The following is a 56,632-nucleotide window of genomic DNA, read 5'->3' as shown; positions in this document are numbered from 1 at the left end:
GAGGGCTGCGGCGGGCACCCGGGTGGCCCGGGCCCTGCGGGGCCGGTAGGGGGCCTCCCCGGGGACGGAAGGCCGTCCGGGGCCTCGTAGAATCTCCGGGTGAACGCCCCCGTCCCCCCGTCCGCCGAGACCTTGCGCGCGGCTCTCGCCGCCCTGCTCGACGGGCTTCCGCCGCGCCGGGCCGCGCAGGCCGTCGAGCGGCTGATCTCCGCGTACCGGGGCGCCACCCCGACCGACAGCCCCATCCTGCGGGACCGCGCCGACGTGGCCGCCTACGCCGCGTACCGGATGCCCGCCACCTACGCGGCCGTCCGCTCCGCCCTGGAGGCGTTCGCGCGGACCGTGCCCGGCTGGGCGCCGGAGCGGCACATCGACGTCGGCGGCGGGACGGGGGCGGCGACCTGGGCGGTCGCCGCGACCTGGCCCGGCCGGCGCGAGGTCACCGTGCTGGACTGGGCGGAGCCCGCCCTGGCCGTCGGCCGGGAGATCGCCGAGACCGACCCGGTGCTGCGCGGGGCCCGCTGGCAGCGCGCCCGGATCGGCGCTGGACTCACCCTCGACGCCGCCGACCTCGTGACCGTCTCCTACGTCCTCAACGAGCTCACCGCCGCCGACCGGGGCACCCTCGTCGACACCGTCGCGGACGCCGCGCGGACCGTCGTGATCGTCGAACCCGGCACCCCGGACGGCTACGCCCGCGTCATCGAGGCCCGTGACCGGCTGATCGCCGCCGGGTTCCGCGTCGCCGCGCCCTGCCCGCACAGCGCCGCCTGCCCCATCGTGCCCGGCACCGACTGGTGCCACTTCTCGGCGCGCGTCCCCCGCTCCTCGCTGCACCGCCAGATCAAGGGCGGCTCCCTCGCCTACGAGGACGAGAAGTTCAGCTATGTCGCCGCCACCCGGCTGCCGGCCGGCCCGGCCCCCGCCCGGGTCGTGCGCAGGCCCCAGATCCGCAAGGGGCAGGTCCTGCTCGACCTGTGCGAGACCGAGCCGGCGCTGCGCCGGGTCACGGTCACCAAGCGCCACGGCGACCTCTACCGGGCGGCCCGCGACACGGACTGGGGCGACGCCTGGCCGCCGGCCCCCGCCGAGTAGACCTCCTAGGAGGCCCCCTCGACATCCGGGCCTCCTAGGAGGATTCCTCCGTCCGGGCCTCCTCGGCCCGCCTCCCCTGCAGCCTGCGCAGCAGCTCCCGCTTCTGCGCCGCCGGGTCGGTCCCGCCGCCGACGCGGCCGCTCCGGGCGCCGCCGCGCAGCGCCGTACGGCCGAGGTGACGGCGCATCCCGCCGACACCCAGCATGTCTCCGGCTCCGCCTCGCGTCATGGTGAGGCTCCCTTCGTCCTGGCCATTGACCTGAACGAGACGTATCGTCTCGTTCTCTGACCGCTCCAGGATCTGGCGAGACGCGGCGTCTTGTCAACTGATAAGTTCGGGCCATGCCAGCACGTGAACCCGCCCCGCCCGCCCCCAACGCCGGCCGCCGCAGCGAGCGGTCCCGGCGGGCCATCTACGACTCCGCCCTCGCCCTGGTCGCGGAGGTCGGCTACCCCCGCACCACCATCGAGGGCATCGCCGCCCGGGCCGGCGTCGGCAAGCAGACGATCTACCGCTGGTGGCCTTCCAAGGCGGAGGTGCTGATGGAGGCGTTCCTCGACCTCGCCGAGCGCTCCGCGCGGGAGGCCGGGGAACAGCCGTACACCTTCCCCGACACCGGCGACCTCGCCGCCGACCTGAAGGCGGTCCTGCGCGCCACCGTCGACGAGCTCCAGGACCCCCGCTTCGACGCGCCCTCCCGCGCCCTGGCCGCCGAGGGCCTGGTCAACGAGGAGCTGGGCCGCCAGTACGTGGCCAAGCTGCTGGAGCCCTCCCTCCAGCTCTACGTCGAGCGGCTGCGCTCCGCCCAGGAGGCCGGCCAGGTGCGCCCCGATGTCGACCCGCGCATCGCGCTGGAGCTCTTCGTCTCCCCGCTGGCCCAGCGCTGGCTCCAGTACACCGGCCCGATCTCCCACGACTACACGGACACCCTGGTCGACTACGCGCTGTACGGCATCGCCCCGCGCCCGACGCCGTGACGAAAAACCCGTCCACGACCCCATTACCCCTGATCACGGCGTTGTGTGCGGCTCGCCCCACCTGGCCCGCTTGTCCGCTACGGCCCCCCGGGGCGCACGATGGTGGGACCATAGGGCATGCTGGTCCGCACGACAGCGAGGCGAGGGGATAGATGAGCGCGGAGTTGGGCGGCCGGTCCGGCCTTCAGGGCAAACTCTCCCAGTGGCTGCGAGGTCGCCGCCCCAAGGGCACCGCCGACGAGGGCGGCCGGGAGACCCTGCTGCTCGCCGCCGCCGCGGCGGGACTGCCCCTCGCGCCCGCCGCGCACCCGGCCGGATATCGCTGCTCCTGCGACCGCGTCGGCTGTCCCACCCCCGCCCGGCACCCGATGTCGTTCGCCTGGCAGACGCAGTCCACCACCGACCGCGGCCAGATCGAGCGCTGGGCCCGCCACCACCCGCAGGCCAACTTCATCACCGCGACCGGCATGGTCCACGACGTCCTGGACGTGCCCCTCGAACCCGGGCGCGAGGCGCTGGAGCGGCTGCTCGCCGCCGGTATCGAGGTCGGGCCGGTCGCCGAGAGCGACGACGGGCGGCTGCTGTTCTTCACCCTCACCCGGGGCACCCCCGAGGACGAGGACGAGTGGTGGCCCTGTGAGCTGGACTGCCACCCCGAGACCATGGACGAGCACCCGGGACTGCGCTGGCACTGCCGCGGCTCCTACGTCCTCATGCCGCCCTCCCGGCTGCCCGGCGACGGCCAGTCCGTGCACTGGGTGCGCGGCCCCGAGCACCCGCTGCCCGACCCGCTCAGCATCCTCGAGGTCCTCACCGACGCCTGCGCCCGCCATGTCGGCGAGGAGCCCGACCACCTCTCCGCGTCCTGGCCCCTGCGCCACTGACCCGGCCCGGGCTACTCGCCCTTCGCGGACGTCATGCCCTGGATACGGCCCAGGACGTCCACCTTGCCCGAGCCCTTCGGGACCAGCGCCACCTCGTTGGAGACGAACTCCAGCGTCAGCGACTGCTTGATCTCGCCCTCCGTCAGGGCCTGCACCGACTTGCCCGGGACCGGCACGGACGCGCCCGGCGCCGCCGTCTGCTTCTCGAAGTGACGCGAGGCGAAGAACGCCAGCGCGCCCCCGTCGGCCGTACGCAGCGCGAGCGGGGCGAAGTCGCCGTTCGTCAGCGGTTCGTCGATGAACTGCCGGACCAGGCCCGGGCGTTCGGCCTGCTTCCGGCGTACCTCCCGCCATCTGCTGGTCTGGCCGCCGGCCGCGAAGGCGTCCCCGCCGTCCTTCAGGTAGGACACGTACCGCTCGCTCAGGTCCCCGGGCGGCACGGCCAGTTGGCGCGAGTCCGCCGGGACGGCCTCCGCGAAGCCGTCCGCGTCCGTCTTGAACTCGGGCACGTCCCCGGGGGCCATCAGCGTCAGATACGCGGCCTTCCACGGCTGGTCCAGATCGTGCCGGGTGAACACGAAGACCCACCGCGCCCGGCCGCCCTTGTTGGCGGCCGCGTCGGCGACGAACCAACGGGGCCAGCCCGCCTTCTTGGGAATGGCGAACCTGGTGTCCGACAGCTCCAGCGGGCTGTGCGACGGGTTGCCGCCGGGGTTCGTCGCCCGGCCCGCCTTCAGCCGGGCCGCGTCGATCGCGCCCAGGGCGCCCGTGACCCGGCCGGCGTCCAGGGCGCTGTCGTAGGCCTTGTCCGCCGCGTTGTACGCGGAGGTGAACTCCTTCAGTGCCTTCGCCGCCTCCGACTTGGTCGCCGAGGGAAGGACCTCCTTCTCCCCGTGGACCACCACACACCCGCTCGCCGTCAACGACAAAGCGGTCAAGGAGGCCGCAATCAGCGCGCTCCGGTCAAGCCTGCGGAGCCTTCGAGGGCCGCGATCCCTGCTCATCCGGTTCCTTCACCTTCCCCTTCCCGGAGGCGAACCCTACCGGGGCGAGGAACAGCGCGAGCGTCGGGATCAGGTACAGCAGCCACACCGTGACCTGGAGGACGGTCGGGTCCGGCTGGAAGTTGAACACACCCTTCAGCAGGGTGCCGTACCAGCTGGACGGATCGACGGTGTCGCTGATGTCGAACGCCTTGGCACCCAGCCCCGGCAGCCAGCGCGCCTCCTGCAGGTCGTGCACGCCGTACGCGAGCACGCCCGCGGCGACGACCACCAGCATGCCGCCGGTCCAGGTGAAGAACTTGGCGAGGTTGATGCGCAGGGCCCCGCGGTAGAACAGCCAGCCCAGCAGGACGGCCGTGGCGATGCCGAGCGCGACACCGGCCAGCGGGCGCGGGGTGCCGTCCCCGGCCGCCCGCACCGACGCCCACACGAACAGGGCCGTCTCCAGGCCCTCCCGGCCGACGGCCAGGAACGCGGTGGCGACCAGGGCGCCCGTGCCCATCCGCAGGGCCGCGTCCAGCTTGCCGTGCAGCTCGCTGCGCAGATGCCGGGCGGTGCGCCGCATCCAGAAGACCATCCACGTCACCAGGCCGACCGCGAGGATCGACAGGGAACCGCCCAGCGCCTCCTGTGCCTCGAACGTCAGCTCCTGCGAGCCGAATTCGAGCGCGCAGCCGAAGCCCAGCGCGAGGGCGACCGCGACGCCGATGCCGGCCCAGACGGGCCGCAGGGCGTCCCTGCGCCCGGTCTTCACCAGGTAGGCGATGAGGATGCAGACGACGAGGCTGGCCTCCAGCCCCTCGCGCAGACCGATCAGGTAGTTGGAGAACACGCCTCACGCCTCCTTGCCGAACAGCGTGCTGCCCCACCAGTCGTCCTTGTCGCGGACGCCCGGCGGGATGGCGAACAGCGCCGAACCCACGTGCTGGATGTACTCGTTGAGCGCGTCCTTGGCCAGGTTGCGCTGGATCCGGATGAACCCGGTGCGCGGGTCACGCTGGTAGGCGAGGAAGAACAGGCCCGCGTCCAGACGGCCGAGGCCGTCGGTGCCGTCCGTGAAGGAGTAGCCGCGGCGCAGGATCGTCGCGCCGCCGTTGGAGCCGGGGTGCGCGAGCCGTACGTGCGCGTCGGGCAGCATCGCCTTCAGGAACGGCTCGTCGCGTTCCTTCGCCTTGCCCACCGGTGCGCCCTCGCCCTTGTCCCGGCCGAAGATGTCCTCCTGCTCCTGCAGGGAGGTGCGGTCCCAGGTCTCGATGTGCATGCGGATGCGCCGGGCGACGAGGTAGGAGCCGCCGGCCATCCACCGCGGTCCGTCCTTCTCGCCGACCCATACGAACTTCTCCAGGCGGTCGGTCTCGGTGCCCGCGATGTTGCGGGTGCCGTCCTTGAAACCGAACAGGTTGCGCGGGGTCTGCGCGTCGGGCGTCGTCGACGAGGTCTTGCCGAAACCGAGCTGCGACCAGCGCACCACGACCTTGCCGAACCCGATGCGGGCCAGGTTGCGGATGGCGTGCACGGCGACCTGCGGGTCGTCCGCGCACGCCTGGACGCACAGGTCGCCGCCGCTGCGGGCGCGGTCCAGGTTGTCGCCCGCGAACTGCGGCAGCTCGGCGAGGGCTTCGGGGCGCGCGTCCGCGATGCCGAACCGCTCCCCGAACTTCTCGAAGAACGACGGCCCGAACCCGATCGTCAGCGTGAGCCGGGACGGCTTCAGGCCCAGCGCCTCCCCGGTGTCGTCCGGCGGGGCCTCGGCGAGACCGCCGTACGCGCCGTCGCCGACGGCGTGCCCCGCGGTCATCCGGCGCGCGGCCTGCGTCCACTCCTTCAGCATCCCGACGAACGCGTCCCGGTCCTCGGTCCGCACGTCGAACGCGGCGAAGTGGAGCCGGTCCTGGACCGGGGTGGCGATGCCGGCCTGCCGCTGCCCGTGGAAGGGGATCGCGGCTCCGGTGTCGCTCGCGGCCGGCTCGGCGTCGTCGCCGGGCCGGGTCGCCGCGACGGCACCGCCGGCCGCGACGGCGCCGAGCGCGAGCCCGGCACCGCCCCAGCCGAGCAGCGCGCGCCGGGAGGTGGTCTTCTCGGACGGTTCCGTCATGACGGCGCCCCTACTTGACGACGACGGCGGCGGCGAGCTTGGACAGCGGCTCCGCCAGGGCGTTGACCCCGTCCGAGAGCTGCTTGCGGTCGGCGTCGCCGACCTTGTCGTAGGAGGTGAACTCGTACGACTCCTTGTCGGCGCGGTACTTGTCCAGCAGGCCGTTCAGGGCGGCGAACTGCTTGTCCAGCTCGGTGACGAGCGCCGGCTCGTTGGCCTGGGCGACGGGCTTCAGCAGCTCGTACGCCTTCTGCGCGCCCTCGACGTTGGCCTTGAAGTCGACCAGGTCGGTGTGCGAGTAGCGCTCCTCCTCGCCGGTGACCTTGCCGGTGGCGACCTCGTCGAGGAGTTCCTTGGCGCCGTTGGCCATGGAGGTCGGGGTGATCTCGGCCTTGCCGACCCGGTTCTGCCAGTCCTTCAGGTCCTTGATCAGCAGGCCGGCGAGCTCCTTCTCCCGGTCGCCGATCTTCTTGTCCTTCCACAGCGACTTCTCCAGCCGGTGCCAGCCGGTCCAGTCCGTCGCCGGATCCTGGCCGTCCTCCAGGCCGTCCTCGCGGACGTCGACCTTCGGGTCGATGTCGCCGAAGGACTCCGCGACCGGCTCGGTGCGCTCCCAGCCGAGGCGGGAGGGGGCGTACGCCTTCTGCGCGGCCTCGACGTCCCCGGACGTGACGGCCGCGGCGAACTTCTCGGCGAGCGGCAGCGTCTCGTCGGCCTGCCGCTGGGCGTACTCGCGGTAGGCGGCCACGGCCTTGTCCAGGCGGGGGTCGCGCTTGGCGGCCGAACCGCCGCCGGTGGCCCTGACGGACTGACGGATGCCGTCGCCCTTCATGCCGGGCTTGCAGGCGATGGTGTAATCACCGGCCTTCACCTCGGCGGTGACGGTCTGCTTGGTGCCGGGGCCTATGTTCTCGCGCTCGGTGACGATGCGGTCGTCGGGGAAGAGGACGTAGACCTCGGTGACCTTGGAGCCCTTGTTCTCCACGGCGAGCTCGATGTGCCCGGCCGGGAACTCCTTCTTCGACACTTCGCACTTGTCGTCCGTCGCGGTCACCCGGACGACCTGGTCGGACCCGGCCGTGCTGCCTTTCTCGGTGCACCCGGTGACGGCGGCCAGGGCCGCCACGGCGGTGGCGGCGACGGCGGGGAGTCGGGCGGGTCGCATGAAAGCTCCAAGGAGGGGTGGCCGGAAAGGACGCATGACGTGCCTCACAGCCCAGCAAGGTGAGGCTCACCTAACGACCCTAAGGATTACCTAAGTGGCTAAAAACGTCCCCATGGAGAGGTCAAAGAACAGTCAAAGGTTCCGGCGAGGCCTCGCCCGGGCGGCTCCCGTTCGAGGGTGCGACAGCACGTCGACCCGCCGGTCGTGGACCTCCGGCAGCGGCTCCCCGGAGAACACCTCCGCGGGTCCCGTCGCCCGCGGCCCGGCCGCGGTGCGGGATCACCACCCGGTGCGCGTACGCCGCCGCGAGCCCCCGGCGGGCACCCGCACCCCACCCCCGGCGGGCGCCCGGCGTCCGGTGGGCGCGGCGGTGCTTCAATGCCCTGGTGACTGACTACGACGTCCTCCGCGTGTTCTGCGGACCCAGGGGCGGATACGGCAACGAACTCGGTGTCGTGCGCGACGGCTCGGTGCTCCCGGACGGCCGGGACCGGCAGGCGCTGGCCGCGAAACTCGGGTTCAGCGAGACCGTGTTCGTGGACGACCCCGAGCGCGGGGTCGTCGACATCTACACGCCGTCCACCCGGCTGCCCTTCGCCGGATATCCCTGCGTCGGCGCCGCCTGGCTGCTGGACGTGCCCGAACTGGTCACGCCCGCCGGGGTCGTCGGCACCCGGATCGACGGGGAGTTCTGCTGGATCGAGGCCCGCCCCGAGTGGGCCCCGCCGCGCACGCTGCGGCAGTACGGCTCCGCCGCCGAGGTCGACGACCTGGAGGTGCCGCCGCCGGGGGAGTGGATCTACGCGTGGGCCTGGGAGGACGAGGCCGCCGGGCGGATCCGCGCCCGCGGCTTCCCCGGCCGGGGGGACGGCGTCGAGGAGGACGAGGCGACGGGCGCGGCGGCGATGCAGCTCACCCATCGCCTGGGCCGCGCCCTCAACATCACCCAGGGCGCCGGCTCCCAGCTGCTGACCGCACCCCAGCCGGGGGGCTGGATCGAGCTGGGAGGCCGGGTCGTCCTGGAACGCTGACCCGGCTCAGGCGCTCAGCGGGAACTCCTGGCCGAGCGCCTGGAACATCGCGGTGTTGAGCGCGAACGCCTTCTTGCACTCGGCGACGATCCGCTGCTTCTCCAGGTCGTCCGCCGGGACGTCGTCCAGCAGCGCGCGGTACTCCCGCTTGAACGCGGCGGGGTTCGTGATCCCCTCGAAGACGTAGAACCGGACCCCGTCGCCCTTGCGCGCGAAGCCCCAGGTCCGCTCCGCCCGGTCGCGGATGATCTGGCCGCCGGAGAGGTCGCCGAGGTAGCGGGTGTAGTGGTGGGCGAGGTAGCCGCCCGGCCACTCCCGCACGCAGGAGCGCACCCGGTCCGCGTAGGCCCGCGTCGCCGGCAGGGCCGTCAGACCGGCCCGCCACTCAGGGCCCCGCAGATGGGCCAGGTCCTGTTCGAGCGCCTGGAGCCGGAACAGCTCCGGCCGGACGAAGGGGCCGGCCACCGGGTCCGCCGCGAGTCCGTCGGCGCCCGTCTCCAGCGCCTCGTAGACGAACCACAGCTGCTCCGTGTACCGCGCGTACGCGTCCACGCCGAGGTGGCCGCCGAGCAGGTCGCTCATGAACGTCGAGGTCTCGGCCTCGGTGTGCTGCTCCTGGGACGCGGTGCGGATGACGGTCGAAAAGGAGTCCATGGTGGCATTTTCTGAGGTGAGGCTTACCTAAGTCAATAGGTTTGCCGACGTGGTGTCGGTAAAAGCGTACCGAGAAAACCCGCCCTCCGCAGAGGACGGGTCGTGGACGGACGCGCGGGCGCCGGACCAGGTCAGGGCAGGGTGAGGATCTCGGTGCCCGTCTCCGTCACCACCAGCGTGTGCTCGAACTGCGCGGTGCGCTTGCGGTCCTTCGTCACCACGGTCCAGCCGTCGTCCCACATGTCGTACTCGTGGGTCCCCAGCGTCAGCATCGGCTCGATGGTGAACGTCATCCCGGGCTGGATCACCGTCGTCGCGTGCGGGCTGTCGTAGTGCGGGATGATCAGGCCCGAGTGGAACGACGCGTTGATGCCGTGACCGGTGAAGTCCCGCACCACGCCGTAGCCGAAGCGCTTGGCGTACGACTCGATCACCCGGCCGATGACATTGATCTGCCGGCCCGGCCTGACCGCCTTGATGGCGCGGTTCAGCGACTCGCGGGTGCGCTCGACCAGCAGCCGGCTCTCCTCGTCCACGTCACCGACCAGGTACGTGGCGTTGTTGTCACCGTGCACCCCGCCGATGTACGCCGTCACGTCCAGGTTGACGATGTCGCCGTCGCGCAGCACCGTCGAGTCCGGGATGCCGTGGCAGATGACCTCGTTGACGCTGGTGCACAGCGACTTGGGGAAACCGCGGTAGCCGAGCGTGGAGGGGTAGGCGCCGTGGTCGCACATGTACTCGTGCGCCACCTTGTCCAACTCGTCCGTCGTCACACCGGGCGCGATCAGTTTCGCCGCCTCGGCCATCGCGCGGGCGGCGATGCGGCCGGCGACACGCATCGCCTCGATGGTCTCCGGCGTCTGCACCTCCGGCCCCGTGTACGGCGTCGGCGCGGGCTTGCCGACGTACTCGGGGCGGCGGATGGAGCCGGGTACGGAACGGGTGGGGGACAGCTCCCCGGGAACGAGCAGCGACTGGCCAGACATGCCAGCGAGTCTAACCAGCGGCCATGGGGGAACATGTCGGTGGCGAGAGGAGCTGGTCATGGCCTTGTTCAAGAAGCGCACGGACGGCAAGCCCGGCGAGTGGTACTACTGCCTGGTCCACAAGAAGGTCGAGGAGGGGCCGGACTGCCCGGCCAAGGACCGCTTCGGCCCGTACCCCACCCGCGAGGAGGCCCAGCACGCCATGGACCTCGCCCGCGAGCGCAACCTGGAGTGGGAGAACGACCCCCGCTGGCACGACTCCCGGACGGGCCCGGCGGACGGCGACTGATCAGCCTTCCACCGGTGCCGGTGCGGCTGCTGCCGCCGCCCGCCGCTCGCGCAGCCGTACCGCGTGCTCGTTCGTGCGCGCGTCGTACGTCATCAGCTTCGGCAGGCACAGCGCCAGCAGCCCCACCGCGCCCACGCACAGCAGCCCGCCCGACCACACCGAGGTCCGCACGCCCTTCCACGCCGCGACCCCGCCCATGGAGGTCTGGCCCAGCTGCGGGCCCACCGAGTACGACAGCAGCTCGATCCCGGCGAGCCGGCCCCGCAGCTCGTCGGGGATCGTCTGGTTCCACATCACCCCGCGGAACAGCCCGCTGACCATGTCCGCGGCGCCGCCCAGCGTCAGGAACAGCAGCACCAGCCACACCTCGTGGGACAGGCCGGCCGCCGTGATCGCCGCCCCCCACAGCGCCGCCGCCAGCACCACCGCCCGCCCGTGCCGGTGCACCCGCGCGGTCCAGCCGCTCGTCAGGCTCACCAGCATCGCGCCGGCCGGGACGGCGGCGTACATCAGGCCCAGCGCCCAGGGCGCGCCCAACTCGTCGGCGAGGAACGGCAGGACGGCCAGCGGCAGCGCGAAGAGCATCGCCGCGATGTCGATGACGTAGGTGCCCAGCAGCTCCTTGCGGCTCCACGCGTACCGGGCGCCCTCGGCGATCGCCCGCAGGGACGGCTCCGCCCCCTCGTGCGAGGGCGGCGAGGGGGCCAGGCCGATCACGCACAGCACGGAGACCACGAAGGTCACCAGGTCCGCCGCGTACGCCCAGCCGAGCCCCGCGTACGCGACGACCACCCCGGCCAGCGCGGGACCCGCCACCCCGCCCACCTGCCAGCGCAGCGCGTTCAGGGAGGCGGCGGCCGGCAGGTGGTCGTGGGCCACGATCCGGGGCAACAGGGCTTCCAGCGCCGGGCGTTGCACCGACACCAGCGCCGACGACAGGGCGGCCACGGCGTACAGCGGCCACACGGAGGGCCGCGGCAGCAGCGCGTTCAGCAGCAGCACCGCGCTCAGCACGGCCTGACCGGCCTCCGTCCACACGATCAGCCCGCGCTTGTCGAGCGCGTCGGCGAGCGCGCCGCCGTACAGCCCGCACACGACCAGCGGCACCAGCTCCACCGCGCCGATCGCGCCGACCGCCGCTGCCGACCCGGTCAGCTCCTTGATCTGCACGGGCAGCGCCACGAACGTCAGGAAGCTGCCGAAGGTGGAGATCAGCCCCGCCAGCCACACCTTGCGGAAGTCGGCCGAGGCCCGCCAGGGCGTGAGGTCGGGGAGCACAGCGCGCAGCCGCGACGCGGGCGCGCCACCGGTGGGGGAGTCGTCGGTCACGACAGGTCATGGTCGGCGGCGGCGGTGACGCGGGCAAACGGTTTTCACCAGCGCGGGGGCGGCGGCGCCGTCAGGGCGTCCGCGAGGCGCGACAGCCGGTCCCGCAGCCGGCGGCGCCCCCGGCGGGACGGCAGCGGATTCTCCCCGGCCGCCGCGCTCACCAGGTGCTGCACGGTGTCCAGGTCCAGCTCGGCGCCCTCCGGCACGATCAGCCGCTCATGGGACATCGCCGTCAGCTCGCCCTCGCCGGTGCCGAGCACCAGCACCGTCGCACCCGCCCGCCGGGCGTCGTACACCCGTTCCAGAAGCGGCGTCCCGGGCCCGGAACCCGGACGCGGCCCGGGCCCGTCCGGACACGGCGCCGCCGACGGCGCAACCACCAGCAGGGTCTCCCCGCGCCGCGCCGCCGCCAGCCGGCCGAGCCCCACCGCCAGATGGGCCGGGTCCGAGGCGCGCGCGTCGTGCCGCACCAGGGTCGGGGCCAGCTCGGGCGTCCCCGACCACGCGGCCTCGTCCACCAGGTGCGCCGCCAGGTGCCACGGCTCGTACTCCCGCGTGCCGACCAGCAGCAGCCCGCCGCCGTGCGCCACCGCGGACGTCCGCAGCGTCCCGGCGAACCGCCGCGTCGCCCCCAACCACTCGGTCCCGGCGAGCACTTCCCGCAGCAATGCGACCCGTACGGCATCCATGGGGCCGCATCCTGCCGCAGCCGCCTCCGCGTGACCCGCCGTTCACCCCGGATTCGCCCACCCCGGGGGTATCCGCCCGCACACCTGTCCGACCCGCCCCGCCACCTCGTCCTCCGCCGTCGGCCCCGCGGACGTAAAGTCGGCCCATGACCTCTAGCGACAGCGCACAGCAGTCCGCCGGGACCCCCGCCAAGGCACCGGCCAAGGACCCCTGGGACCTCCCCGACGTCTCCGGGCTCGTCGTCGGTGTGCTCGGCGGCACCGGACCGCAGGGCAAGGGCCTCGCGTACCGGCTCGCCCTGGCCGGCCAGAAGGTGATCATCGGGTCCCGGGCCGCCGAACGCGCGCAGGCCGCCGCCGAGGAGCTCGGCCACGGCGTCGAGGGCGCCGACAACGCCGAATGCGCCCGGCGCAGCGACGTCGTGATCGTCGCCGTGCCGTGGGAGGGACACGGCAAGACGCTGGAGTCCCTGCGCGAGGAGCTGGCCGGCAAGCTCGTCGTCGACTGCGTCAACCCGCTCGGCTTCGACAAGAAGGGCGCCTACGCCCTCAAGCCCGAGGAGGGCAGCGCCGCCGAGCAGGCCGCCGCGCTGCTCCCGGACTCCCGGGTCACCGCGGCCTTCCACCACCTGTCGGCCGTCCTCCTGCAGGACCCGGAGATCGACAGCATCGACACCGACGTGATGGTCCTCGGCGAGGAGCGGGCCGACGTCGAGATCGTCCAGGCGCTGGCGGGCCGCATCGCCGGGATGCGGGGCGTCTTCGCGGGGCGGCTGCGCAACGCCCACCAGGTGGAGGCGCTGGTCGCGAACCTGATCTCGGTGAACCGCCGCTACAAGGCGCACGCGGGACTCCGCGTCACGGACGTATGAGGCGATGGGGGACACTGGGCACAGCAGTGTCCCCCGACCAGGAGCCGACCCCATGCCCCGCCTCGCCTACTACACCCTCGTCGTCTGCCTGCTCTCCGTGGCCGCGGCCGTCGTCGCCTTCGCCCAGGGCAGCTGGCTCGGGATCGTGTGGATCCTGCTGGCGGGCCTGTCGTCGAACATGACCTGGTACTACGTGAAGCGCGCCCGGGACGCCCGGCGGGACTCCGTCACCGGGTGACCGAGCACAGCTCGTTCCCGTCCCGCCAGAAGCGGAACAGGTCGTAGCCGCAGTAGGTGTCGACCTCGCCGATGCCCAGGGCGCGCAGCACGGCGTCGACCATGTCGAAGAACCCGCTGTTGATCTCCGGCACCCACAGCAGCGCGAAGACGAACAGCAGCCCGAACGGGGCGAACGGCTCCACCTGGCGCCGGACGTCCCGCGACAGCCAGGGCTCGATCACGCCGTACCCGTCCAGCCCCGGCACCGGCAGGAAGTTCAGAACGGCCGCCGTGACCTGGAGCAGGGCGAGGAACGCCAGCGCGAACCGGAAGTCGCGCGGGACGCCGTCGAGCGCGCCCAGCCAGAACGGGGCCGTGCACACGACGGCGAACAGCACGTTGGTCAGCGGCCCCGCCGCCGAGATCAGGCTGTGCCGCCAGCGGCCCCTGATCCGCCCGCGCTCGATGAACACCGCACCGCCGGGCAGACCGATGCCACCCATGATCACGAAGACGACCGGCAGGACGATGCTGAGCAGCGCGTGCGTGTACTTCAGCGGGTTCAGCGTGAGGTAGCCCTTCGCGCCGACCGAGATGTCGCCGCTGTGCAGCGCCGTGCGCGCGTGCGCGTACTCGTGCAGGCACAGCGACACGATCCAGGCGGCCGTCACGAACAGGAACACCGCGAGGCCCGGCCGCTCCGCGAACCCGGTCCAGGTGGCCCACCCCGTCACCGCGGTGACCGCGACGATCCCGAGGAACACGGGGCTGATCCGCCGTTCGCTGGGGCGGCTGAGGGCGGTGGTCATGGGGCTCCCTGGGTCTCGGGGCGGGCGGGCCTGCCCGACCGTACCGGGCGCGGGCCGTGTCCGTCGGACCGGCCCGGGGCCGCGGGGCTCGCGGCACCGGCAAGGCGCCGCCGGTCGGAGCCGGGCTGGGTCCGACAGACACGGCCCCCCGGAAAACGTCTCGCGGTGGGCCGGGGTTCCGGGGAGGCTGGACCCCGGCCCCCGCACCCCGGGGCCGCCGCGCCTCCTGCGCCGGCCCCGTGACCCGCCCCGAGCCCACCAGAGACAATGGATCCCGTGCGCTATCGCATCCTCGGCACCACCCAGGCACTCCGCCCCGACGGCCGGGCCGTCCCGCTCGGCGGGGCCCGGCTGCGGGCCCTGCTCACCGTGCTCGCGCTGCGCGCCGGCCGGGCCGTGCCCGTGGGGCTGCTGGTCGACGAGGTGTGGGGCGCGGAACCGCCCGCCGACGCCACCGGGGCGCTCCAGGCGCTCGTGGGGCGGCTGCGGCGGGCCCTGGGCGCCGACGCCGTGGGGTCCGAGGACGGCGGGTACCGGCTCTCCGCCGCGCCCGACGACGTCGACCTGCACCGGTTCGAACGGCTCACCGGCGAGGGCCTGCGCGCGCTGGCCGACGACGACCCCGCCAAGGCGGCCGGCGTCCTCGACGACGCCCTCGCCCTGTGGCGGGGCCCCGCCCTCGCCGACCTGCCCGACCGCACCGCCGAGGCGGCCCGCGTACAGACCCGGCACCTCGACGCGCTGCGCGCCCGGCACACGGCGGCCCTGGCGCTCGGCCGCGCCGAGCAGGCGCTGCCCGAGCTGACCGCCCTGTGCGACGCCCACCCCCTGGACGAACCCCTCCAGGCCCTGCGGCTGCGCGCCCTGCGCGACACGGGCCGCCCCGCCGAGGCCCTGGCCGCCTACGACGACGTACGCCGGCTGCTGTCCACCCGCCTCGGCTCCGACCCCGGACCGGAACTGCGGGCCCTGCACGGCGAATTGCTGCGCCCCGAACCGGACGCCCGGCCCGCCGCGGCGCGCGCCGGCGACGGCCCGCGTCCGCCGGCCGGCAACCTCCGGGCCCGGCTCACCTCCTTCGTCGGACGCGAGCCCGACATCGCGGCCATCCGCGGGGACCTGGCCACCGCCCGGCTCGTCACCCTGCTCGGCCCCGGCGGCGCCGGAAAGACCCGGCTGTCCCAGGAGGCCGCGGAGAGCGTGCGCGACGCCGCCCCGGACGGTGTGTGGCTGGCCGAGCTCGCCCCGGTCGACGACCCCCGGGCCGTCCCCGAGGCCGTCCTCACCGCGCTCGGCGCCCGCGAGACCGTCCTGTACGGCGCCGGCGCCGAGGCCATGCGGGCCGGTACCGAACGGCACGACGACCCCGTCGACCGGCTCTCCGAGTACTGCGCACCACGCCGCATGCTGCTGATCCTCGACAACTGCGAGCACGTCGTCGACGCCGCCGCCCGCCTCGTCGAGCGGCTGCTGGAGCGCTGCCCCGGCCTGACGGTGCTCGCCACCAGCCGTGAACCCCTGGGCGTCCCCGGCGAGTTGCTGCGCCCTGTCGAGCCGCTGCCCGAGCCGTTCGCGCTGCGCCTGCTCGCCGACCGGGGAGCCTCCGCGCAGCCCGGCTTCCGCGTCGAGGCCGACGAGGAGACCGCCGCGGCCTGCGCCGAGATCTGCCGGCGCCTGGACGGCCTGCCCCTGGCGATCGAACTCGCCGCCGCCCGGCTGCGGATGCTCACCCCCCGCCAGATCGCCGACCGGCTCGACGACCGCTTCCGGCTGCTCACCTCCGGCAGCCGCACCCTGCTGCCCCGCCAGCAGACCCTGCGGGCCGTCGTCGACTGGTCCTGGGAGCTGCTGGACCACGAGGAACGCGAGGTGCTGGGCCGGCTGGCGGTCTTCGCGGGCGGCTGCGACCTCGCCGCCGCGGAGGCCGTGTGCGGCCCTGTGGCGCTGGAGGCGCTGGGCTCGCTCGTCGACAAGTCCCTCGTGGTGGCGTCCGCCACGGACGACGGCCGGATGCGGTACCGGCTCCTGGAGACCGTCGCCGAGTACGCCGCCGAACGGCTCGACGAGACCGGCCGGCGGGCCGAGGCCGAACGCGCGCACCTGACGTACTACCGGGAACTCGCCCGCACCACCGAGGCGTCGCTGCGCGGCCACGGCCAGCTCGCCGCCATCGGCCGGCTGGAGCGCGAGAGCGAGAACATCCGGGCCGCCCTCCACCACGCGGTCGCCGCGCGGGACGAGGAGGAGGCGCTGTGCCTGGTGCTGTCCATGTCCTGGTACTGGCAGATGCGCGACCTGCGGATCGTCGCCCGCACCTGGTCGCGCGAGGTGCAGGACCTCGGGCCCGACCCGTTCACCGAACCGGTCCGCCGCGCCGAGCCCCTGTGGGAGCGCTGCATCGACACCCCGCCGCCCTGGACCGACCAGGTCCGCGACGAGGCCCGGCGTGAGCTGCACCTGATCCACCTCGCCTGCATGGACACCGAGCCGGACGCCTGGCAGACCCCCGAGGCGCAGTCCAGGCTGCGGATCATCGCCGAGACCTACGAGCCCGGCTACCCGCAGGTCTGCCGCTCCCCGGGCTCCCTGTGGTTCTTCGCCGTCATGCTCACCGGCGACATGGACCGGCTGCGGTACGTCGTCGACGCCGCGATCCGCACCTGCCGTGAGCAGCCCGGCTACCGGTGGGACCTCGCGGCCGGCCTGCAGATGCGGGCCAACGTGCTGGCCAACCGCGCCGACTGGGCGGGCGACGCCATCGCGGACGCCGACGAGGCGCTGGAGATCTTCCAGGACCTCGGCGACCTGTGGGGGACCGCCGAGGCGTACTCGGCGCGGGCCGAGGCCCACGAGCGCCGGGGCGCCTACCTCCGGGCCGCCGCCGACTACGAGGCGGGCATCGACCACGCCGAGCGGCTCGGCGCCCACGCCCAGGTGGGCGTGCTCGAGGCCCGGCTCGCCAGCGCCCTGATCGAGGCGGGGCAGGGGGAGCGGGGCGAGAGCCTGCTGCGCCGGGTCATCGAGCGGGGGAGCGGGGTGAGCGAGCACGCCATGCCGTTCGCCCGGCTCATCCTGGCCGGGCGGCTCGGCATGACCGACCGGATCCCCGAGGCGCGGGAGCAGCTGCGGCTGCTGCGCGAGGAGTTCAAGATCGCCCACTTCATCGTCTTCGACGCGTTCATCCTCGGTTCCGAGGCCTGGCTGGACGCCCTCGACGGGCGGGCCGATGAGGCCCTGGTGACGATCAGGAAGGCACTGGAACGCGCCGAGGACCCGCTCGCCGTGGCCATCGCGCCCCAGATGCGGGCCGCCTACCTGACCACCGCCGCGTTCGCCCTGGTGCGGGCCGACGGCGGCCGCCGGGCCCGGGACGCCGCCGTCTGCCTCGGCGCCGCCGAACGGCTCCAGCCGGACCGGCACGTCCCGAGCTGCCAGGAGCGGGAGGTGCGCCGCAGGGCGGTGGCGGGGGCGCGCGCCGTGCTCGGCGACGCCGCCTACGAGGCGGCGTACGCGGAGGGCGGCGGCCTCTCCCCGCTGGAGGCCGCCGCCCTCGTGTGACGGGTTCCGGACGCGGACGTCAGGTCTTGGTGCGGAACTTGTGGATCGCGACCGGCGCCATCACGGCCGTGATGAGCACCGACCAGCCGAGCGTCACCCACAGGTCGTGGGCGACCGGCCCGCCCACCATCAGCCCGCGCGCCGCGTCGGCGAGCGTGGACAGCGGGTTGTAGTCGGTGAACGCCTGCAGCCAGCCCGGCATCGACGTCGTCGGCGCGAAGATCGACGAGCCGAACTGGAGCGGGAACAGCACCAGGAAGCCCATCGCCTGCACGGACTGCGCGCTCTTCATCACCACGCCCAGGGTGAGGAACACCCACATGATGGACGAGGCGAACGCGGTGGACAGGGCGACCGCCGCGAACAGCCCGGCCCAGTGCGTGATCTCGAAGCCGACCAGGACCGCGACGACCATCAGCACCGCGGTCGCGAACAGCATCCGCAGCAGCTCCACGGAGATCTTGGCGAAGAGCACCGAGCCGCGCCCGATCGGCAGCGACCGGAAGCGGTCCATGACACCGGAGTTGAAGTCCTGGCTGAACCCGGTGCCGACGCCCTGCGACAGCGTCATGCTCATCATCGCGATCATGCCGGGGATCACGTACTGGACGTACTGGTCCTGCCCGCCGCCCAGGGCCTGGCCGATCGAGCCGCCGAAGACGAACACGAACAGCAGGGTGAAGATGACCGGCATGAGCAGCGCGTCGGCCATCGACTCGGGGTCCTGCCGGATCCACAGCAGGTTGCGGCGGACGAGCGCGCCGGTGTGCCGCAGGTGCCCGCGCAGCGGGATCCGGGCGTCGTCGGTGGGACGGGTCTCGGTGGTGACGGTGGCGGCGCTCATACGGCGACCTCCTCGCGGTCGTCGGCGGGCACGGCGTCCTGGGGCGCACTGGCGCGGTGGCCGGTGAGCGAGAGGAACACCTCGTCCAGGCTGGGCAGTTCGGTGGTGATGGAGGCGAGGGTGACCCCGCGCGCGGTGACGGCGCCGACGATCGCGGTGAGCTGCTCGTCGCTGAGGACGGGGACGAGCAGGGTGCCCGTGTCGGCGTCGACGGTGGTGCTGGCGAGCCCGGTGATGCCGAGGTCGTCCAGGTACCCGGCGAGCGGCCGCAGTTCGAGGGCGTCGGCCGGCCGGATCCGCAGGGTGCGGCCGCCGACCTTCGCCTTGAGCTCGTCGATCCCGCCGCCCGCGATGACCTTGCCGCGGTCCACGACCGTCAGCTCCGAGGCGAGCTGCTCGGCCTCCTCCATGTACTGGGTGGTGAGCAGGACGGTCACCCCGTCCCCGACCATCGCCTTGACCTCGTCCCACACCTCGTTGCGGGTGCGCGGGTCGAGGCCCGTCGTCGGCTCGTCGAGGAACAGCACGGCCGGCCGGCCGATCATGGAGGCGGCCAGGTCGAGCCGGCGGCGCATACCGCCCGAGTAGGTGGAGGCGGGCCGCTTGGCGGCCTCGGTCAGCGAGAAGCGCTCCAGGAGCTCGTCGGCGCGGGTGCGGGCCTCCTTGCGGGGGAGGTCCAGCAGCCGTCCGATGAGGTACAGGTTCTCCCAGCCGGGGAGCTTCTCGTCGACGGAGGCGTACTGCCCGGTCAGGCCGATCACCCGGCGGAGCTGCCGGGGCTGGCGCACGACGTCGTAGCCGGCGACGACGGCCTGCCCGGCGTCCGGGGTCAGCAGGGTGGACAGGATGCGTACGAGGGTCGTCTTGCCGGCGCCGTTCGGTCCCAGCACGCCCATGACGGTGCCCTCCCGGACCTCCAGGTCCACACCGTCCAGTGCCTTGGTCTCGCCGTAGTGCTTGACCATCCCCCGCACGGAGACGGCGCCGCTCGCGCCGCCCGGCGTGTTGTCGATTCGCGTCATGGCACCGACAGTGGCAGACGCCACCGACAAACCGCCGACAGCCCGCCTACACCCCGCCCGCCGCCCTGTCGGCGGCCCCGTCCCCGCTCAGGAGACGGACGGGCCGACCTCGACGCGCGCCGCGACCGGCAGGTGGTCGCTCCCGGTCCTGGGCAGCGTCCACGAGCTGGACGGCTCCACACCCTTGACCATGATCTGGTCGATCCGGGCCATCGGGAACCGCGCCGGCCAGCTGAACCCCATCCCGGTGCCGGACGCGCCCTGCGTCGAGCGCATCTGGGCGGTGACGGCGTTGAGCGCGCGGTCGTTCATCGTGCCGTTCAGGTCGCCGAGCAGGACCACCTTGTCCAGCCGCTCGCCGGCGATGGCCTCGCCCAGCGCGTCGGCGCTCTTGTCGCGCTGACGGGCGGTGAACCCGGCCTCCATCTTCACGCGCACCGACGGCAGATGGGCGACGTAGACCGCGACCTCGCCGGACGGCGTGTCCACCACCCCGCGCATGGCGCGGGTCCAGCCCAGCCGGATGTCGACCGGCCGCACCCCGGTCAGCGGGTACCTGCTCCACAGCCCGACCGTGCCCTGCACCGAGTGGTACCGGTACGTCGAGGCGAGCGCCTTCTCGTACGTCGGCACCGCCGAGGCCGTCAGCTCCTCCAGGGCCACCACGTCCGCGCCGGACGCGGCGACGTCCCTGGCCGTGCCGGACGGGTCGGGGTTCTGGGCGTTGACGTTGTGCGTGGCGACCGTCAGATCGCCGCCGGTGCCGGTCTTGTCGGTGAGCTGGCCGCCGAAGAGGTTCAGCCAGACGACCGCCGGGACCAGCACGGCGATCAGCGCGGTCGCCGACCGGCGCACCACGCCCAGCACCAGCAGCAGCGGGACGCCCACGCCGAGCCAGGGCAGGAACGTCTCGGTGAGACTGCCGAGGTTCCCGATCGCGTTGGGGATCTGCGCGTGCAGCACCATCACCAGGGCCAGCGCGAGGGCGAGGACCGCCGGCACCAGTCCGCGGCGCCAGACGCCCGGATCGCGCCACCAGCCGGCGGTCAGGCGGTCCGTCAGGCGCCGGAGCCCGGGCCTGCGGCGCTCGTGCCCCGGGCCGCCGTTGTCCGTCTCCGTCACGTACGCCTGTTGCGCCATACCGTCGCCTCACTACCTGCCGTGCAACACCGTCGTCCCCCCGCGCCCAGAGAAAACCCTAGGGGATGATCGGCTCCGTTCCCGCCGTCCTGAAGACGGCCGTACGGGGGCGAGGACGTGGAAGCGGGCCCGGGCAGTTCCGCCACTCCGGGAAGAACGCGCGTTCTGTGACGGAAAGCGCACCACCTCCTACGTCCCGGGCGGGCTGACGGGCCGTAGGCCATCGAGTACGGCGTCGGCCATCTGCTCCGCGAGACCCTCCGGGAGGTCGGCGTCCGGGCGCATCACGGCGCGCACCAGCATCGGGCCGAACACCATGTCGTTCATCACGTCGATCCCGATGTCCGCGCGCAGCTCGCCGGTCTCCTGGCCGCGCCGCAGGATCGCGTGCTGCTCGCGGCGCCGCGGCTCGATCACGTTCGTCCGGTAGGCGTCCCAGAGCTTCGGGCTGGTCTTCATCTGGGCGATCACGTTGTGCAGCAGCACCGACGAGCGGGTCATCAGGCCGCGCCGCCTGACCTGTTCGAGCAGAGCCACCACGTCGTCGCGCAGCGAGGTGCCGGGCAGTTCGGGGGACTGCGGCTCGGCGGCCCGCACGATGTCGACGAACAGCTCCTCCTTGCCGCTCCAGCGGCGGTAGATGGCGGCCTTGCCGACGCCCGCGGTGCGCGCGATGCGCTCGATGGACAGCTCCGCGAGCGGCACGCCGTCCTCCAGGAGCTTCAGCACGCCCTCGGTGATGGCCCGCTCCACGGCCTCGCTGCGGGGACGGCCCCGGGCGGGGCCGTCCTGCGGGGCACGACTGTCGGCGAGGCTCACTGGGGTCGCTCCTTTCCGTGGGGCTGTGCGGATTCTCCCCCGGTGCGGACGCCGCCGGAACGACGGCGTCCGCGCGTCCGCGCTATTCGGACGTCACGAGCTCCTTCTCCCCCTCGTCCTCGCGCGGGCCGGCGGGCCGCCCCGGCAGGAACAGGGCCACGACGACCGCGCCGAGCACCGCGATGCCCGCCCCCCACAGCGCCGTGACATGCATGGCGTGCAGGAACGCGTCGTGGGCCGGGCCGATGAGGGCCTCCCCGCGCGGGCCGAGCTTCTCGGCGACCCCGAGAGTGGCCTCGATGGACTCGCCGGCGGTGTGCCGCACGCCCTCCGGGAGCGCGGTGAGCCGGTCCTCGATGCCGCCCCGGTAGGCGGTGGACAGCACCGAACCGAGCACCGCGATGCCGAGGGCGCCGCCGACCTGCCGGAAGGTGTTGCTGAGCGCGGAGGCGGAACCGGCCTTCTCGCGCGGCAGGGCCTGCATGATGACGACGCTGATCGGCGTCATGATGTGCGCCATCGCGGCACCCATCAGGAAGAAGACGACCTCCAGGAGCCAGATCGGGGTGTCCGTCTCGAAGGTGGCGAAGGCGGCCAGCGTGGCGGCGATGAGGACCATGGCGCCGGTGGTGGTGGCCCGGTTGCCGAACCGGTCGACGAGGAGCCGGGCCCGCGGGGCGAAGATCATCTGCGCGGCGGCGAGCGGCAGCATCAGCAGGCCGGTCTGCAGCGGCGAGTAGCCGCGCACGCTCTGGGTGTAGAAGACGGAGAAGAACGTCACGCCCATGAGGGCGAAGAAGACCAGCGCGATGACGCCGATCGCGGCCGAGAAGACCTTGTTGCGGAAGTACCCGACGTCGATCGACGGGTGGTCGCTGCGCTTCTCGAAGATCACGAAGGCGGCGAGGACCACGAGGCCGGCGGCGATCGTCAGCAGGACCGCCGGATCGGTGAAGTCGGCGAGCTGGCCGCCCTTGATGATGCCGTACACGAGCAGGACCAGGCCGACCACGGAGAGCACCACACCGACGGGGTCGATCCGGCCGGGCCGCGGGTCGCGCGAGTCCGGGACGAGCCACAGCATCAGCGCGAGCGCGAGCAGCACGATCGGCACGTTGATCAGGAAGACCGAGCCCCACCAGAAGTGGTCGAGCAGCAGACCGCCGGTGATCGGCCCGATGGCGATGGCGAGGCCGACGCCGCCGGCCCAGATGCCGATGGCCTTGGGCTGCTCGTCCCGCTCGAAGACGTGCATCAGCACCGCGAGGGTGGCCGGCATGACGAACGCGGCGCCGAGGCCCATGACGGCACGGAAGGCGATCAGCTCGCCCGGTGAGCCGGAGAACGCGGCGAGCGCCGAGCCGATGCCGAACACGGTGAGACCGCCGAGCAGCACCTTCTTGCGGCCGAGCCGGTCCCCGAGGACGCCCGCGCTGAACAGCAGCCCGGCGAAGACGAGGGTGTAGGCGTTGATGGCCCACTCCAGCTCGCTCTGCGTGGCGCCGAGGCCGGTCGGCGCGGGCGTCGAGATGGTCTTGATGGCGACGTTGAGGATGGAGTTGTCCAGCACGACGATCAGGAGGCTGAGCATCAGCACACCGAGGATCGCCCAACGGCGCCGATGCACCGCCTCCGGTATGCGGGTGGCTGGGGCGGGAGAAGTCATGGTGCCGACCGTACCGCCATAACGATACGGGTCCGTCTCGTATCGTAAATTCTTACCCGAACCTTACGTGACGAAACGGTCACGGGCGCGGGGCGGAACTCACATGCGGCGGTCTGGCCCAGCCCGGCACGAAGTGCCACCATGGACCTGGTCCGGGGACGCCGTCAGGGCGCCTCGAGATGACATGAAGGAGCCGTTGCCATGACGCAGCTCTCGGCTGCCCAGACGCCGCCTCAGGCGAAGCCCTCCGACGCCGGGAAGGCGCTGTACGGAGGCAAGAGCACCCGCCGCATCACCGTCCGCGACATCGCCCTCGCCAAGGAGCGGGGCGAGAAGTGGCCCATGCTCACCGCGTACGACGCGATGACCGCGTCCGTGTTCGACGAGGCAGGCATCCCGGTCATGCTCGTCGGCGACTCGGCGGGCAACTGCCACCTCGGCTACGAGACCACCGTGCCCGTCACCCTCGACGAGATGACCATGCTGTCGGCGGCCGTCGTCCGGGGCACCTCCCGCGCCCTGATCGTCGGCGACCTGCCCTTCGGCTCCTACCAGGAGGGCCCGGTGCAGGCGCTGCGCTCGGCGACCCGGCTGGTCAAGGAGGCCGGCGTCGGCGCGGTCAAGCTGGAGGGCGGCGAGCGCTCGCACCGCCAGATCGAGCTGCTGGTCGAGTCCGGCATCCCGGTGATGGCCCACATCGGCCTGACCCCGCAGTCCGTCAACGCCATGGGCTACCGCGTCCAGGGCCGCGGCGAGGAGGCGGCCGCGCAGCTCCTGCGCGACGCCAAGGCCGTCCAGGACGCCGGCGCCTTCGCGGTCGTCCTGGAGCTGGTGCCGGCCGAGCTGGCCGCCGAGGTCACGCGCGTCCTGCACATCCCGACCGTCGGCATCGGCGCCGGCCCCGAGACCGACGCCCAGGTCCTCGTGTGGACCGACATGATGGGCCTGACCGGCGGCCGCGTGCCGAAGTTCGTCCAGCAGTACGCCGATCTGCGCCGGGTCATGGGCGACGCGGCGAAGGCCTTCGCCGAGGACGTCGTCGGCGGGACCTTCCCGCGCGAGGAGCACTCCGTCCACTGACGGCCCGCCCCCTGAGCCACTGCGGCACCGAGCGCCCCGCCGATCTTCCCCCGTCGGCGGGGCGCTTTCCGTGCGCGGTGAACCGTGCACGCCCGGGAACGCGCGTCCCCGGAAGGTCTCCCGCCCACGTTGGACCGGCACGCCGCTTCGGCGGCTACGGCCGGGGCTTCGCGCCCCGTTCACGCAGCATGTCGGCCATCAGGTCGATCTCCGCCTGCTGCCCGTTCACCATCGTCCGCGCGAGCCTCTTCTCCACGCCGACCGCGCACTTGTCCAGACAGCCCTCGGCCATGTGGATGCCGCCCTTGTGATGGGCCGTCATCAGCTGCAGGAAGAAGACCTCCGCCTGCTTGCCGTTCAGCGTGCCGAGCCTCTTCATCTCCGCGTCGGTCGCCATGCCCGGCATCAGCGAGCCCTCCCCGGCGGAGGGCATGTCACCCATGCCCATCCAGGTCATCGGCGCGTCCGCCGACACCTTCGGCAGCTCCCACAGGTCCAGCCAGCCCAGCAGCATGCCGCGCTGGTTGGCCTGGGTCTGCGCGATGTCGTACGCGAGCCGGCGCACGTCCTCGTCGTCCGTGCGGTCGCGCACGACGTACGCCATCTCCACGGCCTGCTGGTGGTGCACGGCCATGTCCCGAGCGAACCCCGCGTCCGCCGAGCCGGCGTCCGGGACCGCGTCGTTCGAGCCGTCCCCGGCGGCCGCGTAGGTGATCGCGCCGGCGGCGACGAGGACGGCCGCCGCGGTCCCCGCCATCCAGCCGATGTGCCGCCTCACTCCGGCAGACCACCCGTGCAGGCCGCGCCCGGCTCGGGCGTCTGCTTGCCCTGGACGTAGGTCTCGAAGAACTTCCCGACGGCCGGGTCGTCCGCGCTCTTCACCGTGCGCTGGTGCCCCCACGCGCTCAGCATGATCGGGTCCTTCTGCTTCTCGTCCGGGCTCATCAGCGTGTACGGCGTCTGCTTCACCTTCGCCGCCAGCGCGTCGACGTCGGACTTGGAGGCCTCGGAGGTGTACGTCACCCACACCGCGCCGTGCTCCAGCGAGTGCACGGCGTTCTCCCGCCGCAGCTCCTTGGTGTAGACGTCGCCGTTGCAGTTCATCCAGGCCCGGTGGTGGTTGCCGCCGACCGGGGGCTCCATCGGGTACGTCACGCTCGTCTCGACGTGGGTGCTGGCCAGCTTCCCCTTCCAGGTGTTCACGCCGTCGTCGCCGGCGACGAACTTCCCGGAGGTCTTGTCGGGCTTCGCGGCCTCGTCGTCACCGGTCTGCGAGCGGACGAGGACGACCCCGCCGACGACGAGAGCGGCGACGATCACCGCGGAGACGCTGATCGTGATGATGCGGCCGCGGCGCTCGCGGGCCCGCTCGGCCCGCCGCATCTCCTCTATCCGCGCCTTGCGCTCGGCGCTGTTCCTGTTCTTGGCGGAGCCCATGAGGTCATGTCCTTCGGCGAAAGGGGCGGTCGGGTTCGCTGATCGTAATGGGGAAGGGGTGGCCTCTCGTAGGGAGGTGACGACAACGGCCGGATCGCGGGGACGGCCGCCCCGATTCGTCGTGCCGCAGGGTGACCCCCACCCTCATCACGCCGTGCATACGGTATGCAGACCGAAGCGGGGTCGGTCCGGCGGGGGCGGCGATTACGGAAGTCGGGACGAGCAGGCAATATGGGCGGCAGAGCGGTTCACCCGACACCGCGGCGGCACCCCTGCCGACCGCCGGGCGTGAGGCCGGGGTCGATCCCACGATCAAGGCTCGCAACGCGCCGGAAACCGTGGTGTGGTGGGATGCTCAGGTGCCCGACCGCCTTCCGCAGCACCGGGGACAGGCGGCCTGACCAGCAAGGATGGGGAAGCGGAAGATGGACAAGCAGCAGGAGTTCGTGCTCCGGACGTTGGAGGAGCGCGACATCCGGTTCGTACGGCTGTGGTTCACGGACGTGCTGGGCTTCCTCAAGTCCGTGGCCGTGGCCCCCGCCGAGCTGGAGCAGGCCTTCGACGAGGGGATCGGTTTCGACGGATCCGCGATCGAGGGCTTCGCCCGCGTCTACGAGTCCGACATGATCGCCAAGCCCGACCCGTCGACCTTCCAGGTCCTGCCGTGGCGCGCCGAGGCCCCCGGCACGGCCCGGATGTTCTGCGACATCCTCATGCCGGACGGCTCCCCGTCCTTCGCGGACCCGCGCTACGTCCTCAAGCGCGCCCTCGCCCGCACCTCCGACCTGGGCTTCACGTTCTACACGCATCCGGAGATCGAGTTCTTCCTGCTGAAGGACAAGCCCGTCGACGGCACCCGCCCCACCCCGGCCGACAACTCCGGGTACTTCGACCACACCCCGCAGAACATCGGCATGGACTTCCGCCGCCAGGCGATCACCATGCTGGAGTCCATGGGCATCTCGGTGGAGTTCTCCCACCACGAGGGCGCCCCCGGCCAGCAGGAGATCGACCTGCGCTACGCCGACGCGCTCTCCACGGCCGACAACATCATGACGTTCCGCCTGGTCATGAAGCAGGTGGCGCTGGAGCAGGGCGTCCAGGCCACGTTCATGCCGAAGCCGTTCTCCGAGCACCCGGGCAGCGGCATGCACACGCACCTCTCCCTCTTCGAGGGCGACCGCAACGCGTTCTACGAGTCCGGCGCCGAGTACCAGCTCTCCAAGGTCGGCCGCTCCTTCATCGCGGGCCTGCTGCGGCACGCGGCGGAGATCTCCGCGGTCACCAACCAGTGGGTGAACTCCTACAAGCGGATCTGGGGCGGCTCCGAGCGCACCGCGGGCGCCGGCGGCGAGGCCCCCTCGTACATCTGCTGGGGCCACAACAACCGCTCCGCCCTGGTCCGCGTCCCGATGTACAAGCCCGGCAAGACCGGCTCGGCCCGCGTCGAGGTCCGCTCCCTGGACGCGGGCGCCAACCCGTACCTCGCCTACGCGGTCCTGCTCGCCGCCGGCCTCAAGGGCATCGAGGAGGGCTACGAACTCCCGCCCGGCGCCGAGGACGACGTGTGGGCCCTGTCCAACGCCGAGCGCCGCGCGATGGGCATCGAGCCCCTCCCGCAGAACCTCGGCGAGGCCCTGACCCTCATGGAGAACAGCGACCTGGTCGCCGAGACCCTCGGCGAGCACGTCTTCGACTTCTTCCTGCGCAACAAGAAGAGCGAGTGGGAGGAGTACCGCAGCGAGGTCACGGCCTTCGAGCTGCGGAAGAACCTGCCGGTGCTGTAGGCACCTCCGGGGGGACAGGGGCCGGCGGTCACGGACCGCCGGCCCCTTCGGCGTCCCGGGGCCTACTCCGCGGCCGCCGCCTGCTCCGCCAGCACCGCGTGCAGCGGCTGGTTCGCACGGCGGCGGTACTCCTGGACGGACCAGCCGTTGCCGTCGGGGTCCTTGAAGTACATGAAGGTGGCGCCGTCGTCCGGCGCGTACTGCACCGGCTCCGACACCTCCAGGCCCCGCTCGCGCAGCTCCGCGTACGCCGCCTTGATGTCGGCCACGCAGAGCTGGAGGCCCTGGTACGAGCCGGGCTGCGGCACGGTCTCGCCTTTGGTCATGTCCCAGATGCTGTCGCCGAGGGCGATCGAACAGCCGGAACCCGGCGGGGTCAGCTGGACGATGCGCATGCCCGGCATGACCTCCTGGTCGATGTCGACGTGGAAGCCGACCTTGTCGCGGTAGAAGTCACGGGCCCGGTCGATGTCGCTCACGGGCAGCGAGATCACTTCGAGGGTGAAGTCCATCAGCGGTCCTCCAGGGTCGACGACGGCGGGTCTGCCTGAACGGCTCACCCTTACCGAAGCCGAAATCGGTACGAGGCGCCACCGAAACGCCCGGAGTGGACACATCCGCCCGCCGGCGACCGCGCGGGAACGCGTCGGCGCCCACGGCCGGGACTGCGGCTAGGCTCGATCACGTACCGCCTTGATCGGACGCGTACACCCCTGATCGGAACGGGAGGGCGAGCATGACGGCGCCGGGACGCAGGAGCAGTACGTTCACTCGGCTGCTGCGGCACGGTTTCACCGACCCGTCGGCCGCCGAACGCCTCCTGGACAGCCCCGACCTCACCCCCCTCAGGAACGACCCGGTCCTCCTGGAGGCCCTGGGCGCCACCGCCGACCCCGACCTCGCGCTCAACGGCCTCGTCCGGCTCACCGAGGCCCAGCCCGGCCCCGCCGACCGGCGCGAACTGCTCGACACGCTGATAGCGGCCAAGCCGCTGCGCGACCGGCTGCTCGGCGTGCTCGGCGCCTCCGCCGCCCTCGCCGACCACCTCGCCCGGCACCCCGGCGACTGGCGGACCCTGGTCACCTACGAGCCGCGCGACCTGCACCCCGAGGTGGAGGAGTTCGAACGGGCCCTCGCCGAGGCCGTCGACCCCGTCACCCTGCGCGTCGCCTACCGGCGCTGCCTGCTGTCCATCGCCGCCCGCGACGTCTGCGGCACCACCGACCTCGCCCAGACCGCCGCCGAGCTCGCCGACCTCGCCACCGCCACCCTGCGCGCCGCCCTCGCCCTCGCCATGGCCGACGCCCCGCAGGACGCCGAGCAGTGCCGGCTCGCGGTGATCGCGATGGGCAAGTGCGGCGGCCACGAGCTCAACTACGTCTCCGACGTCGACGTCATCTTCGTCGCCGAGTCCGCCGACGGCGCCGACGAGGGCAAGGCCCTGCAGGCCGCCACCCGGCTCGCCTCGCACATGATGCGGATCTGCTCCGAGACCACCGTCGAGGGCTCCATCTGGCCCGTCGACGCCAACCTGCGCCCCGAGGGCCGCAACGGCCCCCTGGTGCGCACCCTCAGCAGCCACCTCGCCTACTACCAGCGCTGGGCCAAGACCTGGGAGTTCCAGGCGTTGCTGAAGGCCCGCCCGGTCGCGGGCGACCTGGAGCTGGGCGCGGAGTACGTCGCCGCGCTGCGGCCCCTGGTGTGGAAGGCCGCCGAACGCGACAACTTCGTCGCGGACGTGCAGAAGATGCGCCGCCGCGTCGTCGAGAACATCCCGGCGGCCGAGGTCGACCGCCAGCTCAAGCTCGGCCCCGGCGGGCTGCGGGACGTCGAGTTCGCCGTGCAGCTGCTCCAGCTGGTGCACGGGCGCGACGACGCCGCCCTGCGCAGCGGCACCACCCTGGACGCCCTCCAGGCCCTCGCCGCCGGCGGCTACGTCGGCCGGGCGGACGCCGCCCAGCTCGACGCCGCCTACCGCTTCCTGCGCTCCATGGAGCACCGCATCCAGCTCCACCGGCTGCGCCGCACCCACCTGGTCCCCGAGGACGACGCCGACCTGCGCCGCATCGGCCGCTCCCTGGGACTGCGCGCCGACCCGGTCGCCGAGCTGACCCGCGAGTGGAAGCGGCACACCAGCGTCGTACGGCGGCTGCACGAGAAGCTCTTCTACCGGCCGCTGCTGGACGCCGTCGCCCAGCTCGCCCCCGGCGAGGCCCGGCTCAGCGCGGGCGCGGCCCGGGAACGGCTCGTGGCCCTCGGGTACGCCGACCCCGCCTCGGCGCTGCGGCACCTGGAGGCGCTGGCGTCGGGGGTGACCCGCGCGGCGGCGATCCAGCGCACCCTGCTGCCCGTCCTGCTGGGCTGGTTCGCGGACTCCGCCGACCCGGACTCCGGGCTGCTGAACTTCCGCAAGGTCTCCGACGCGCTCGGCAAGACCCCCTGGTACCTGCGGCTGCTGCGCGACGAGGGCGCCGCCGCCGAGAACCTCGCCCGGGTCCTGTCGGCGGGCCGGCTCGCCCCCGACCTGCTGATGCGGGCCCCGGAGGCGGTCGCGCTCCTCGGCGACGGCGACGGCGGGAGCGGCCTGGAGCCGCGCACGCGGCCCCATCTGGAGCAGGAGGTGCTGGCAGCGGTGCGCCGCGCCGACAACGCCGTCCAGGCCGTCACGGCGGCCCGTGGCGTCCGGCGCCGCGAGCTGTTCCGCACGGCCGCCGCCGACATCGTCGACTCCTACGGCACCGAGACCAAGCCGGCCGAGGCCGACCAGGGCGCCCTCGTGGACCGGGTCGGCGCCGCGGTCTCCGACCTCACGGCGGCGACGCTGGCCGGCACCCTGCGCGCGGTCGTCCGCGAGGGCTGGGGCGACACCCTGCCCACCCGCTTCGCGATCATCGGCATGGGCCGTTTCGGCGGGCACGAGCTCGGCTACGGCAGCGACGCGGACGTCCTGTTCGTGCACGAGCCGCGCGAGGGCGTCGACGACCAGGAGGCCGCCGCCGCGGCCAACCGCGTGGTGGGGGAGATGCGGCGGCTGCTCCAGATCCCCAGCGCGGACCCGCCGCTGCTGATCGACGCCGATCTGCGCCCGGAGGGCAAGTCCGGGCCACTGGTGCGCACCCTGAACTCGTACGCGGCCTACTACCGGCGCTGGTCGCTGGGGTGGGAGTCGCAGGCGCTGCTGCGGGCGGAGCCGGTCGCGGGCGACGAGGACCTGGCCGGACGGTTCGTCGAGCTGATCGACCCGCTGCGCTATCCCGCGCGGGGGCTCGACGAGGAGGCCGTACGGGAGATCCGGCGGCTGAAGGCGCGCATGGAGTCCGAGCGCCTGCCGCGCGGCGCCGACCCGAAGCTGCACACCAAGCTCGGCCCCGGCGGGCTCTCGGACGTCGAGTGGACCGTCCAGCTGCTCCAGCTGCGGCACGGGGCCGTGGAGCCGGGACTGCGCACCACCCGGACCCGCGAGGCGCTGGCCGCGGCCCGCGCGGCCGGGCTCATCGGCGAGGAGGAGGCCGAGATCCTGGACGAGGCGTGGGTGCTGGCGACCCGGGTGCGCAACGCCGTGATGCTGGTGCGCGGACGCGCCGGCGACACCTTCCCGTCGGACCCGCGCGAGCTGGCGGCGGTCGGCCGGTACCTGGGGTACGAGCCCGGTCACGTGGGCGACATGCTGGACGACTACCGCCGTACGGCCCGGCGGGCACGCGGCGTGGTGGAGGAGCTGTTCTACGACGGATGAGCGGCGGCCGGGTTGTGTCCGTGACATCGCGTCGTCCGCCCGGACGGCAGGCGGGACGTGACGGACCCGGCCTACGGTCCCGACGGCGCGCGGGCCGGTACCGGCGGGCTCTCCTCGTCCTCGGCGGCCACCGGGGCGGGGGGCCGCGCGCCGACGGCCGGCGACGGCGGCTTCGCGGCCGCGGCCCAGCCGTGAACCGCCCGGGGCAGCGCGTAGGGGTGCGCCCCGTACCAGAGGCGGGCCACCCCGTAGCCGAACGCCAGGCAGACCAGACCGCCGACCGCGTCGAGCCAGAAGTGGTTGGCCGTCGCGACGATCACGACGAGGGTCGCGGCCGGGTAGAGCAGGCCGAGGACGCGGACCCACGGTGTCCTCGCCAGGATGAGGACCGTCAGACCGCTCCACACCGACCAGCCGATGTGCATGGACGGCATGGCGGCGTACTGGTTCGACATGGTCTTCAGGTCCCCGGAGGCCATCGAGCCCCAGGTGTCGTGGGCCAGGACCGTGTCGATGAAGCCGGTGTTCGTCATCAGCCGCGGGGGAGCGAGCGGATACAGGTAGTAACCGACCAGGGCCACACCGGTGGTCGCGAAGAGGACCAGGCGGGTCGCCGCGTAGCGGCCGGGGTGCCGGCGGTACAGCCAGACCAGGACCGCGAGCGTCACCACGAAGTGCAGCGTGGCGTAGTAGTAGTTCATCCCGACGATGAGCCAAGTCACGCTGTTCACCGCGTGGTTGACGGACTGCTCGACGGCGATGCCGAGACTGTACTCGAGCCGCCACAGCCAGTCGGCGTTGCTCAGGGCCTGGGCGCGCTGCTCCGGGACGGCGTTGCGGATCAGGGAGTATGTCCAGTAACTCACCGCGATCAGCAGGATCTCGAACCACAGGCGCGGTCGGCGGGGCGCGCGCAGTCGGCGCAGGAGTCCCCGCCCCGTCTTCGCCGCGACGGGGTGCGGAACGGCTTCTGCAGGGCCTTCGCGTGTCGTCACGGTAGCGTCACCCATGGGCACAGAGTCTGCCAGAAAAGACTTCTCCGACCGATCATCCTCCGGTCGGGTCCGTGACGCACTTTCCGCCGCTCTTCTCCTCCCGGGGGAGTAGGCCGCAGGTCCCGGTCACCCCCTACCGGGGGCGGGCCCGATCGCCGGGGGCGGAGGCGGTCGAGCCGCGCACGACCAGCTCCGGCATGAACACGAACTCGCTGTGCGGCGCCGGGGTTCCGCCGATCTCCTCCAGGAGCGTCCGTACGGCGGCCTGGCCCATGGCCGGGACCGGCTTGCGCACCGTGGTGAGGGGCGGGTCGGTGAAGGCGATCAGCGGGGAGTCGTCGAAGCCGACCACCGAGATGTCGGTGGGGACCTCCAGTCCCTGCTGGCGGGCCGCCCGTATCGCGCCCAGCGCCATCATGTCGCTGGCGCAGACGACGGCCGTGCAGTCACGGGCGATGAGGGCGGTGGCGGCGGCCTGCCCGCCCTCCAGGGTGTACAGCGAGTGCTGCACCAGGTCCCGCTCGACGACGTCCGGCGCCAGGTTCAGCTGGTCCTGCACGGTCCGGACGAACCCCTCGATCTTGCGCTGCACCGGCACGAACCGCTTCGGGCCGAGGGCCAGGCCGATCCGGGTGTGCCCGAGGGAGACGAGGTGGGTCACCGCCAGCGACATCGCCGCCCGGTCGTCGGGGGAGATGAAGGGCGCCTGGACCTTGGGGGAGAAGCCGTCGACCAGGACGAAGGGGACGCCCTGGGCGCGCAGCCGCTCGTAGCGCTGCATGTCCGCGGTGGTGTCCGCGTGCAGACCGGAGACGTAGATGATGCCCGCGACCCCCCGGTCCACGAGCATCTCGGTGAGCTCGTCCTCGGTGGACCCGCCGGGCGTCTGGGTGGCCAGCACGGGCGTGTAGCCCTGCCGGGTCAGCGCCTGGCCGATGACCTGGGCGAGCGCCGGGAATATCGGGTTCTCCAGCTCGGGGGTGATGAGGCCGACCAGGCCCTCGCTGCGCTGGCGGAGCCGCACCGGACGCTCGTAGCCGAGCACGTCGAGTGCGGCCAGCACGGACTGGCGGGTGGTGGCGGCGACGCCCGGCTTCCCGTTGAGGACGCGGCTGACGGTCGCTTCGCTCACCCCCGCCTGAGCAGCGATGTCGGCAAGCCGTGTGGTCACGGCACTGGACTGTACCTGTCGTATGCCGCCTTGCACACCAATCGGACGCCGAGGGCGACCCGTTGGCCGGCCCGTGCGGGGCTGCTGCGTCATCGCGCTCCCTCGTGGAAGTCATAGCAAGAGCTTGCAGAGTCTTGCACAAGTGGACCGCGTGCCGCTCCACCCCTGCAAGGAAGCGTCTCACGGCGGTCGCTGGACGGTCACGCCGGGATAACGTCCGTGTTCCCTTGCACTTTTTTGCTGCAAGGTCTTTCGCAAGGATTGCATCGCTGTTACGTTCTCGTCGCCCGGCGGCCGCAAAGGCGCAGTCGGCACGACGGCAGGGGCAGGCAGACGGGGCCGCCCCCGCATCACACGGGCTTTCACCCTCAAGGAGAACTCATGCGGCGTGGCATAGCGGCCACCGCGCTGGTGGCGTCCCTCGCCCTCGCGGCGACGGCCTGCGGCGGAGACGACAGCGGCAGCGACTCGAGCGGTCCGGTGACCATCACCTGGTGGGACACCTCCAACGCGACCAACGAGGCGCCGACGTACAAGGCCTTGGTCAAGGAGTTCGAGGCCGCCAACAAGGACATCAAGGTCAAGTACGTCAACGTCCCCTTCGACCAGGCGCAGAACAAGTTCGACACCGCCGCCGGTTCCAAGGGTGCCCCGGACATCCTGCGCTCCGAGGTCGGCTGGACCCCGGCCTTCGCGAAGAAGAGCTTCTTCCTGCCGCTGGACGGCACCGAGGCCCTCGCCGAGCAGGACAAGTTCAAGGCCAACCTGCTGGAGCAGGCCAAGTACGAGGGCAAGACGTACGGCGTCCCGTTCGTCACGGACACGCTCGCGCTGGTCTACAACAAGCAGCTCTTCGAGAAGGCCGGCATCACCGAGGCCCCCAAGACCTGGGACGACCTCAAGAAGGCCGCCGCCACGATCAAGGGCAAGACCGGCGTCGACGGCTACTGGGGCTCCACCCAGGCCTACTACGCCCAGTCCTTCCTCTACGGCGAGGGCACCGACACCGTCGACGCCGACGCCAAGAAGATCACCGTCAACTCGGCGGCGGCGAAGAAGGCGTACGGCACCTGGCTCGGCCTGTTCGACGGCAAGGGCCTGCACAAGGCCGACACGACCGCCGACGCGTACGCCCACATCCAGGACGCGTTCGTCAACGGCAAGGTCGCCGCGATCGTCCAGGGCCCCTGGGAGATCACGAACTTCTACAAGGGCTCCGCGTTCAAGGACAAGTCCAACCTGGGCATCGCCACCGTCCCGGCCGGCTCCACCGGCAAGGCGGGCGCCCCGACGGGCGGCCACAACCTGTCGGTCTACGCCGGCTCCGACGAGGCCCACCAGAAGGCCGCGCTGAAGTTCGTGAACTTCATGACGTCGGCGAAGTCGCAGGAGACCATCGCGCTGAAGAACAGCACGCTGCCCACCCGTGACGACGCCTACACCGGCCAGGTCAAGGCCGACCCGGGCATCGCCGGCTACCAGGGCGTCCTCGCCGCGGCCCAGCCGCGTCCGGCGCTGCCGGAGTACAGCTCCCTGTGGGGTCCGCTCGACACCGAGCTGCCCAAGATCGCGGGTGGCAAGGAGTCCCTGGACAAGGGCCTGAGCACCGCCGAGACGGCCATCGCCAAGCTGGTGCCCGACTTCAGCAAGTGAGCCCCGCGTGGCCGCCGGACCGCCCCGTTGGGGCGGGGCGATCCGGCGGCCTCCCGGCCGTCCCACCGGTCCTCCCCCGGACTTCCTGAACTCCCAGAAGGTGTCGAACCATGACAGTCGCCATCGACCGCGCGACGGGCAAGCGCCGCGGTGACCGTGCGCCCCGGCCAGGGCTCGGGCAGCGCCTGAAGAACAGCTACCAGAAGCACTGGTACGCGTACGCGATGATCGCCCCGGTGATCGTCGTGCTCGGCATCCTCGTGCTGTACCCGCTGGCCTACGGTCTGTACCTCACGCTGACCGACGCCAACAGCCTCAACACCGCGCGCACGATCGGCGTCAACGAGATCGAGGCGACGTACAAGTTCATCGGCTTCGACAACTACGCCGACATCCTCTGGGGCGACACCTCCTACGACCGTTTCTGGTCGCACTTCATCTGGACGATCGTGTGGACGGCCGCGTGTGTGGTCCTGCACTACGCGATCGGCCTCGGCCTCGCCCTGCTGCTCAACCAGAAGCTGCGCGGCCGCACCCTCTACCGCCTCGTCCTGGTCCTGCCGTGGGCCGTGCCCACGTTCGTCACCGTGTTCGGCTGGCGGTTCATGCTCGCGGACGGCGGCATCATCAACTCCGCGCTGGAGGCCCTGCACCTGCCCGCCCCGCTGTGGCTGGAGGACACCTTCTGGCAGCGGTTCGCGGCGATCATGGTCAACACCTGGTGCGGTGTGCCATTCATGATGGTCTCCCTGCTCGGCGGCCTGCAGTCCATCGACGCCTCCCTCTACGAGGCCGCGGAGATGGACGGCGCCAGCGCCTGGCAGCGCTTCCGGTACGTCACCCTGCCGGGCCTGCGGACGGTCAGCTCCACCGTGGTGCTGCTGGGCATCATCTGGACGTTCAACCAGTTCGCCGTGATCTTCCTCCTCTTCGGCAACACGGCGCCCGACGCGCAGATCCTCGTCACCTGGGCCTACTACCTCGGTTTCGGGCAGCAACCGCGTGACTTCGCCCAGTCCGCCGCCTACGGCATCCTGCTGCTGGGCATCCTGATCGTCTTCACCTCGTTCTACCGCCGCTGGCTGAACCGCAACGAGCAGCAGCTCGCGATCTGAGGCAGGAGTTCTTCATGAGTACCACCACAGCCCAGACCTCCGCCGCGGCGACCGGACCGGAGAGCACGGAGAGGAAGCCCCGCCGCACCCGCCGGCGCGGTGAGACGGGCCTCGTCGGCTCCCTCGCCTCCCACGGCATGCTCACCGTCGCGAGCCTGATCGCCCTGTTCCCCGTCCTGTGGCTGGTCTTCCTGTCACTGGGCCCGGACAAGGACGACTACCTGCACCCCGGGCGCATCTGGTCCAAGATGACGTTCGACAACTACGCCTTCGTCCTGTCGGACACGAACTTCTTCGACTGGCTGAAGAGTTCGCTGATCGTGTCGCTGGGCACCACGGTGATCGGCGTGATGATCGCCGCCACCACCGGCTACGCGGTCTCCCGCATGCGCTTCCCCGGCTACCGGAAGTTCATGTGGGTGCTGCTGGTCACCCAGATGTTCCCGATCGCGGTCCTGATCGTGCCGATGTACCAGATCCTCTCGGAGCTGGGCCTCATCGACACCTACCTCGGCCTGATCCTCGTCTACTGCTCGACGGCGGTGCCGTACTGCGCCTGGCTGCTCAAGGGCTACTTCGACACCATCCCGTTCGAGATCGACGAGGCCGGGCGCGTCGACGGCCTCTCCCCGTTCGGCACCTTCGCGCGGCTGATCCTGCCGCTCGCCAAGCCGGGTCTCGCGGTGGCGGCCTTCTACAGCTTCATCACCGCGTTCGGCGAGGTCGCCTTCGCCACCACCTTCCTGCTCGACGACCAGAAGTACACGCTGGCCGTCGGCCTGCAGAGCTTCGTCAGCGAGCACGACGCCCAGCGCAACCTCATGGCGGCCACGGCCGTGCTGATCGCGATACCGGTCTCCCTCTTCTTCTACCTCGTGCAGAAGAACCTGGTCACCGGCCTCACCGCCGGCGGCACGAAGGGCTGAGCCGGCCCCCGAGAACCCGAGGCGGCCGCCGTGTCCATCCGACCCCGCTGTCACTGCGGCCGCCTCGTCGTCCGCCGCCCGCACGCGCACGACGCAGACCCGACGACTCCTTCTCCGCCCGTGACACCGTCCGGGCGGGAGACCCCCACCGCACAAGGAAGCCATGAGCCAGTACCCCACCGCCCCGGCCGAGACCGCTGCAGTCGCCACCGTCGCCAAGCGCCGTGACTGGTGGCGCGACGCGGTGATCTACCAGGTCTACCCGCGCAGCTTCGCCGACAGCAACGGCGACGGCATGGGCGACCTGGAAGGCGTCCGCTCCCGCCTGCCGTACCTGGTCGCCCTCGGCGTCGACGCCGTATGGCTGAGCCCCTTCTACGCCTCCCCGCAGGCCGACGCCGGCTACGACGTCGCCGACTACCGGGCCGTCGACCCGATGTTCGGCAACCTGCTGGACGCCGACGCGCTGATCCGCGACGCCCGTGCACTGGGCCTGCGCGTCATCGTCGACCTGGTCCCCAACCACTCCTCGGACCAGCACGAGTGGTTCAAGCGCGCCCTCGCCGAGGGCCCGGGCTCGCCGCTGCGCGACCGCTACCACTTCCGCCCGGGCAAGGGCGCGAACGGCGAACTCCCGCCGAACGACTGGGAGTCCATCTTCGGCGGCCCCGCCTGGACCCGGGTCACCGAGCCCGACGGCACCCCCGGCGAGTGGTACCTGCACCTGTTCGCGCCCGAGCAGCCCGACTTCAACTGGGAGCACCCGGCGGTCGGCGACGAGTTCCGCTCCATCCTGCGGTTCTGGCTGGACATGGGCGTGGACGGCTTCCGCATCGACGTCGCCCACGGCATGGTCAAGGCCGAGGGCCTGCCCGACCTGGGCTCCCACGACGAGATGCGGCTGCTGGGCAACGATGTCACCCCGTTCTTCGACCAGGACGGCGTGCACGACATCTACCGGCAGTGGCGGCGCATCCTCGACGAGTACTCCGGTGAGCGGATCTTCGTCGCCGAGGCGTGGACCCCGACCGTCGAGCGCACCGCGAACTACGTCCGCCCGGACGAGCTGCACCAGGCGTTCAACTTCCAGTACCTGGCCACCCACTGGGACGCCGCCGAGCTGCGCGAGGTCGTCGACCGCACCCTGGAGGCCATGCGCCCCGTCGGCGCCCCGGCCACCTGGGTGCTGTCCAACCACGACGTCACCCGGCACGCCACCCGCTTCGCCAACCCGCCCGGCCTCGGCACCCAGATCCGTACCGCCGGCGACCGCGCGCTCGGCCTGCGCCGCGCCCGCGCCGCCACGCTGCTGATGCTGGCCCTGCCCGGCTCGGCCTACGTCTACCAGGGCGAGGAGCTGGGCCTGCCGGACGTCGTCGACCTGCCGGACGAGGTGCGCCAGGACCCGGCGTACTTCCGCGGCGAGGGTCAGGACGGCTTCCGCGACGGCTGCCGGGTGCCGATCCCGTGGACGCGCTCCGGATCGTCGTACGGCTTCGGCGCGGGCGGCAGCTGGCTGCCGCAGCCGGATGGCTGGGGCGAGCTGAGCGTCGAGGCCCAGACCGGCGACCCGGACTCCACCCTGGAGCTGTACCGCGCCGCGCTGGCCGCCCGGCGCGCCCACCCCGACCTCGGCGCCGGGGACGCGGTGGAGTGGCTGCGGGCCCCCGAGGGCGTTCTCGCCTTCCGGCGCGGGGAGTTCGTCTGCGTGGCGAACACCGGCACCGAGGCGGTGACGATCCCGGCGTACGGGCGGCTGCTGCTCGCCAGCGGTGAGGTCACCGAGACGGACGGCGAGGCGAAGCTGCCGGGCGACACCACGGTGTGGTGGACCACGGCCTCCTGACGGCCCTTCTGCCAGAATTTTCATCCAACTTCGGACGGCCCGCTGCCTTTTCAGGCGGCGGGCCTTTAACATCTCCGTCACCGCAAGGTAATTGAAAGTTTTCAGCAAGAGCCTTCAACGGTGAAGGAACCCCACATGCAACGCAGATCCCTTCCCTGGGCGGCCGCACTCGCGGCGGCCCTCACCGCCTCCACGCTTGTCATGCACCCGACCGAGGCGGCGGCCTCTCCCCCCGGCACCAAGGACGTCACCGCCGTCCTCTTCGAGTGGAAGTTCGCCTCCGTCGCCAAGGAGTGCACCACCACCCTCGGCCCGGCCGGCTACGGCTACGTGCAGGTCTCCCCGCCCGCCGAGCACATACAGGGCTCCCAGTGGTGGACGTCGTACCAGCCCGTGAGCTACAAGATCGCCGGACGGCTCGGCGACCGCGCCGCCTTCCAGAGCATGGTGAACACCTGCCACGCGGCCGGTGTGAAGGTCGTCGTCGACACCGTCGTCAACCACATGGCGGCGGGCAGCGGCACCGGCACCGGCGGCTCGTCGTACACGAAGTACGCCTACCCCGGCCTGTACTCGTCGTACGACTTCGACGACTGCACCGCCCAGGTGAGCAACTACCAGGACCGCTGGAACGTCCAGCACTGCGAACTCGTCGGACTCGCCGACCTCGACACCGGCGAGAACTACGTCCGCGGCGCCATCGCCGGCTACCTGAACGACCTGCTCACGCTCGGCGTCGACGGCTTCCGCATCGACGCGGCCAAGCACATCGACACCGCCGACCTGGCGAACATCAAGTCCCGCCTGTCCAACCCCGACGCCTACTGGAAGCAGGAGGTCATCTACGGCTCCGGCGAGGCCGTCCAGCCCACCGAGTACACCCGCAACGGCGACGTCCAGGAGTTCCGCTACGCCTACGACCTCAAGCGGGTCTTCAACAACGAGAACCTCGCCTACCTCAAGAACTACGGCGAGGGCTGGGGCTATCTGAGCAGTTCCAGCGCCGGTGTCTTCGTCGACAACCACGACACCGAGCGCAACGGCTCCACCCTCAGCTACAAGGACAACGCCAACTACACCCTGGCCAACGTCTTCATGCTGGCCTGGCCCTACGGCGCGCCCGACATCAACTCCGGTTACGAGTTCTCCGACGTCGACGCCGGACCGCCCAACGGCGGCTCGGTGAGCGCCTGCTGGCAGAACGGCTGGAAGTGCCAGCACAACTGGCCGGAGATCAAGTCCATGGTCGCCTTCCGCAACGCCACGCGCGGCCAGGCCGTCACCAATTGGTGGGACAACGGCGGCGACGCCATCGCGTTCGGCCGGGGCTCCAAGGGCTTCGTGGCCATCAACCACGAGTCGGGCTCGCTGAGCCGCACGTACCAGACGTCGCTGCCCGCCGGCACGTACTGCAACGTGCAGAACAACACCTCCGTGACGGTGAACTCCGCCGGTCAGCTCACCGCGACCCTCGGCGCGAACACGGCCCTGGCCGTATACGCCGGCAAGTCGAGCTGCTGAGCGGGTAACTGAAAGTTTTTGCCGGTGGTTTCAAGCCTCTTGCTGTAAGCATTGCGACGGCGATACGGTCGCGCGGGGTCGGACCCGAAGAGCCGCAATCGCAAGGAGCCCCTCTGTGATACCGAGATGGCCGTCGCCGTCGAGGCGCCGAACCACCCATGCCGGACGGGTCGCTGCGGTCACCGTGACCGCGCTGGCCGCAGCGCTCGTCCAGCCCCTCGCCGCGCGGGCGGCCACCCCGCCGGCGCCGCCGTCCGACGCGAAGCTCGCCGCAGAGCCCGCCCGGCACGACGCGACCCGCGAGCAGTTCTACTTCGTCCTGCCGGACCGGTTCGCCAACGGGGACACCGCCAACGACAAGGGCGGACTGACCGGTTCCCGCCTGTCCACCGGCTACGACCCCACCGACAAGGGCTTCTACCAGGGCGGCGACCTCAAGGGCCTGACCCAGCGCCTGGACTACATCAAGGGCCTGGGCACCACCGCCATCTGGATGGCGCCGATCTTCAAGAACCGGCCCGTGCAGGGGACGGGGAACAACGCCTCCGCCGGCTACCACGGCTACTGGATCACCGACTTCACCCAGGTCGACCCGCACTTCGGCACCAACAAGGACCTCGAGACCCTCATCTCCAAGGCCCACGCCAAGGGCATGAAGGTCTTCTTCGACGTCATCACCAACCACACGGCCGACGTCGTGGACTACGAGGAGAAGTCCTACGACTACCTCTCCAAGGGAGCCTTCCCCTACCTGACCGAGGACGGGCGGCCCTTCGACGACGCCGACTACGCGGACGGCACCCGGCGCTTCCCCGCCGTGGACGCCGACTCCTTCCCGCGCACCCCTGTCACCGGCCCGACGAAGAAGGTCCCGTCGTGGCTCGACGACCCGACGATGTACCACAACCGCGGCGACTCCACCTTCGCCGGGGAGAGCTCCGGGCACGGTGACTTCTCCGGCCTGGACGACCTGTGGACCGAGCGTCCCGAGGTCGTCAGCGGCATGGAGAAGATCTACCAGCGCTGGGTGCGCGACTTCGACATCGACGGCTTCCGCATCGACACGGTCAAGCACGTCGACATGGAGTTCTGGACCCAGTGGGCCACCGCCCTGGACTCCTACGCCGCCCAGCGCGGCCGCGACGACTTCTTCATGTTCGGCGAGGTGTACACCTCCGACACGGACATCACCGCGCCCTACGTCACCCAGGGCCGCCTCGACGCCACGCTCGACTTCCCCTTCCAGGAGGCGGCACGCCAGTACGCCTCCCAGGGCGGCAGCGCGCGCAAGCTCGCGTCCGTCTTCGGCGACGACTACAAGTACACGACCGACAAGGCCAACGCCTACGAACAGGTCACCTTCCTCGGCAACCACGACATGGGCCGCATCGGGTCCTTCCTCAAGCAGGACAACCCGAAGGCCACCGACGCCGAGCTGCTGAAGAAGGACCGGCTCGCCAACGAGCTGATGTTCCTCAGCCGGGGCAACCCGGTCGTCTACTACGGCGACGAGCAGGGCTTCACCGGCGCCGGCGGCGACAAGGACGCCCGCCAGACCCTGTTCGCCTCGAAGACGGCCGACTACCTCGACGACGATCAGCTCGGCACCGACCGCACCCACGCCGACGACGCCTACGACACCAGGGCCCCGCTGTACCGGCAGATCAGCGCCCTCGCCGAGCTGCGCAAGGCGAACCCGGCCCTCGCCGACGGCGTCCAGACCGAGCGGTACGCCGCCGACGGCGCCGGCGTCTACGCCTTCTCCCGCACCGACGCCCGCAAGGGCACCGAGTACGTCGTCGCCTTCAACAACGCGGACGACGCCCGCACGGCGACCTTCGCCGTCGGCTCGGCGAACACCACCTACACCGCCCTCCACGGCACGAAGGACGCCGCCCGCTCCGGCGCCGACAAGAAGCTCACCGTCACCGTTCCGGCGGGCGCGGCGATCGTCCTGAAGGCCGCCGGACGGCCCGCGCGGCCCGCGGCCGAGCCGACGCTCACCCTGAAGGCCCCCGCCGCGGGCGCCACCGGCACCGTGGAGATCTCCGCCGACGTCGACGGCGGGCAGCTCAACCGCGTCGTCTTCGCCGCGCAGACCGGCAACGGCAAGTGGCGGGTCCTCGGCTCCGCCGACCACGCCCCCTACAAGGTCCGCCAGGTCGTCGGCGCGGACGTGGCGCCCAGCACCGCCCTGCGCTACAAGGCCGTCGTCGTCGACGCCGCCGGCCGCACGGCCTCGGCCACCGCGTCCTCCACGACCGGCACCCCGCCGGCCCCGGAGACCCCCACCGCCGCCTCCCGCGACTACGCGATCGTCCACTACAAGCGCACCGACGGCGACTACGCCGACTGGGGCCTGTACGCCTGGGGCGACCTCGCCGACGGCGAGGCCACCGAGTGGCCGGCCGGCCACCCCTTCACCGGCCGGGACGCCTACGGCGCCTTCGCCTACGTCAAGCTGAAGCCGGGCGCCTCCAGCGTCGGCTTCCTGGTCGTCGACAAGGACGGCACCAAGGACGTCTCCGCCGACCGCACGATCGACGTCACCAGGACCGGCGAGATCTGGATCGAGCAGGGCAAGGACACCGTCCGCACCGAGCGGCCCGCGGCCGACTACCCGGCCCCGGACAAGAGCAAGGCCGTCCTGCACTACCACCGCGCCGACGGGAACTACGACGGCTGGGGACTGCACACCTGGACCGGTGCCGCGAACCCCACCGAGTGGTCGAACCCCCTGAAGCCGGTCAAGACTGATACGTATGGTGCGGTCTTCGAGGTACCGCTCACCGACGGTGCCACCAGCCTCAGCTACATCCTCCACAAGGGCGACGAGAAGGACCTGCCCGCCGACCAGTCGCTCGACCTCACGGCGAACGGCCACGAGGTGTGGCTGGTGAGCGGCCAGGAGAAGTACCTGCTCCCGCAGCCCGCGGGCTCGGCCGCCGCGCTCGACCCGACCACCTCCAAGGCCGTCTGGATCGACCGGAACACCGTCGTCTGGAACGGCTCCGAGGGCGCCGCCTCCACCCAGCTGCTCTACAGCCGCGACGGGGGCATCGAGGCGAAGGACGGCGCGCTGACCGGCGACGCCCGGTGGCTGCGCCTGGCGAAGACCTCCCTCACCGACGCCCAGAAGGCGAAGTTCCCGCACCTGAAGGACCACACCGCCTGGTCCGTCGACCCGCGCGACCGCGACCGCGTCCGCGAGGCCCTGCGCGGCCAGGTCGTCGCCTCCCAGCGCGCCGCCAACGGTGCCGTGCTCGCCGCGACCGGTGTGCAGCTCGCCGGTGTCCTCGACGACCTCTACGGCGCCGCGACCAAGGCCGACCTCGGCCCGGTCTTCGCCAAGGGCCGTCCGACGCTGTCCGTCTGGGCGCCCACCGCCCACTCGGTGAAGCTGGAGATCGGCGGCTCCACGGTCGCCATGCACCGCGCCGGCAGCACCGGCGTCTGGTCCGTCACCGGACCCGCGTCCTGGAAGAACAAGCCCTACCGGTACGTCGTGAAGGTCTGGGCGCCCAGCGTCCGCAAGGTCGTCACCAACCAGGTCACCGACCCCTACTCGGTGGCCCTCACCACCGACTCCCGGCGCAGCGTCCTCGTCGACCTCGGCGACCGCTCGCTGGCACCGCGCGGCTGGACCACCTACACCAAGCCGAAGGCGGTGCCGCTGAAGGACGCCCAGATCCAGGAGCTGCACGTCCGGGACTTCTCGGTGGCCGACAAGACCGTCCCCGCGAAGGACCGCGGCACCTACCGCGCGTTCGGGGACAAGCTCAGCGACGGCTCCCGGCACCTGCGGAAGCTGGCCGAGGCGGGCACCTCGTACGTCCACCTGCTGCCCGTCTTCGACATCGCCACCATCCCCGAGAAGAAGTCCGAACAGGCCGTCACCGACTGCGACCTGGCCTCCCTGCCGGCCGACTCCGACCAGCAGCAGGAGTGCGTGGCGAAGACCGCCGCCAAGGACGCCTACAACTGGGGCTACGACCCGTACCACTACACGGTCCCGGAGGGCTCCTACTCCTCCGACCCCGACGGCACCACCCGCACCGTCGAGTTCCGCCAGATGGTCAAGGCGCTCAACGAGGACGGCCTGCGCGTCGTCATGGACGTCGTCTACAACCACACGGCGGCGGCCGGCCAGGCGGACACCAGCGTCCTGGACCGGATCGTGCCCGGCTACTACCAGCGGCTCCTGGCCGACGGCTCGGTCGCCAACAGCACCTGCTGCGCCAACACGGCCACCGAGAACGCCATGATGGGCAAGCTCGTCGTGGACTCCGTCGTCACCTGGGCCAAGCAGTACAAGGTCGACGGCTTCCGCTTCGACCTCATGGGGCACCACCCCAAGGCCAACATCCTCGCGGTCCGCAAGGCCCTCGACGCCCTGACCCTCGCCAAGGACGGTGTCGACGGCAAGAAGATCATCCTGTACGGCGAGGGCTGGAACTTCGGCGAGGTCGCCGACGACGCCCGGTTCGTCCAGGCCACGCAGAAGAACATGGCCGGCACCGGCATCGCCACCTTCTCCGACCGCGCCCGTGACGCCGTGCGCGGCGGCGGCCCCTTCGACGAGGACCCGGGCGTCCAGGGCTTCGCGTCCGGGCTCTACACCGAGCCCAACACGTCGAAGAACAACGGCACCGAGGCCGAGCAGAAGGCCCGCCTGCTGCACTACCAGGACCTGATCAAGGTCGGCCTGTCCGGCAACCTCGCCGGCTACCGCTTCACCGACACCGACGGCAAGGAGGTCAAGGGCTCCGAGGTCGACTACAACGGCGCCCCCGCCGGCTACGCGGCCGCCCCCGGCGACGCCCTCGCCTACGCGGACGCGCACGACAACGAGTCGTTGTTCGACGCGCTGACGTACAAGCTGCCCGCCGGGACGAGCGCGGCCGACCGCGTCCGGATGCAGGTGCTCGCCATGGCCACGGCCACCCTGTCGCAGGGCCCGGCGCTCTCCCAGGCCGGCACCGACCTGCTGCGCTCCAAGTCGCTGGACCGCAACTCCTACGACAGCGGCGACTGGTTCAACGCCATCCACTGGGACTGCGCGGACGGCAACGGCTTCGGCACGGGCCTGCCGCCCGCGGCCGACAACGCCTCGAAGTGGCCGTACGCCAAGCCGCTGCTGGGCAGCGTCAAGGTCGGCTGCCCGCAGATCGAGGGCGCCTCGGCGGCCTACCGCGACCTGCTGCGGATCCGTTCGACGGAGAGCGCCTTCTCCCTCGGCACCGCCGCCCAGGTGCAGGCGGAGCTGTCCTTCCCGCTGTCCGGCAAGGACGAGACGCCCGGCGTGATCACCATGCGCCTCGGCGACCTCGTCGTCGTCTTCAACGCCACGCCCGAGCGGCAGAAGCAGAAGGTCGCCCCGCTCGCGGGCACCGGCTACCGGCTGCACCCGGCCCAGGCCGGGGGCGCCGACCCGGTCGTCAGGTCCGCGTCCTACACGGCGGGCTCCGGCACGTTCGACGTCCCGGCCCGCACGGTCGCCGTGTTCAGCCGGACCAGGTGACACCGAGCTGAACGAAGGGGCGGTCCGGTCACCGGGCCGCCCCTTCGCACGCCGAGGTTAGGGTGGGGGCCGCCGACCCGGAACAGGAGCGCCCATGCCGCAGATCACCGTCGACTACTCGCAGCAACTGGCGGACGACTTCGACCGCCCCGCGTTCGCGCGGGCGCTGCACGCCGCCGTGGTCGACATCGCGGCCGCCAAGCCGCCCGCCTGCAAGACGCAGTTCCGCCGCACCGAGGACACCGCGGTCGGCGACGACACCGCCGGGCACGCCGTCGTGCACGTCACCCTGGGCCTGCTCGCGGGCCGCACCGAGGAGACGAAGGCCCGGCTCACCGAGGCCGTGCTCGACCTGCTGCGGACCCATGTGCGGCCCGCCGGGGGCCTCGCCCTGCACGCCTCCGCCGAGGTCCGCGACCTCGACCCGTCCTACCGCAAGTACGAGAGCTGACCGCGGCTACGACGCCAGCGCGACCAGCCGGCCGACCAGGTCGCTGAAGGGGCCCTCGGCCGGCTCGTCCGCCAGCACGCCGCGCAGGAGCGCTCCCATCTCCTCGTCGTGGGCGGCGCTCACCGCGGCCAGCGCGGCGAAGTCGTGCACCAGCTGGACCTCCAGTTCACGGCGCGGGATACGCCGGCCGTCCAGCCAGATCAGGGCCGTGGACTCCGCCAGTGAGATCCACGAGCGGACCACCAGCTCCAGCCGCGCGGGCGGGTCCGTCACGCCCAGGTGCGAAAGGATCTGGACATACGCGGCCTGCCGCACCGAGTCGATGAGCGCGTTCGTCGCCGTCGAGCCGACGGCCGGGCCGCCCCGCATCAGCGCCGAGAAGCCGGGCCCGTGCTCGTCGACGAAGTCGAAGAAGCGGTGCATCACCCGCAGCAGCCGGACGCCCAGCGGACCCTCCCGCGGCTCCACGAACCGGCCCGCCAGCTCCTCGGCCGCGCGCTTCAACGCGGCCTCGTACAGGCTGAGTTTGCCGGGGAAGTAGTGGTAGACCAGCGGCCGGGAGATACCGGCCGCCGACGCTATCTCGTCGATGGAGACCTCGTCGGGCGAGCGCTGGCTGAACAGTTCGAGGGCGACGCCGATCAACTGCTGCCGCCGCTCGTCGACTCCCATTCTTCGGCGTACCCCGGTAGTCATACGAACACCTTACCGATCGATTCCGGCCCTGAACGGACGGGACCGACCACGGGTGTTCATCTCAGGACGCCGACCCGCCCCCGCCGGCCCTCACTTGAGGCCGCCGATCGTCCGCCCGTCCTCCAGCGTCCCCTTCAGCTCCGCCCGCGCCCCCTGCCGGGCCGGAAGCGCCAGCAGGCTCCCCGTGACGGAGCCGCGCACGCCGCCCGACGCCCGGACGGCCTCCGTGTCCCGGGCGCCGGCCGCCAGCAGGTACCAGCCGCCCGACTGGGCCTTCCACAGCACCCCGGCCAGCACATGCGGATCCCGCGGCCCGCACGCCGGCACGTTCTGCGCCTTCGCCACCACCGCCGCCTGCGCGGTGCCCGGCGTACGGAACTGCGCCAGCACCCGCTCGCCGCCGCCCCGCCAGGTTTCGGCACGCGTGCACACCCAGTCCCCGTCACCGCTGCCGTCCGGCAACGGCTGGCGCGCGTACGGCCAGGCGTTCACCGACCGCACGCCCGCCGAGCCCAGGGCGCCCAGCCAGCACGCGTTCGGCGCCCAGGCACGCAGCGCCCGCGCCCCGGTGACGTCCCGCGCCTGCCCGGGACGCCCGGCGGTGAGCCGCGCCGGGACCAGCTCGGCGAGGTCGGTCAGCAACCGGGTGCCCGTGCCGTCCGTCACCTGCAGCACGTTCCACGAGGTGCAGGAACCGCCGCCCGGCCGGGCCGCCGGACTCGACATCGGCGAGGTGACCCCGCCGGTCACCGTGAGGTCCATCGCCCCGGAGCCCGGCTCGACCAGGTCCCGCTCGGCCGCGTCGCGCACCCAGGGGGCCAGCAGATAGCGGACGTTGCCGTCGGTACGGCTCAGCACCACCGCGCTCGCCTCGGCCCGGGTCGCGCCGTCGACACGGGAGAAGTCCAGGGCGGCGCCCACCGTGCCGTCCGTCGGCTCGGCGTAGCGCGCCACGCGCAGGCCGTCGTACAGGAGCACCACGCGCACCGAGTCGACGGTGCCCGCGTACAGCAGCTGCGGCGCCCCGGGCGGGCCGCCCGCCGGGGTGCCCGGGGTCGCCGACACCGCGACCGTCTCACCGGGGCGGGCCCACACCGCGAGGGCGCGGCGCAGCAGCGCCGAGTCGCCGGTGAGGTCGCCGCGCGCGGGCCACACCGAGAAGTCGGTGCGGGCGGACGACTGCCAGGCCGCCGCCGGCACCTTCGTCAGCTGGGCGGGGTCGAGGGCCGCCTCCGCCGACGGGTTGCGCGCGTACGGGGGAGCGGCCGGGCCGTCCGGGGCCCAGCCCTCGCCCGGCAGTCCGAGCAGCGCCCCGCACACCAGCAGGGCGGCCCCGGCGGCGAGCACGGCCCGCAGATGCTGGCGGCGCCGCATCAGATCGGTCGGCCGGGCCTGCAGCGAGCAGGGGTCGAACTCCGGGGACTCCAGGAGCGCGTACCGCGCCTCCACGCCGTCGGCCTCGTCGAGCGCGTCGTCCGGGTCCTCGACCCCGGCCGCCTCCAGGACGGCTCGTACGGCGCCGTCCGGCAGCTTCTCGAGGCCGCGCAGCACATAGGCGGCGCGGGCCGGGGCGGACAGCGCCGAAAGCTGCTGGTCCAGGGCCAGTTCGTCGGCGCCGCCCGACCGGGGGAACAGACGCAGGCCCCAGACCTGGGGCAGCAGGGGCGGCAGCTGGGAGCGGCGGGGCCAGGCCGCCCGCTTCAGCGGACGGCCCGCCTCCAGGGCTGCCCGCAGCAGCCGCGCGCGCAGGAACGCGTAACCGGGGTCGCCGTCCCGGCCGCTCGACTGGGCCGGGATCGCGGGCGTCGGCGCCGAGCGGCCGCGGGGCAGCGCCCGCTGGGTGAGGGAGTGCGCGGTCAGGACGCGCCGGTTGCGCCCGAGACCCGGTGGCAGCACCAGGTAGGCGAGGCGGACCAGACGCGGGTAGTGCTCGACGAGCGCGGCCTCGGCCCGCTCGACGTCCACGACCGGGCCGACCGAACTGGCTGCGGGGCGGGAGGCGACATCCTGTGACTGCACGTTCAGCAGAACGAGCGAATCGGCGGTTGGTCACCGCGGCCGGGGCGGGCCCCGCCCACCGCCGGGGCCCGGACGGCCCGGGTCACGCCTCCTGCGGCTGCGGCTCCGTGAGCGCACGCGCGTAGTTCGCCATCGACCGCTGGTAGCGCGGCAGATGCGGGGCGAGCGCGCCCAGCGCCAGCGCCAGCCCCTCCCGGTCCCGGCCGAGGCTCGACAGGCACAGCGCCAGCGTCGCGCGCACGGCGTCGTCCAGCTCGTCGGACGGCGCGTCCAGCTCCGGCGTCAACAGCGCGACGCCCTCCTCCGCCCGCCCCACGTTCCTGAGCGAGCTCGACATCTGGATCTTGGCCCGACGCGCCTTGTATCCGCTCAGCCCGCGTGCCAGCGCCTCCCGGTACAGCGGCACGGCGCGGTCCGAGTGTCCCGTGGAGTCCCAGGCGCAGGCCTGCTCGAAGGGGCCGAGCGGGCTGCCCTCCGGCAGCTCGGCCACCAGCGCGTCGATGAGCGCGCGGAACTCGGCCGCCCGCTCCTCGGGGTAGTCGTCGAAACTCGCCCATGCCGCGGTGACGCGGTCCTCCCAGTGCTGGTCCATCGGATCACTCTCGCACAGCCGTTCTGTGAGAGCCTCCTGTTTTGAGCGCATCGCACACCGCAGCCGTATGGGAGACGAGGGCCCGGCCGGGCTCCGTGCGGCATGGACCGGAGGACGAGATGAGACTGACCCGACCGATGCTCGCGCTGAGCGGCGCGGTGGCGGTGCTCGCGCTGGCCGGGTGCGGCGCCGGCGGCGACGACGAGGCGAAGGCGCCGAGGACGGCGACCGGCAGTCTGGAGCAGCTGGCCGCCAAGGCGAAGTGCGACCCGAACATGCAGACCGACGCCGACGAGATCCGGCAGGCGATCTGCACGGCGGGCAAGGACAAGTACATCCTCGCCACCTTCGCCACGGACCGCGGTCAGGCCGAGTGGCTGAGCGGCGCGAAGGACTACGGCGGCTACTACCTCGTCGGCCGCAAATGGGTCGCCGTCGGCCAGGAGAAGACGGTCACGGCCCTCCAGGGCAAGCTCGGCGGAACGATGGAAGAGGGCTCCGAGCACATGAATCCCGGCGGCAGCCACAACAAGGGCGGTCACCACGGCTGATCCTCACCGGACACGGAAAAGGCCGGCTGCGGGAATTCCCGCAGCCGGCCTTTTCCGTCGGGCCGGGGACTAGTCGCAGTCCTGGCCGCTGTTGATGCAGTCGACCATCTGGTTCATCAGGTTCTCGTCGAAGAAGTTGATGAAGTCGTTGTGGTCGGTGATCGGCTTGTGCAGCTGGTCCGGGAAGGAGTCGATCGCGAAGGCGTTCTGCACCTGCCCGTTCTCGATCTGCGGGGCCTGGATGTCGTACTCCAGGCGGACCTGGAGCTGCGGGATGGCCTTGAAGCCGTTGGCGCAGCTGCCGTCCGCCTGCACGAAGGCGACGTGCGTGCGGTGGTTGGCGCTGTCGATGTTCTGCCCGTCCCAGCAGCTCTGGAAGTTGGACGTGCGCACCACGTTGCTGCCGTCCGGGCAGATCGGGTACTTGTCCGTCACCTGGCGGTCCTCGAAGCCGGTGCAGCTCCAGGCCGTGTTGGCGTTGTTCAGGCCGTTGACGAAGGACTTCGCGTCACCGGTGATGATGCGCAGCGCCTTCGGCATCGCGACGACGTCGCTCGTCCGGTTGCCCACGAACTTCAGCTGGGCCTCGGCGGGGGCGACGATCTTGCCGACGTTGCCGTCCTGACCACCGCCGGGCTGGCCGGCGTCGATGTCCTGCGAACCGTCCTGGATCCGGATGACCGGCCAGAAGTACGACGACTTGTCGCCCTGGTTCTGGCAGGTGGTGTCCGCGCCGGCCAGGTCCTGGTCGCTCGCGAAGGCGTTGTTGCTCTGGTTGCCGACGTAGTCGTGCTGGTGCTGGGCGCCGTTGCTGACGCCGGGCGCCACGATCACGTTGTCCGAGTTGCGGTTCGCGTTCTCGTTGGTGCCGCACCGCGTGGTGAAGCTGCCGGTCGAGCCGCCGTCACCGTTCGCCGCCAGACCGTTGGGCAGGTTGCGGGAGTTCGGCTGGACGTCCTCGATCTTGATGAAGTCGTCCGCCACGGGGCCGTTGCCGGCCTGCCCGCCGTTGTCCTGCTGCCCGCCGCCGTTGTCCTGTCCGCCGCCGTTCTGCCCGCCGTCCTGCTGCCCGCCGTCCTGCTGGCCGCCGTCCTGCTGGCCGCCGTCGTTCTGGCCGCCGTCCTGCTGGCCGCCGTCCTGCTGACCGCCGCCGGTCGGCTGCTCCGCCGGGACGCCCTGGCACTGCGCCCACCGGCTCAGATCGCGCGGGGCCTGCCCGCCGCCCCGGTTGATGCTGACGCGGATCCGGTCGAGCGTGGCGACGCGCTTGGACTTCAGCGGGCCGAGGATGGCGTTGCTGACGTAGTTGGCGTCACCCGCCTGCGCCTGCCGCGTCTGCGCGAGCCGGGTGTAGGCCGCCGTGATCTGCCGGTCGAGCAGCGCCAGCTCCTTGGCGACGGTCCTGCGCGCGCTTCTCGGCACCTTGGTCAGCCGCTGGCCGACGTCCGGGCAGTTGATCGTCGCGACGCGTGCGGACGTGGACTTGGTCCGGTTCCAGCCGGAGTTGTCGTCCTCGTGCGCCGATGCATAGAAGTTGGCCCAGACAAGCCCGCCCCCACCGAGCGCTAGGGCCGCCGATGCGGCAATGGCCTTGGTGGCCAGTGGCGTACGGCGTTTTCTTGTGTTGCGTCCCATGGAACTCCTCTGACTTCCTTTTTCGGGGGCATCGAGGCGCCCGACAGGAGTGAAGCGGCGCCCTCTCATACGGAGGGCGCCCCACGGGTGTTCAGCCGTCCCGGAAATCCATGAGAGATTCAGGTTTACGGCGGGTGCTCAACGGCCCCTGCGGTACCGGGAGTTGTTGATCCCGTACGGCGGGTGAAGGGGCCGGTCAGACGTTGGAGCCGTCTTCGGCGGCCGCGAGGGCCTTCGCCTCCAGCTCCGGGTCCAGGCCCTTGAGGGTGCGGTCCGGACGCTGCGGCGCGGTGCCGCCGAGGCCCTGGAGCCACCGCCAGGTGTCGGCCACCGTCTCGGTGACGGGACGGCACCGCAGTCCGCTCGCCACGGCCCGGGAGACGTCCGCCGCGTGCAGCGCGTCGTGCAGGTCGCTGCCCGGCGGCACCCACACCGGGAGCTGGGTCCAGGGCTCGATGCCCGCGCCCAGGACGACGCCCGGGTCGACCCAGCGCAGCTCGGCGTCCGGCCCGGCCGCCGCCGCGCAGGCGTCGAGGAACTCGCCCATGGTGCTGTGCCCCTGGGGGCTCATCAGGTTGTACGGGCCGCTCAGCCCGGCCTCCACCGCGCCGAGGATCCACTCCGCGAGGTCCCGGACGTCGACGTACTGGAGCGGAAGGTCGCGCGGGCCGGGCGCCAGGACCGGCCCGCCGCGCGCCATCCGGTTCAGCCACCACGGCAGCCGGCCCACGTTCTCGTACGGCCCGAGGAGCAGCCCCGCCCGCACCAGCAGCGAGCGGCCGGCCCCGAAGCCCTCGACGGCGGCCAGTTCGCCGCCCCGCTTGTCCCGCGCGTAGTCGGTCGGCCCGGCCCCCGCGTCGGCGCCCTCGACCACCGGCGCCTCCTCGGTGTACCCGGCGGGCGGGGCCCACGCGTACACCGAGCAGCTCGACACGTACACATACCGCCCGGCGCGGTCCCGCAGCAGTCGCGCCGCGTCCCGGACCGGGCGCGGCGCCGCCGACCAGGTGTCGACCACGGCGTCCCACGTCTCGTCCCCGGCGAGGGCGGCGAGCCCGCCGGGCGCGGTGCGGTCGCCGTGCAGCGACCGCACCCCGGCCGGGGGTTCGTGCCGCCCCCGGTGGAGGACGGTCACCTCCCAGCCACGCCCGAGCGCCGCCTCCACGACCGCCCGTCCCGCGAACTCCGTACCACCCAGCACCAGAAGTCTCATACCGCCGACTCTGCACGCAGGGGGCGCGGGAGGGAACGGCGCTCTGCCGAGGGCAGAGAGCGCGGCGTGCGGTCAGCGCCCGGCCGGCGGGGCGTACTTGTAGCCGACGCGGCGGATCGTGCGGATGGTGTCCCGGTGCTCGGCGCCCAGCTTGCGGCGCAGCCGGGCGATGTGCACGTCGACGGTCCGGCCGTCGCCGACATGGCCGTACCCCCACACCGTGGTGACCAGCTGGTCGCGGGTGTGCACCCGGTGCGGGTGCGCCACCAGATGCGCGAGCAGCTCGAACTCCAGGTAGGTCAGGTCGAGTTCACGTCCGTCGACGGCGGCGGTGCGGCGTACCGGGTCGATGGCGACCAGCGGGTCGTCGACGGGCTCGGCGGCCGGCACGAGCGCCGGCTGCCGGTCGGCCGGGACGAGCACCAGGTAGCCGACCATCGGCGGCTGCCCCGGCAGGGCCGGCAGGGAGTGCTGCGGGGCGGGCAGCCAGGTGGCGCCCGGCGGCAGGAGGTCCGCGACGTCGATCACCTCGTCCCGGTCGACGGCACGCAGATGCTGCCGGACACCGGTCGACGAGGGGGAGGGGAGCGTGGGGGCGGAGGACAGGGAACGGGTGGTCGCCATGGGAGGTCAGCTCTTTCGCGCGAGAGGTCCGTGGGAAGACGTACGTCGTGTCGCGCTGGCCGAGGGCCGGGGTGACGGCTCTACCGGGCCCGCGCGGTCAGCGCGCGGCAACACACCCGGTCGAAGTCGTGGTGCTGACGGGAAGGCCAGAACGGCTCGAGGTCGAAACGACCCGTCGCGGAGAGGTTCTGGAAGCCGGCCATGTACCCATTGAAGCAGACACCCGCCCCCGAGGGGACCCTTCGGAACAACCCCCGGACCGTTTCCCGCTGGTCACCGGCGTGACGTTGATCGCTTTCCCGCACGGGAGAGGGGCGCCCACCGGTGACGGTGGGCGCCCCTTCGAGCCGGGGGCGGCCGGTCAGACCTGGCCGGCCTTCTCCAGCGCGGAGCAGCAGGTGTCGACCAGCAGACGGGTCACCGTGTAGGGGTCGACGTTGGCGTTCGGGCGGCGGTCCTCGATGTAGCCCTTGCCGTCCTTCTCGACCTGCCACGGGATACGGACCGAGGCGCCGCGGTTGGAGACGCCGTAGGAGTACTCGTTCCACGGGGCGGTCTCGTGCAGACCGGTGAGGCGGTCGTCGATGCCGGCGCCGTAGTTCTTGACGTGGTCGAGCGGCTTGGAGCCCTCACCGAGGGACTCGCAGGCGGTGATGATGGCGGCATACCCCTCGGGTCCTTCACGCATCGCCTTGGTGGAGAAGTTGGTGTGCGCGCCGGCGCCGTTCCAGTCGCCCTTCACCGGCTTCGGGTCCAGGGTCGCCGCGACGCCGAAGTCCTCGGCCGTGCGGTACAGCAGCCAGCGGGCCACCCACAGCTGGTCGGAGACCTCCAGCGGGGACAGCGGGCCGACCTGGAACTCCCACTGGCCGGGCATGACCTCGGCGTTGATGCCGGAGATGCCCAGGCCCGCCTTGAGGCAGTTGTCCAGGTGGGCCTCGACGACGTCACGGCCGAAGATCTCGTCGGCGCCGACACCGCAGTAGTAGCCGCCCTGGGGGGCCGGGAAGCCGCCCTTGGGGAAGCCGAGCGGGTAGCCGTCCTTGAAGAACGTGTACTCCTGCTCGATGCCGAAGATGGGCTCCTGCGCGGCGAACTTCTCCGCGACCTCGGTGAGCGCGGCACGGGTGTTGGACTCGTGCGGCGTCATGTCGATGTTCAGGACCTCGCACATCACGAGGACGTCGTCGCCGCCGCGGATCGGGTCGGGACAGGTGAAGACCGGCTTCAGCACGCGGTCCGAGGCGTGACCCTCGGCCTGGTTGGTGGAGGACCCGTCGAAGCCCCAGATCGGCAGCTCGGCACCCTTGGCGTCGTCCGCCAGGATCTTCGTCTTGGAACGGAGCTTGGCCGTCGGCTCGGTGCCGTCGATCCAGATGTACTCAGCCTTGAAGGTCACGGGCCACTTCCTTCGGGGTGGGTCAGGGCGCGTACTGCGGGTGCTGCGGCGCCGCGGCACCGCTCCCTCGCTGTCCGGGAGCCTGTCAACAGGCGATTTCCCGGCCATTGCCCATCTGTGAACCCCGTGTTACCGGGTGCCGGTGGGGCCCGATTCACGCGGTGAGCACCCGCGCGAAGCACACCGGGCCCGGTCCGGCGCCGGGGGAGGGGCGTCGGACCCGCACTCGTATGCGATGTCGAGGGCCCCGCCCGGACGGCACACGCGGGGCCCCGCCGCTCGTGGCCGCGAGCGGCGGGGCCCCTGACACGTACGGCGTCGTGGTCGCCCGGTCCTCACCCCACCTTCTCGATCACGGCCCGGCGGATGAGGAACTTGCCGGGCTCACGGACCTGCTCGAAGGCCGCGTTGTTCAGCAGCACGCAGCTGCCCGAGACCGAGGTGACCTCCACCGTCGTGGACTTGTTGTTGTCCAGGTTGGTGACCTTCAGCTTGGTGCCCGCCGGGAACTGGTTGCTGGACGCGGCGGGTGCCCCGCCCTCGCCGGACAGCGTGACGGTCGAGCCGTTGCAGACCTGCTGGCCCGCGGCGGCACCGCCACCGGCGTTGCCGTTCCCCGCGTTCTGGCCGTTCCCCGCGTCGCCGGCGTTCTGCCCGGCGCCCCCGTTCCCGGCCGCCTGGCCCCCGTTCCCGGCTGCCTGGCCCCCGTTCCCGGCCGCGCCGCCCGCCGGAGCGCTCGGCTGTGCCGCCTGGGAGCCCTGAGCCGACTCCCCGACGGCGCACCCGGACGCCTCCTGCTGGACCTTGATCTGCTTGATGACGGCTTCGCGGTTGGCGATGCGGGCCTGCGACTGCGCGTCCGGGTTGGCCCGCTGCCCGTCGATGAACCGCTGGTTGTTGCCGAGCGCCGTGGCGAGGCCCTGGCACACCGTCGAGTCCGCGGCGGACTTGACGGTCGCCGTGGGCGTCTGGGAGGCGTTCGAGGTGCTCGCCATGACGAAGGCACCGCCTCCCGCCACCGTCGCCGCACTCACCAGCAGGGCGAGCTTCTTCTTCGTGCTGACAGTTCTCCTGCGCGACATCCGCGCCTCCTGGGAGGTAGGGGAGCGTACGCCGCTATGTACGAGATACCGAACGCTGTTACTCAGCGGTTACCGAAGGAGTCGGCGTAACGTACGTCACAGAGGCCGGAGTCGGGCGTCCGGCGAGGAATCAGCCCTCGCGGGTCAGCGCGTCCCACACGGCCTCCCTACCGCACAAGGCATCCCCACACCCTCGATGTTCGATTTCCTGACCGGTGTGCGCAGTTCGCTCCCCACATGGCTGACGGATCGACAACTTCCGCTCTGACCAGGTGATTTCCTGGACATCTGGAACTCCCGGCTGTCAGTGGGGGACAGTAGAATGGAGTCAGTGTTCGAGAGCGTCACCGGACTCGTCCGGAGGGCGCTCGTCCGCGACAGGAGGATGCCTGTGCCCGCTGCCGCACTGAAGCCGAAGCCCGCCCGCAAAC

The 56,632-nt window shown here is 72.1% G+C and carries 49 protein-coding genes (2 of these 49 cut by a window edge); 21 read left to right on the top strand and 28 right to left on the bottom strand.

The features are described 5' to 3' along the window. Together ABZ899_RS10745 and ABZ899_RS10740 are read left to right on the top strand one after the other, a co-directional pair. Positions 1-49 carry the final stretch of a serine hydrolase domain-containing protein gene (locus tag ABZ899_RS10745; protein ID WP_361344614.1) on the top strand. The gene continues 1,067 nt to the left of window position 1, outside the view, so 49 of the gene's 1,116 nt are visible here — the last part of the coding sequence; the start codon falls outside the window, past its left edge; it ends in the stop codon at positions 47-49. Between the two features lie 50 nt (positions 50-99). Further along, a complete protein-coding gene (locus tag ABZ899_RS10740) occupies positions 100-1,095 on the top strand; it encodes a small ribosomal subunit Rsm22 family protein (RefSeq protein ID WP_361343827.1) in 996 nt (331 codons plus the stop codon). A gap of 34 nt (positions 1,096-1,129) precedes the next feature. Here ABZ899_RS10740 and ABZ899_RS10735 read toward each other — a convergent pair whose 3' ends face one another. Next, positions 1,130-1,324: a DUF6243 family protein gene (locus tag ABZ899_RS10735; RefSeq protein ID WP_361343824.1), complete on the bottom strand. Its 195-nt coding sequence runs from the start codon at positions 1,322-1,324 to the stop codon at positions 1,130-1,132. A gap of 113 nt (positions 1,325-1,437) precedes the next feature. Here ABZ899_RS10735 and ABZ899_RS10730 point away from each other — a divergent pair, with 113 nt between their 5' ends. Further along, the gene (locus tag ABZ899_RS10730) at positions 1,438-2,073 is read left to right on the top strand and encodes a TetR/AcrR family transcriptional regulator (protein WP_361343821.1); all 636 of its coding nucleotides are present in this window, start codon (positions 1,438-1,440) and stop codon (positions 2,071-2,073) included. Between the two features lie 152 nt (positions 2,074-2,225). Next, on the top strand, positions 2,226-2,957 hold the full coding sequence (locus ABZ899_RS10725) for a bifunctional DNA primase/polymerase (protein WP_361343818.1): 732 nt from the start codon (positions 2,226-2,228) through the stop codon (positions 2,955-2,957). An 11-nt stretch (positions 2,958-2,968) separates the two neighbouring features. Here ABZ899_RS10725 and ABZ899_RS10720 read toward each other — a convergent pair whose 3' ends face one another. Genes ABZ899_RS10720 through efeO form a run of 4 tightly spaced genes read right to left on the bottom strand, consistent with a single transcriptional unit; the run spans position 2,969 to position 7,221 of the window. Continuing rightward, on the bottom strand, positions 2,969-3,961 hold the full coding sequence (locus ABZ899_RS10720) for a hypothetical protein (RefSeq protein ID WP_361343815.1): 993 nt from the start codon (positions 3,959-3,961) through the stop codon (positions 2,969-2,971). After that, a complete protein-coding gene (gene efeU, locus ABZ899_RS10715; protein WP_361343812.1) occupies positions 3,921-4,793 on the bottom strand; it encodes an iron uptake transporter permease EfeU in 873 nt (290 codons plus the stop codon). Before efeU ends, ABZ899_RS10720 begins: the two co-directional genes overlap by 41 nt. Before the next feature lie 3 nt (positions 4,794-4,796). Continuing rightward, positions 4,797-6,056, bottom strand: coding sequence for an iron uptake transporter deferrochelatase/peroxidase subunit (gene efeB / locus ABZ899_RS10710; RefSeq protein ID WP_361343809.1), 1,260 nt, complete (start codon positions 6,054-6,056; stop codon positions 4,797-4,799). 10 nt (positions 6,057-6,066) lie between these two features. After that, the gene (gene efeO / locus ABZ899_RS10705; RefSeq protein WP_361343806.1) at positions 6,067-7,221 is read right to left on the bottom strand and encodes an iron uptake system protein EfeO; all 1,155 of its coding nucleotides are present in this window, start codon (positions 7,219-7,221) and stop codon (positions 6,067-6,069) included. A gap of 386 nt (positions 7,222-7,607) precedes the next feature. Here efeO and ABZ899_RS10700 point away from each other — a divergent pair, with 386 nt between their 5' ends. Continuing rightward, complete coding sequence (locus ABZ899_RS10700; RefSeq protein WP_361343803.1) at positions 7,608-8,252, top strand: PhzF family phenazine biosynthesis protein; 645 nt, start codon at positions 7,608-7,610, stop codon at positions 8,250-8,252. A 6-nt stretch (positions 8,253-8,258) separates the two neighbouring features. Here ABZ899_RS10700 and ABZ899_RS10695 read toward each other — a convergent pair whose 3' ends face one another. Continuing rightward, complete coding sequence (locus ABZ899_RS10695) at positions 8,259-8,906, bottom strand: biliverdin-producing heme oxygenase (protein WP_361343800.1); 648 nt, start codon at positions 8,904-8,906, stop codon at positions 8,259-8,261. Between the two features lie 131 nt (positions 8,907-9,037). Beyond that, a complete protein-coding gene (gene map, locus ABZ899_RS10690) occupies positions 9,038-9,895 on the bottom strand; it encodes a type I methionyl aminopeptidase (RefSeq protein ID WP_361343797.1) in 858 nt (285 codons plus the stop codon). Between the two features lie 58 nt (positions 9,896-9,953). Here map and ABZ899_RS10685 point away from each other — a divergent pair, with 58 nt between their 5' ends. Then, positions 9,954-10,184 carry a hypothetical protein gene (locus tag ABZ899_RS10685; protein WP_361343794.1) on the top strand — a complete coding sequence of 77 codons (231 nt, stop codon included), beginning with the start codon at positions 9,954-9,956 and terminating at the stop codon, positions 10,182-10,184. On the opposite strand, the gene ABZ899_RS10680 is transcribed toward ABZ899_RS10685, so the two are convergent. Continuing rightward, a complete protein-coding gene (locus ABZ899_RS10680; RefSeq protein WP_361343791.1) occupies positions 10,185-11,513 on the bottom strand; it encodes an MFS transporter in 1,329 nt (442 codons plus the stop codon). Between the two features lie 44 nt (positions 11,514-11,557). Then, complete coding sequence (locus ABZ899_RS10675; RefSeq protein WP_361343788.1) at positions 11,558-12,202, bottom strand: hypothetical protein; 645 nt, start codon at positions 12,200-12,202, stop codon at positions 11,558-11,560. A 146-nt stretch (positions 12,203-12,348) separates the two neighbouring features. On the opposite strand from ABZ899_RS10675, the gene npdG reads away from it, so the two are divergent. After that, a complete protein-coding gene (gene npdG, locus ABZ899_RS10670; protein WP_361343785.1) occupies positions 12,349-13,074 on the top strand; it encodes an NADPH-dependent F420 reductase in 726 nt (241 codons plus the stop codon). A gap of 52 nt (positions 13,075-13,126) precedes the next feature. Beyond that, positions 13,127-13,312, top strand: a complete 186-nt coding sequence (locus ABZ899_RS10665) for a hypothetical protein (protein ID WP_361343783.1) — start codon at positions 13,127-13,129, stop codon at positions 13,310-13,312. Here the strand turns inward: ABZ899_RS10665 and ABZ899_RS10660 are convergent. Continuing rightward, positions 13,302-14,102, bottom strand: coding sequence for a site-2 protease family protein (locus tag ABZ899_RS10660; protein ID WP_361343780.1), 801 nt, complete (start codon positions 14,100-14,102; stop codon positions 13,302-13,304). The genes ABZ899_RS10665 and ABZ899_RS10660 overlap by 11 nt on opposite strands. A gap of 267 nt (positions 14,103-14,369) precedes the next feature. Here ABZ899_RS10660 and ABZ899_RS10655 point away from each other — a divergent pair, with 267 nt between their 5' ends. After that, entirely contained in the window at positions 14,370-17,660 is a 3,291-nt protein-coding gene (locus ABZ899_RS10655; RefSeq protein WP_361343777.1) for a BTAD domain-containing putative transcriptional regulator, read from the top strand. Positions 17,661-17,679: 19 nt separating this feature from the next. Here the strand turns inward: ABZ899_RS10655 and ABZ899_RS10650 are convergent, their stop codons facing one another. From ABZ899_RS10650 to ABZ899_RS10630, 5 genes are all read right to left on the bottom strand, one after another. Further along, entirely contained in the window at positions 17,680-18,504 is an 825-nt protein-coding gene (locus ABZ899_RS10650; protein ID WP_361343774.1) for an ABC transporter permease, read from the bottom strand. Further along, positions 18,501-19,526 carry an ATP-binding cassette domain-containing protein gene (locus ABZ899_RS10645; RefSeq protein ID WP_361343772.1) on the bottom strand — a complete coding sequence of 342 codons (1,026 nt, stop codon included), beginning with the start codon at positions 19,524-19,526 and terminating at the stop codon, positions 18,501-18,503. Before ABZ899_RS10645 ends, ABZ899_RS10650 begins: the two co-directional genes overlap by 4 nt. Before the next feature lie 87 nt (positions 19,527-19,613). After that, a complete protein-coding gene (locus ABZ899_RS10640) occupies positions 19,614-20,666 on the bottom strand; it encodes an endonuclease/exonuclease/phosphatase family protein (RefSeq protein ID WP_361343769.1) in 1,053 nt (350 codons plus the stop codon). A gap of 189 nt (positions 20,667-20,855) precedes the next feature. Next, positions 20,856-21,485, bottom strand: a complete 630-nt coding sequence (locus ABZ899_RS10635; protein WP_361343766.1) for a TetR/AcrR family transcriptional regulator — start codon at positions 21,483-21,485, stop codon at positions 20,856-20,858. Positions 21,486-21,567: 82 nt separating this feature from the next. Then, a complete protein-coding gene (locus tag ABZ899_RS10630) occupies positions 21,568-23,151 on the bottom strand; it encodes an MFS transporter (RefSeq protein ID WP_361343763.1) in 1,584 nt (527 codons plus the stop codon). 201 nt (positions 23,152-23,352) lie between these two features. Here ABZ899_RS10630 and panB point away from each other — a divergent pair, with 201 nt between their 5' ends. Beyond that, positions 23,353-24,231: a 3-methyl-2-oxobutanoate hydroxymethyltransferase gene (panB, locus tag ABZ899_RS10625; RefSeq protein ID WP_361343760.1), complete on the top strand. Its 879-nt coding sequence runs from the start codon at positions 23,353-23,355 to the stop codon at positions 24,229-24,231. A gap of 154 nt (positions 24,232-24,385) precedes the next feature. Here panB and ABZ899_RS10620 read toward each other — a convergent pair whose 3' ends face one another. Together ABZ899_RS10620 and ABZ899_RS10615 are read right to left on the bottom strand one after the other, a co-directional pair. Beyond that, positions 24,386-24,988: a DUF305 domain-containing protein gene (locus tag ABZ899_RS10620; protein WP_361344612.1), complete on the bottom strand. Its 603-nt coding sequence runs from the start codon at positions 24,986-24,988 to the stop codon at positions 24,386-24,388. A 17-nt stretch (positions 24,989-25,005) separates the two neighbouring features. After that, a complete protein-coding gene (locus ABZ899_RS10615) occupies positions 25,006-25,668 on the bottom strand; it encodes a DUF3105 domain-containing protein (protein WP_361343757.1) in 663 nt (220 codons plus the stop codon). A gap of 425 nt (positions 25,669-26,093) precedes the next feature. Between ABZ899_RS10615 and glnA the strand changes: the two genes are divergently transcribed. Further along, positions 26,094-27,455, top strand: a complete 1,362-nt coding sequence (gene glnA, locus ABZ899_RS10610) for a type I glutamate--ammonia ligase (protein ID WP_361343754.1) — start codon at positions 26,094-26,096, stop codon at positions 27,453-27,455. A 62-nt stretch (positions 27,456-27,517) separates the two neighbouring features. Here glnA and ABZ899_RS10605 read toward each other — a convergent pair whose 3' ends face one another. Further along, the gene (locus ABZ899_RS10605; protein WP_361343751.1) at positions 27,518-27,967 is read right to left on the bottom strand and encodes a VOC family protein; all 450 of its coding nucleotides are present in this window, start codon (positions 27,965-27,967) and stop codon (positions 27,518-27,520) included. 224 nt (positions 27,968-28,191) lie between these two features. On the opposite strand from ABZ899_RS10605, the gene ABZ899_RS10600 reads away from it, so the two are divergent. Continuing rightward, positions 28,192-31,191 carry a bifunctional [glutamine synthetase] adenylyltransferase/[glutamine synthetase]-adenylyl-L-tyrosine phosphorylase gene (locus tag ABZ899_RS10600; protein ID WP_361343748.1) on the top strand — a complete coding sequence of 1,000 codons (3,000 nt, stop codon included), beginning with the start codon at positions 28,192-28,194 and terminating at the stop codon, positions 31,189-31,191. 71 nt (positions 31,192-31,262) lie between these two features. Here ABZ899_RS10600 and ABZ899_RS10595 read toward each other — a convergent pair whose 3' ends face one another. Both ABZ899_RS10595 and ABZ899_RS10590 read right to left on the bottom strand, forming a co-directional pair. Then, the gene (locus tag ABZ899_RS10595; protein WP_361343745.1) at positions 31,263-32,201 is read right to left on the bottom strand and encodes a phosphatase PAP2 family protein; all 939 of its coding nucleotides are present in this window, start codon (positions 32,199-32,201) and stop codon (positions 31,263-31,265) included. Between the two features lie 118 nt (positions 32,202-32,319). Continuing rightward, on the bottom strand, positions 32,320-33,357 hold the full coding sequence (locus ABZ899_RS10590) for a LacI family DNA-binding transcriptional regulator (RefSeq protein WP_361343743.1): 1,038 nt from the start codon (positions 33,355-33,357) through the stop codon (positions 32,320-32,322). 381 nt (positions 33,358-33,738) lie between these two features. Between ABZ899_RS10590 and ABZ899_RS10585 the strand changes: the two genes are divergently transcribed. The 7 genes from ABZ899_RS10585 to ABZ899_RS10555 all read left to right on the top strand — a co-directional run bounded on the left by ABZ899_RS10585 (position 33,739) and on the right by ABZ899_RS10555 (position 46,390). Beyond that, a complete protein-coding gene (locus ABZ899_RS10585) occupies positions 33,739-35,010 on the top strand; it encodes an extracellular solute-binding protein (protein WP_361343740.1) in 1,272 nt (423 codons plus the stop codon). Between the two features lie 110 nt (positions 35,011-35,120). Beyond that, complete coding sequence (locus ABZ899_RS10580) at positions 35,121-36,125, top strand: sugar ABC transporter permease (protein ID WP_361343737.1); 1,005 nt, start codon at positions 35,121-35,123, stop codon at positions 36,123-36,125. A 14-nt stretch (positions 36,126-36,139) separates the two neighbouring features. After that, positions 36,140-37,051, top strand: coding sequence for an ABC transporter permease subunit (locus tag ABZ899_RS10575; RefSeq protein ID WP_361343734.1), 912 nt, complete (start codon positions 36,140-36,142; stop codon positions 37,049-37,051). Between the two features lie 163 nt (positions 37,052-37,214). Next, positions 37,215-38,897: a glycoside hydrolase family 13 protein gene (locus tag ABZ899_RS10570; protein WP_361343732.1), complete on the top strand. Its 1,683-nt coding sequence runs from the start codon at positions 37,215-37,217 to the stop codon at positions 38,895-38,897. Between the two features lie 135 nt (positions 38,898-39,032). Then, positions 39,033-40,418, top strand: coding sequence for an alpha-amylase family protein (locus ABZ899_RS10565; RefSeq protein ID WP_361343729.1), 1,386 nt, complete (start codon positions 39,033-39,035; stop codon positions 40,416-40,418). Between the two features lie 115 nt (positions 40,419-40,533). Beyond that, on the top strand, positions 40,534-45,939 hold the full coding sequence (pulA, locus tag ABZ899_RS10560) for a pullulanase-type alpha-1,6-glucosidase (protein WP_361343726.1): 5,406 nt from the start codon (positions 40,534-40,536) through the stop codon (positions 45,937-45,939). Between the two features lie 94 nt (positions 45,940-46,033). Further along, on the top strand, positions 46,034-46,390 hold the full coding sequence (locus tag ABZ899_RS10555) for a 5-carboxymethyl-2-hydroxymuconate Delta-isomerase (protein WP_361343723.1): 357 nt from the start codon (positions 46,034-46,036) through the stop codon (positions 46,388-46,390). Between the two features lie 6 nt (positions 46,391-46,396). Here the strand turns inward: ABZ899_RS10555 and ABZ899_RS10550 are convergent, their stop codons facing one another. The 3 genes from ABZ899_RS10550 to ABZ899_RS10540 form a co-directional block, all read right to left on the bottom strand. After that, complete coding sequence (locus ABZ899_RS10550) at positions 46,397-47,086, bottom strand: TetR/AcrR family transcriptional regulator (protein WP_361343720.1); 690 nt, start codon at positions 47,084-47,086, stop codon at positions 46,397-46,399. Positions 47,087-47,176: 90 nt separating this feature from the next. Continuing rightward, entirely contained in the window at positions 47,177-49,105 is a 1,929-nt protein-coding gene (locus ABZ899_RS10545) for a hypothetical protein (protein WP_361343717.1), read from the bottom strand. Between the two features lie 82 nt (positions 49,106-49,187). Continuing rightward, entirely contained in the window at positions 49,188-49,697 is a 510-nt protein-coding gene (locus tag ABZ899_RS10540) for a tetratricopeptide repeat protein (protein WP_361343714.1), read from the bottom strand. 119 nt (positions 49,698-49,816) lie between these two features. Here ABZ899_RS10540 and ABZ899_RS10535 point away from each other — a divergent pair, with 119 nt between their 5' ends. Beyond that, complete coding sequence (locus ABZ899_RS10535; protein ID WP_361343711.1) at positions 49,817-50,248, top strand: hypothetical protein; 432 nt, start codon at positions 49,817-49,819, stop codon at positions 50,246-50,248. Between the two features lie 69 nt (positions 50,249-50,317). Here the strand turns inward: ABZ899_RS10535 and ABZ899_RS10530 are convergent, their stop codons facing one another. The 5 genes from ABZ899_RS10530 to ABZ899_RS10510 form a co-directional block, all read right to left on the bottom strand. Then, positions 50,318-51,883, bottom strand: a complete 1,566-nt coding sequence (locus ABZ899_RS10530; RefSeq protein WP_361343709.1) for a DUF1996 domain-containing protein — start codon at positions 51,881-51,883, stop codon at positions 50,318-50,320. Positions 51,884-52,079: 196 nt separating this feature from the next. Continuing rightward, complete coding sequence (locus ABZ899_RS10525) at positions 52,080-53,096, bottom strand: SDR family oxidoreductase (protein ID WP_361343707.1); 1,017 nt, start codon at positions 53,094-53,096, stop codon at positions 52,080-52,082. A gap of 72 nt (positions 53,097-53,168) precedes the next feature. Continuing rightward, a complete protein-coding gene (locus ABZ899_RS10520) occupies positions 53,169-53,720 on the bottom strand; it encodes a winged helix-turn-helix domain-containing protein (RefSeq protein ID WP_361343705.1) in 552 nt (183 codons plus the stop codon). A 361-nt stretch (positions 53,721-54,081) separates the two neighbouring features. Beyond that, on the bottom strand, positions 54,082-55,119 hold the full coding sequence (gene glnII / locus ABZ899_RS10515; RefSeq protein ID WP_361343702.1) for a glutamine synthetase: 1,038 nt from the start codon (positions 55,117-55,119) through the stop codon (positions 54,082-54,084). A 335-nt stretch (positions 55,120-55,454) separates the two neighbouring features. Beyond that, a complete protein-coding gene (locus tag ABZ899_RS10510) occupies positions 55,455-56,201 on the bottom strand; it encodes a hypothetical protein (RefSeq protein WP_361343699.1) in 747 nt (248 codons plus the stop codon). 391 nt (positions 56,202-56,592) lie between these two features. Between ABZ899_RS10510 and ABZ899_RS10505 the strand changes: the two genes are divergently transcribed. Continuing rightward, positions 56,593-56,632: the 5' portion of a hypothetical protein gene (locus tag ABZ899_RS10505; RefSeq protein ID WP_361343696.1), read on the top strand. Its footprint extends 287 nt past the window's final position; the window shows 40 of its 327 coding nt (coding positions 1-40); its start codon is at positions 56,593-56,595; its stop codon lies beyond the right edge, outside the window.

The sequence above is a fragment of the Streptomyces sp. NPDC046859 genome (assembly GCF_040645135.1).
Taxonomy (GTDB): domain Bacteria; phylum Actinomycetota; class Actinomycetes; order Streptomycetales; family Streptomycetaceae; genus Streptomyces.
This window is presented reverse-complemented; position numbering and strand designations above follow the sequence as displayed.

Excerpts from the sequence above, each read along its gene's own strand:
- ABZ899_RS10735 (WP_361343824.1), bottom strand. The coding sequence starts at position 1,324 with ATGACGCGAGGCGGAGCCGGAGACATGCTGGGTGTCGGCGGGATGCGC.
- ABZ899_RS10730 (WP_361343821.1), top strand. The coding sequence starts at position 1,438 with ATGCCAGCACGTGAACCCGCCCCGCCCGCCCCCAACGCCGGCCGCCGC.
- ABZ899_RS10725 (WP_361343818.1), top strand. The coding sequence starts at position 2,226 with ATGAGCGCGGAGTTGGGCGGCCGGTCCGGCCTTCAGGGCAAACTCTCC.
- ABZ899_RS10720 (WP_361343815.1), bottom strand. The coding sequence starts at position 3,961 with ATGAGCAGGGATCGCGGCCCTCGAAGGCTCCGCAGGCTTGACCGGAGC.
- efeB (WP_361343809.1), bottom strand. The coding sequence starts at position 6,056 with ATGACGGAACCGTCCGAGAAGACCACCTCCCGGCGCGCGCTGCTCGGC.
- efeO (WP_361343806.1), bottom strand. The coding sequence starts at position 7,221 with ATGCGACCCGCCCGACTCCCCGCCGTCGCCGCCACCGCCGTGGCGGCC.
- ABZ899_RS10695 (WP_361343800.1), bottom strand. The coding sequence starts at position 8,906 with ATGGACTCCTTTTCGACCGTCATCCGCACCGCGTCCCAGGAGCAGCAC.
- map (WP_361343797.1), bottom strand. The coding sequence starts at position 9,895 with ATGTCTGGCCAGTCGCTGCTCGTTCCCGGGGAGCTGTCCCCCACCCGT.
- ABZ899_RS10685 (WP_361343794.1), top strand. The coding sequence starts at position 9,954 with ATGGCCTTGTTCAAGAAGCGCACGGACGGCAAGCCCGGCGAGTGGTAC.
- ABZ899_RS10675 (WP_361343788.1), bottom strand. The coding sequence starts at position 12,202 with ATGGATGCCGTACGGGTCGCATTGCTGCGGGAAGTGCTCGCCGGGACC.
- npdG (WP_361343785.1), top strand. The coding sequence starts at position 12,349 with ATGACCTCTAGCGACAGCGCACAGCAGTCCGCCGGGACCCCCGCCAAG.
- ABZ899_RS10665 (WP_361343783.1), top strand. The coding sequence starts at position 13,127 with ATGCCCCGCCTCGCCTACTACACCCTCGTCGTCTGCCTGCTCTCCGTG.
- ABZ899_RS10660 (WP_361343780.1), bottom strand. The coding sequence starts at position 14,102 with ATGACCACCGCCCTCAGCCGCCCCAGCGAACGGCGGATCAGCCCCGTG.
- ABZ899_RS10655 (WP_361343777.1), top strand. The coding sequence starts at position 14,370 with ATGGATCCCGTGCGCTATCGCATCCTCGGCACCACCCAGGCACTCCGC.
- ABZ899_RS10650 (WP_361343774.1), bottom strand. The coding sequence starts at position 18,504 with ATGAGCGCCGCCACCGTCACCACCGAGACCCGTCCCACCGACGACGCC.
- ABZ899_RS10645 (WP_361343772.1), bottom strand. The coding sequence starts at position 19,526 with ATGACGCGAATCGACAACACGCCGGGCGGCGCGAGCGGCGCCGTCTCC.
- ABZ899_RS10640 (WP_361343769.1), bottom strand. The coding sequence starts at position 20,666 with ATGGCGCAACAGGCGTACGTGACGGAGACGGACAACGGCGGCCCGGGG.
- ABZ899_RS10630 (WP_361343763.1), bottom strand. The coding sequence starts at position 23,151 with ATGACTTCTCCCGCCCCAGCCACCCGCATACCGGAGGCGGTGCATCGG.
- panB (WP_361343760.1), top strand. The coding sequence starts at position 23,353 with ATGACGCAGCTCTCGGCTGCCCAGACGCCGCCTCAGGCGAAGCCCTCC.
- ABZ899_RS10620 (WP_361344612.1), bottom strand. The coding sequence starts at position 24,988 with ATGGCGGGGACCGCGGCGGCCGTCCTCGTCGCCGCCGGCGCGATCACC.
- ABZ899_RS10615 (WP_361343757.1), bottom strand. The coding sequence starts at position 25,668 with ATGGGCTCCGCCAAGAACAGGAACAGCGCCGAGCGCAAGGCGCGGATA.
- glnA (WP_361343754.1), top strand. The coding sequence starts at position 26,094 with ATGGACAAGCAGCAGGAGTTCGTGCTCCGGACGTTGGAGGAGCGCGAC.
- ABZ899_RS10605 (WP_361343751.1), bottom strand. The coding sequence starts at position 27,967 with ATGGACTTCACCCTCGAAGTGATCTCGCTGCCCGTGAGCGACATCGAC.
- ABZ899_RS10600 (WP_361343748.1), top strand. The coding sequence starts at position 28,192 with ATGACGGCGCCGGGACGCAGGAGCAGTACGTTCACTCGGCTGCTGCGG.
- ABZ899_RS10595 (WP_361343745.1), bottom strand. The coding sequence starts at position 32,201 with ATGGGTGACGCTACCGTGACGACACGCGAAGGCCCTGCAGAAGCCGTT.
- ABZ899_RS10585 (WP_361343740.1), top strand. The coding sequence starts at position 33,739 with ATGCGGCGTGGCATAGCGGCCACCGCGCTGGTGGCGTCCCTCGCCCTC.
- ABZ899_RS10580 (WP_361343737.1), top strand. The coding sequence starts at position 35,121 with ATGACAGTCGCCATCGACCGCGCGACGGGCAAGCGCCGCGGTGACCGT.
- ABZ899_RS10575 (WP_361343734.1), top strand. The coding sequence starts at position 36,140 with ATGAGTACCACCACAGCCCAGACCTCCGCCGCGGCGACCGGACCGGAG.
- ABZ899_RS10570 (WP_361343732.1), top strand. The coding sequence starts at position 37,215 with ATGAGCCAGTACCCCACCGCCCCGGCCGAGACCGCTGCAGTCGCCACC.
- ABZ899_RS10565 (WP_361343729.1), top strand. The coding sequence starts at position 39,033 with ATGCAACGCAGATCCCTTCCCTGGGCGGCCGCACTCGCGGCGGCCCTC.
- ABZ899_RS10555 (WP_361343723.1), top strand. The coding sequence starts at position 46,034 with ATGCCGCAGATCACCGTCGACTACTCGCAGCAACTGGCGGACGACTTC.
- ABZ899_RS10550 (WP_361343720.1), bottom strand. The coding sequence starts at position 47,086 with ATGACTACCGGGGTACGCCGAAGAATGGGAGTCGACGAGCGGCGGCAG.
- ABZ899_RS10540 (WP_361343714.1), bottom strand. The coding sequence starts at position 49,697 with ATGGACCAGCACTGGGAGGACCGCGTCACCGCGGCATGGGCGAGTTTC.
- ABZ899_RS10535 (WP_361343711.1), top strand. The coding sequence starts at position 49,817 with ATGAGACTGACCCGACCGATGCTCGCGCTGAGCGGCGCGGTGGCGGTG.
- ABZ899_RS10530 (WP_361343709.1), bottom strand. The coding sequence starts at position 51,883 with ATGGGACGCAACACAAGAAAACGCCGTACGCCACTGGCCACCAAGGCC.
- ABZ899_RS10525 (WP_361343707.1), bottom strand. The coding sequence starts at position 53,096 with ATGAGACTTCTGGTGCTGGGTGGTACGGAGTTCGCGGGACGGGCGGTC.
- ABZ899_RS10520 (WP_361343705.1), bottom strand. The coding sequence starts at position 53,720 with ATGGCGACCACCCGTTCCCTGTCCTCCGCCCCCACGCTCCCCTCCCCC.
- ABZ899_RS10510 (WP_361343699.1), bottom strand. The coding sequence starts at position 56,201 with ATGTCGCGCAGGAGAACTGTCAGCACGAAGAAGAAGCTCGCCCTGCTG.